Here is a 57,671-nt window from a genome sequence, read left to right as displayed (position 1 = left end):
TGTCATGGCAAATTGTCCCTGCGAATCTATCCGAGATGGTCAACGACTCCAATCCTGAAATATCGGAAAGAGTTATGAAAGCGCTGCTCCAAATGAAGAAAATTGACATTAAAACTTTAAAGCAGGCGTATATATGATAGGATCCAAGAAACTACTATCTAGCAAGTTGTGTTTATTCCAGAAAAGTGTACGATTTTGAAGTGACTAAAGCCTAGTTTCTCGGTATTGCAGGTGTGAAAGTAGGTTTTGATATTTGAATTTCCTAAAATTTAAAATCCGCATTTTTCTGGCGATACCCCATTAGAAAAGTAAAATCTTCTTAAGTATAATGGCATAGTTTTTAAGGGAGAAATAGAAACGATGGACAATATATTTACACTGGCACTTCAACGTGGCGATGAAATAATAGAAAGAAAAATCCGCTACGACTCCATAGTTGTTGATCACATCTGTATGCTGTTAAAAGCACAAAATCAACATGTCGTGCTTTTTCATGAAATCATGGATTCGTTCACGATGAAAGCAGGTACTATAAAATTAACCATTCCGATAGGCAGTTATACGATTGCTTATTATTGGAAGGATCGCCCTTATAATCTCTACATTTGGAGGGATAATGAAGGAAATTATCTAGGTTCCTATTTCAATATTGTAAAAAATACATATATGACGGATAGATTGGTATCCTTTGAAGATTTGATCATTGATATTTTGGTTCTTCCTAATGGGGATTACTTTATTTTGGACGAAGATGAGTTACCTGTGCCATTAGACCAATTTGAGAACGGTTCTGTTAAACAAACCCTAAACTCTTTACTTAATTCCATTGATAGTCTTCTAACACAAACCATTTCAGAATCCGGGAAACTCTATAAACATAAAGACCTTCTTCCATGGTTGAACAAGAGATGACATTGGTTTCGATTCTTTGAATTTCACCACACGAAAACCATTACCATAAACAAAAAGCCTACTTACTGAAGTAGGCTTTTTGTTCTCCCTCACTCACCATCAGCTTGAGCCGATAGACTGTCGGAAAGATCCTCAATGTTCTTGGATACCTTCGCACTGTATGAGTAGTCACCGTAGCAATATGGATATCGGAAATTCTCTTTGTCTCCGCCGCAATCATAGAGCGTGGGGTTTTTTTCTACCTGAAGCATGGAGAACCTCTTCGCAAGCTCTTCATTATGCTTGCCCCCTTCATTCGCAACGAAATCAATATAACCAATTCCCATGTTATATGCTTGAATGATCGTGGCAAAATCCACGCCCTTTTCATTGCCATATTCATTGATTCTCTTAAAATGTTTTACCCCATACTTAATGCTCTCCGTTGGATCTGTGATTGTATTTGGATCAAGCCCCGCTGACTCAGATGCCTGCATTGGGTCACCGCCCCGCCCTCGGCTTTCCTGCTGCATCAAAGCAATCAATGTCGAAGTATGCTCCTCAAGTCCGTACTTAGCCAACTCGTCACGTAGAAGTGAACTATACTTTTTCACGTTCGCAAAAGAATCAAGCGTATTTACTGATGTGGAAACATTTTCGGAATAGGGGGTTTGCATGATTTCCTTTATGAGCAAAAATACGAAAATCAGGATAAAAATCACAAAAAAATTCTTTGATTTCTTACGTTTCTTCTTCAAATTCTCTCTCCGTTATCTCTAAGTTATATATTTATATCTTAACAAATAGTAAGAGTAATAACTATTTAGAATACCAATTAATAGTTCAATAAAATGAGCTTAATGAAATTAGTAATCAATCTTCAATTTCTGACCTTAGTGTCAAACCCTAATGCACCTAAGCTCACTCACGTATATTTATTCGGACAATGAGACACCCTATTGGTTGGAGGTGATATGTATGGACAAGGAGAATGAAAAAGAAGAAATCCATGATGATAAAAAGAAAAAATATAGAAAAGAGTTTGGGGCAGATCCTGATGAACAAGAAATGAATGGTCTGTATGGTATGTTGGAAACAGAATATGAAGATAAGCTTCACGATAAAGAAAAGTAAAGATTGGTTTCTTTAATATATGTTAAGCGCCTTATATGGCGTTTTTTTTATGTGTTCATCTGTTATGAGCTTATTGAATCTATTCTAAAGGGTCGTATTTTGTTTCATATGAACAGATTTTGGAATATGCAAAAAACAAAAACCCAGAAATCATCGTTTTTTCCAATTTCGTTTTAGTCACTAACTATTAAGGATACCATTAAAAAGGGAGTGACCTAATACAGTCACTCCCTTTGCTTAATTAGTATTGTGAAGATTGTCCGCCATCAATCGGAATGACTACCCCGTTGATGAACTCTGATTCCCCTGATAATAGGAACGCGACTAAACGGCCGACTTCTTCAGGTTTACCGAAGCGTTTCTTAGGATTCACACTGACGAAATCCGCCATTGCTTCCTCCCAATTCTCTCCGCCTATTTGCCTGAATGAACCTTCTACCATCGCTGTTAAGATTACTCCTGGTGCAATGGCATTTATGCTGATTCCATATTGACCATATTCTATGGCAGCTGTTTTTGTTAAGCCTGCTACAGCATGTTTACTTGCAACGTACGCACTTTGGTTAAGCACAGCACGAATTCCACCTACGGAGGCCACGTTCACCACTGCCCCTGATCCTTGTTCTTTCATGATTGGCAGAATGTATTTCATACCATAGAATACACCATTGATATTGATGTCCGTTACTTTGTTGAAAACTTTGCTATCGTACTCAGCCATTGGGGCCTGTTTACCTTCGATACCCGCATTATTATAGAATCCATCGACTCTACCATATTTGCTGACTGTTTGGTCTACATAGTTCTTTACTGCTTCTTCATCCGATACATCTGCAGTAATCAGAAGCACGTCGGATTTTGGTGCAATTTCTAAGATTAATTTTTTTGTCACTTCCAAAGATGCATCGTTTAAATCAATTAATGAAAGTTTAGCCCCTTCTTTAGCCATTTCCAATGCGGCCGCTTGTCCTAAGCCTGATCCTGCCCCAGTAATGATTACAACTTTGCCATCGAATCGATTGCTCATATGTCAAAACTCCCTTTTTTAAGTTATCGAAAATCTATTTGATTATACTGATTACCCCTTAAAGCTTAGGAATCCATCATCAACCGGAATGACTTGTCCATTAATGGCATCCGCTTTTTCAGAGAACAAGAAGGTTACTACTTCTGCAACTTTTTCTGGCTGAATCAATTTTTTCCTCATATGGAGTTGTGCCAAACTGTCCAGGAACTCTTGATCGTCACCAATGATCGGTGTTTCGATAAAACCTGGTGCCACACCGACAACACGAATCCCATATTGCGCAAGTTCAATTGCTCCAGATTTGGTCATGGCGATGACTGCAGCTTTTGCAGCATGGTAATTAAAGCTGCCAATAGAAACCATCGTCCCATATATGGAGGCTGTGTTAACAATCGTGGCGCCTGTTACACCAAGATCCACCATTTTCCTTGCTGCATAATACATGCCATAATAAACGCCGTGTTGGTCAACATCCACGACTCTGTGGTATGACTCTGGATCCATCTCCAAAAATGGTTTTACTAATCCAATTCCAGCGTTGTTGAAAATGCCATTGATGGTGCCATGATTGGCGATTGCAGCTTCGACCATCGCTTCCACTTCTTCCGCTTTAGCTACATCCACTTTCACAAAAGTTGCCGTGCCTCCCTTTTGTTGAATGATCTCCGCAGTTTCCTTAGCCGCAACATCATTGTAATCAGCCGCTACGACAATAGCTCCCTGTTCAGCTAATTTATATGCCGTTTCCTTTCCAATTCCGCTGCCTGCTCCTGTAATTATTATGACCTTTCCTTTTAAACTCATCTATTCGTCCCCCTACAATAAAGTTTTTTGCTTATCAGATTAAAATGGCCCCGCCGTCGATTACAAGTTCTTGACCCGTAATGTGGCTGGAAAGATCGGATACTAAGTACATCATTAGATTTGCAATTTCCTGCGGTTCGGCATAACGCCCATCCGGAGTTGTTGCTTCCAGCTGTTTTCTAGCCTTTTCAGCTGCCGCGGAATCACCTTGACCAAATCCACTTTCAATCGAACGCATCATAGCGGTATTGACCACACCTGGGCAAACGGCATTCACCCGGACACCATGGGGAGCAACTTCGACACCAGCTGTTTTCGTCATTCCAAGAACCGCATGTTTACTTGCTCCATATGCCACCATGTTTGGCGTTGCCAGTAAACCAGCTCCAGAAGCAGTATTCACGACCGCCCCGCTTTTTTGTTCGATCATATGGGGCAATACATGTTTCAAGCCCAAGAAAACGCCGCGTACATTTATTGACATTAATTGATCGAAAACCTCAGCAGGATAGTCGATAAGCGGCATTATTTTGCCTTCCCACCCTGCATTATTCAGGAAAATATCGATTTTCCCATAGAGATCTATCGTTTTTTGAACATAATTTTTTATATCGTCTTCCTTTGTAACATCGGCTTTAACGAATTTCGCTTCGCCGCCTTTTTCTTTGATTTTATTTACCGTTAGCATGCCAGCCTCTTCGGAAAGGTCTACAACAACCACTTTGGCTCCATTTTCTGAAAGTGTAATAGACGCTGCCCGGCCGATACCCCCGCCGCCACCGGTAACGATTGCTACTTTTTCTGTAAAATCAAATGTTTGCATAGTATTCTCCCTTTCTCCCTTTGATCTTCGTGATGATATTCTTTATTGAATACGGTTACATGATAACATTATTTTTGTCGATTGTCGACAATTTAGAATTAGAGTCAAAGACTCTACATCACTCCACGATTCAAAGCTTCATGAATTTCACTTTTTGCTTTAATGACATCGTCTTCAAGAATGGCTTCAATGGACATTTTTAAACTAAAATGGAAATTTTCCATTGTTTCTATACTCCATTGACTTTGGGCAAAAACCATGAGAATATGACTGGCCTCTTCAAAAAATCTTGATAATGCCTTGTTTTCAGCGATTGAAAAAATATATCGAAATATCTGTGTAGCCCTTTTTTGATACTCGAATACATTACTTTTTTCACACTCATCGGTTGCACTTTCCAAATGCTTTCTTAATGATTGCTTATTTTCTTCGTGCCAATTCCCTTGGGAAAATTCAATCCCCATTTGGATCAGCCCAATCGTAACATCATTATATTCAATGATTTCCTTTTGTGAAAATGGCTTGACGATTGTTCCCCGCCTCGGTATTCTCTCAACAATCCCGTCAACCTGCAATAGATAAAGTGCTTCGCGAACTGGTGCACGGCTCGTATTCAATTCTTTGGAAATGTCTTCTTCGACGATTTTCTCTCCAGCTTCTATTTCTCCTTCAATGATTTTTTTTAAAATGTGTTTAGCGATTTGTTGTGGCAGCGATTCTCCAAAATAAATGCCATTTGTTAAATTGGAAGTATTTCCAAACATCTTTCAGCACTCCTATACTTCTATAATAATTAATTTTAGTCATTTTAGTATATCATATTGATAGGAATTATCTTCCTTATAAATTTACAGCACCCGTAATGGAAACAACCAAAACGTCTTAAACCATGTCCTATGGGTAAAACCCAGGCTGTTGACAAAGTTTTTTTCAGTAATCCCTCCATTTTGTCGACAAACTGAGAGCCCGACTAATAGAAGGGCTCTATATGCACTATATTAATCCACGAGCCTCGGTTTTGCTGGATCGCAGTTTGGCTTTTCTGTGTTTGTCGATTCAGCGAGTTTGGTTAAATAATAACATTCTTCACGCCACATATGATCTGCCATTAATGGGGAAAGCGTTCCAAGAACCTGTGCACTAAGCTCAAGTTCCTCCAATTCAAGCAGAAAGTGCTGAAAGAGTTTAATCTCCAATGTGACGTCCGCATTCATTTTTTCCAATGCTGGGAATGTTGACAAATTGGTTCGTAAATATCCAGCCATCTCAACAGCTTTAATATAAAAATCATTAAAATGTTTTTTATATTGTTCACTTTTCTCCTTTAATCTTTTTTCAACTTCATCCATATTGGATGATATTGCACCTGCATGCCCTGCCGCATCTAACAACCAAATCAAATGATGATGGAGTTCATGAAAAACCGGCGGCATTTGATTTGAATTGAAGTATTTCAATAATCTTAAATATTCTTCTAATTCGTTCACCATATGATTTAGGAATGTAGGTGAAAGATGTATTTTAATTTTACCTACCAGATGCTCTTTTAAAAGGCATAGCTTAAACTCACGAAGTCTTAACGCCTCAGATTCTGCAATGGCAGTAAGTTGCGAAATCTCCTCCGAATTGGCTTTACCAAGGAGAGTATCAAAAACTCGAATGAATTCTGAGGCCATTTCAATGTTTTCCACTTCAACCGGAGCTAAAGACTCATGGATGAACCTGGCATGGTCACCTAAGATTTGCAGCCAAAAACGATGCTCGAATCTTGCTGTTTTCTCCAAAAACTCGTTCATTTGCTCTCCCCCATATTTAAAAGTATCGAAAACACTTATGATTTTTTATCCCTTACGGATAAACTTATGAACAAAAAATGAAAAAAGGTCAGCAAATTTTCAGTATATGATTATCATTCTTAACGGAAAGAGAAAGGTGCCCACTTTGCTCATCAAACTTATACTAACCAAGGAGCTATTGAATGCTTCCTAACTAGTTATACCTTACTCAAATAATCTTAACGTAGTGATCGGATTGATTAATCCAAACAGTTTATATATAAGATCTGATTTCAAAAGTATATCTTCTATAACTTTTAAATAGACTTATATCTTCCGTAAAATTTCGGAATACAAAAAACGAGCCCCTGAATAATTGGCTCGGTAAGAATATTAATAATTTGAATCATTTACATCAACTTCCATATCGATTTCCATATCCATTAGAGCAGAGCTCATGCTTTTTCCATGTCTATCCAAAGTAAGTGATTTTGTGACACCTCCGCCTAATGCGTTTTGCATGACAAAATTCAATGCGCCAATTTTTGGCAGTTCATACCTAACCACATCTCCCTTCACTATTTCGTGAAAGTAATCCTTAACCTTTTCTGCTGTTACCTGTTTTTTTACTTTTTCATAATCTTCCATACGATAGACGATGACGGAAACATTTGAAATATTTCCTTTATCCCCTGATCTTGAGTGAGTGACTTGCTTGAGTTTCAATCTTGTCGACCTCCTCGTACGTTACGTCGATTGTAATATCTTCGCTAGGAATAAGAATTGAGGCAATTGATACAACCTCTTGGACACTAACCCGAACACCACCGCCTCCAGCAGGCCCATTAGTATATAGTGCTTCCACCTCTTGGCCGATCACAATAGCGGCTTCTTCATCAGCAGTCCTGGCTGCCACCCTTAATCGTACCTCCGATAGTCTTTCTCTGTCATACAACGGTGCCGAAATAGAAGATCCATACAGCGAATTAGAACCAATATGATCGATTCTCAATTCTTGAATCTCAATTTTAGCCTGAATCAACCGGTGTCTCACTACTTCTTCCGCAAGTCTTGACCTTTCCAAACAACCCGAACCTCCGTAACTAATTTCTGCTTCAACTATGTATCCGTCCATATAGCCGATGCTCGTTTTATAGTAACCGCTCTTCTCTTTTCCAGACACTCCCTTAATATGCACTTGATTTGTTTCTTTTTCTATCACTTCTATTTGAGAAAAATCAGCGATAACATCGGGGGTAAGATATCGGGTTGGGTCGTGAATTTCATATACAACCTGTTCCTTTACGGTAGCAGCCGTAACCATGCCTCCCGAATCCTCAAGCTTGGTTAAAAAAAATTCCCCATTCTCCTGTACTTCGGCGATCGGATAACCGACATTCCATAAGTCAGGAACATCCTTATACCCCGGATCTGCGAAATAACCACCGGTCACTTGGGCTGCACACTCGAGTAAATGACCCACGGCTGTCCCCTTACCAAGAAGCTCATAGTCTGTATCCTGCCAACCAAATTCATGCTTAAGTGGGGCAACTACTAATGAAGGATCTGATACCCTGCCCGTAATTACAATATCTGCCCCTTCCCGTAAAGCGGTCACAATTCCAGAAATTCCGATATAAGCATTTGCAGAAATTATGGAAGGCTTCACCTCTTTCAATGGGACTCCGGTTTCTATTATTGTGCATTCCATGTACTTTCCGATGTTCGGATATACATCATCTCCACTTACAGCTGCAATTTTTAAATTACTGATGCCTTTTTCCTCTGCTAAATGCTTAACAAGCTTAGCAGCGGCGAGGGGGTTTGCAGCTCCCATATTGGTGATCAATGTGACATTATTCTCGACACACAATGATAAGACCTTATCCATACGATACTTCAGTAAATGGTTGTACCCCTTATCAGGATTTTTCATTTTCTCCTGCTGAGCAAGAGCAATTGTTCTTTCTGCTAAGCATTCAAAGATGATATAATCCAAATTTCCTTTTTGAATTAATTCCATCGCTGGCTCAATTCGATCGCCTGCGTATCCCGCACCCGAACCAATTCTAATTTTCTTCATAATAACTTCCTCCCTTCAAGCACCAGTAGGAACTTGAGCGATACTTGATCGTCACGATTGATATAAATTAACTGATTGAAGGGTACGCTTAGCACGTTCTACAATAGGAAGGTCAACCATTTTCCCATTAAGCTGCAAAACGCCTTCCCCTTTGACTAATGCCTGTTCGAACGCACTTACAATTCTTTCTGCTTCCTCGATTTCTTCAAGGCTAGGGGCAAAGACCTGGTTTACAAGATCGACCTGATCAGGATGAATGATTAATTTCCCTTGAAATCCAAGCTCCTTAACAAGCTGGGTTTCGGCTAGAAAGCCTTTATGATCTTTAATGTCAACATAAACCGTGTCAATAGGAGGTCCTACTCCTGCAGCCCTTGAAGTAACAACCAATTTGGATCTTGCATAGAGCAATTCATGGGCATTCTTCGTTATTATTGCTTTTATATCGAATGCATAATCCATGGAACCGAATGCAAGCTGCTGAACTCTCTGACTAGCAGATGCGATTTCAAAAGAATTATATAATCCTAAAGCAGACTCTATTAAAGGTACAATTTTTATTTGGCCTTTATTTAGATTCCTTTTAGATTCCCTTTCAACTAATAAATGATCTAAAGACATAATTTCTTCTTTTGTCTCAGCTTTCGGTAATAAAATTCCTGTCAAGCCGGAATCGATTAGATCAAGTAAATCATCGTAAAAATATGGTGTGTGAAATCCATTTATTCTGATGAAATTTTCCTTTTCCTGATTCGCTTTGATATATTTCCTCACTAACGCTCTTGCATCTTTTTTTCCTTCAGGAGAAACAGCATCTTCTAAATCATAAATGAATACATCGGCACATAATTGCTGCACTTTCTTTAATTTCTTTTCATCAGATCCAGGAACGAACATCCATGTCCGAGGAATCATAACTTCACCCCTTTTCATTTTTCCATCATCAGGAAGTGAATGCCTTATATTTTTCCGATGATTTGGTTTTCAAATCCAAACTCCTTTAGTATAGACTCTGTATGCTCGCCAACATCCGGTATAGGATTCATGACCGGCTCCACATCTTCGAAAGTAACAGGAGGAATGAGTGCGTTTATTTTTCCAGCAGGAGAATCGACTTCTTGCCAACGTTTCCGGATCTTCAATTGTGGATGGTTGATGAATTCCGCTAAAGTATTTAAATGGGCATTCGCAATTTTTGCTTTTTCAAGTTTTTCAATTATTTCACTCGAGTTCATTTTTTGAAAAACAACGTCAATCATTTCCTTAAGAATACTGCTATTAGAAACTCGGAATGCATTACTATGAAACCTTCTATCAGTAGTTAATTCGGATTTTTCTAACACTTGTGTACAAAATCTTTCCCACTCCCGCTCATTTTGAATGCCCAAGAATACTAATTTCCCATCCCCTGCAAGGAACGGACCATAAGGATAAATCGTTGCGTGATTTGCCCCAGTTCGCTTCGGATCCGTCCCACCATACCCAGAATAGTAAAGTGGATATCCCATCCATTCTCCCAACGCCTCAAGCATTGAAACCTCCATCACCTTTCCCTTACCTGTCCTAAAACGGGAAATAAGTGCAGTTAATATACCAGAGTATGCATACATACCTGCTGCAATATCCGCAATCGATATGCCTGCTTTCGATGGAGTGTCTTCTGTTCCAGTAATGGAAACGACTCCCGCCTCACATTGAATGAGTAAATCGTATGCCTTTTTATCCATATAAGGACCAAACGTACCATACCCAGAAATTCCGCAAATCACAAGTTGAGGATATTTTTCTTTGAGGATAGACGAACTGAAACCAAGTCGATCAACAGCACCGGGTGCCAGGTTTTGAATGAATACGTCCGCCTCCGAAAGCAGTTTATCCAAAACCATCTTTGCTGCATCCTGTTTTAAATCAAGCGTCAAGGATTCTTTCGACCGATTGAGCCAGACAAAGTGGCTCGACATTCCGTGAACGGTTGAATCATAGTTTCGTGCAAAGTCTCCAGATCCAGGCCTCTCTACCTTTATCACACGCGCTCCCAAGTCTGCCAATTGGCGAGAGGCAAAGGGAGCTGCCACCGCCTGTTCTAATGACACAACTGTAATTCCCTCAAGAGGTAACATTGAACCACTCCCTAATAAATACTTCAACCTGTCTTATTTAAAGAGGTATTGCCCCTGTAAGCAATGCCACGATTGTCATCACGATAGTACTCCCAAAAGCCCAGAAAAAAATCTTTTTCTGAAGATCTCCTAAATCGACCTTACATAATCCAATGAGGACAAAAACAGACGGATTCAATGGACTCAAGGGAAAACCCGTTGTCCCGTTCCCTAATAAAGCAGCCCTGCCAATTTCTATTGGGTCAACTCCAAAGGCTGCCCCGGCCTCACTTAGGACCGGAAGTAGCCCATAATAAAAGGCATCAGGAGAAAATATTAAACTTAAAGGCATACTGACCACGGCTACCAGGATTGGTAGATGTCCTCCCAGCCAATCAGGTATGGCTGAAACCATAGAAACAGCCATTGCGTCAATCATCTTAGTTCCAGAAAGAATTCCTGTGAAAATACCAGCCGCGAATATGGTAGTACATACCATAACCATGCTTTGGGCATGTGAAGCAATTTGTTCTTGCTGTTTTTTCACGTCGGGAAAGTTCACTAACAAAGCAATGGCGAACGCAATAATGAATAAGACGGGAACTGGAATTATTTCCATTATTAAAGCAACAATCAAAGAAATAGTTAAGATTAAGTTGAACCAATAGAGTTTCGGCAGACTCGATGACATTTCTAGTGTTGCCGCGATTTCTCCCGATTCCATTGAATCGCCTTTGTTCGAAATATTAATAATGCCTATTCTTTTACGTTCTTTCTTACCAAATATATACGATACAAATACTACCCAAACAGCCCCTGCTAACATGGCTGGAATAATGGGATTAAACAATTCAGAGGATTCCGCCCCAAGGGAAACCATTGCTCTAGCTAGCGGCCCTCCCCATGGAATAATATTCATAACACCCGCACCCAACGCCACTACTCCAGCTAAAGTAAGTGAGCTCATGCCCAACCTTTTATAAATTGGCAACAAAGCCGTGACTGTTATCATGAAAGTTGCTGATCCGTCCCCATCCAAAGCAACTATTAAAGTTATGAAAGCCGTGGCCATAACTATTTTTAGAGGATCTCCTTTTGCAAAACGAATGAGCCGGGATATCATTGGGTCAAATAAGCCCCTATCGATCATCAAACCAAAATACAAAATGGAGAAACCAATCATGATACCTGTCGGTGTAACTTTTGCAATTCCATCCAACATCATTTTCCCTATTTCCAAACCAAAACCGCCGATAAGTGCAAATATAATCGGCACAAGTGCAAATGCGATTAAAACAGAAACTCGTTTTGACATTACTAAATAAAGAAATGTACCAATCATCAGAAACCCTAAAATAGCCATTCACATATCCCCTTGTAAATGATTTATTTGTAGCCTTTATATCTATTTCAAATGAAAGGATTTGAGGAAAATTTCTAAAAACCTTTCAAATTCTCCGAGAAAACGGTTACATTCCTTGTCATGAAGAGAAATCACAAGTTGCTCTTTATATGGAGGGAGTGATATATATTTGTAAGAAAAAACGGTTAAGAGTTCTGTTTTACAGTATCATTGGTGTCATTATCTGAGGAGTATGGATTTGCTATTTTGTGGAGGTGGCCAGTCAAGGTACGATTCGTCATTTTTTTTATCAGAGTTACACAATGCAAAAGTTTATCAAAATCTATGCCAGTCTCTATTCCCATTTCATGAAGCATGAATACAAAGTCTTCAGTTGCATCGTTTCCTGCAGCTCCAGGCGCAAAGGGACAACCACCCAATCCTCCTATGGAAGTATCAAAAGAAGTAATACCCGCTTGCAATGCTGCTAATGAGTTGGCTTTTGATAAACCATAAGTATCATGGAAATGGGCAGCTATTTTCGCTGTGGGTGAGAGGTCCAATGTTTTACCGAACAATTGATATACTTGCTTAGGATTAGCCCGGCCTATTGTATCGCAAAGCACAATTTCGTCCACATTTAATTTTTCTAACGTCTGAACAAGACCAAGGGTTGCCTCTTCCTGAACCGGACCTTCATATGGGCAATAAAAAGCAGTTGAGATATGGAACCGTATGAACATATTTTCATTCTTAGCCTCCTCTACAACAGAGGATAACTGGCATAAGGACTCTTCAATGGACATCCTTACATTTTTTTTATTGAACGTCTCACTCGCTGCAACAAACAAAGCCAGACTGGTCGCCCCTACATCTTTAGCCAAATCAAACCCCCTCTTATTTGGAATCAAGGTCATGTATTGCACATCTTCTCGTTTGTTGATATTTATAAAAACTTCGGCTCCATCAGCCATCTGTGGTACATGTTTAGGTGAAACGAATGAAGTAGCTTCCATTCTTTTTATTCCCGTCTCACTCAACGCTTGTATCAGCTGCAATTTCGAATCAGTTGGAATAAAATTTTTTTCATTCTGAATTCCGTCCCTTGGTCCAGATTCTATGATTTCAACACGTTTTGGTAAGTTCATTTTTATTTCATCTCCTCATTTTGGACTACTATTTTTCAGCTTAATAGTTTCATGATCTGAAATAACCCCGGAAGCGAGCCACTCATCATATTTATCCTCAGCTAATTCCAAATTCCCTTTTAAAACCTGTTCTGTATGCTCCCCTAGTTTTGGTCCAGCCCAATTAATACTTCCGGGAGTTTTGCTCAACTTGGGTACAATGCCTGGGACTTTAAGTTTTCCAAGGCCATCAACATCCATATTATAGATCATTTCCCTAGCAAGAAAATGTGGATCATGCATCATGTCCTTAACACTATAAATTGATCCTGCGGGTATGTCTGAATCATCAAGTAATACCAAGGCATCAGCTAAATTATGTTGTATTGTCCAACCACCAATCACTTCATCTAAATACTCAGCATTCTGTACACGTCCGTCATTAGATGAGAATTTAAGGTCATCCCTTAAATCTGGCCTTTCGATAACCTCCATAAGCCTCTTGAAAATGCCATCTCCGTTTGCTCCGATAACAATATATTTCCCATCCCTGCAAGGATATGTATTCGAAGGTGCAATTCCTGGTAGGGTGCTTCCGGTTCTTTCACGAACCACTCCGTAATGGTCGTACTCCGGAACTGCACTTTCCATTAAACTGAAGATAGATTCATATAGAGCGACGTCAACACATTGTCCTTCTCCCCCAGGTTGGTCTCTATGATATACAGCCATTAGGGCCCCCATAACAGCATATAATGCAGTTACAGAATCTCCCAAGCTAACTCCGACCCTTGTTGGTGGCCTATCAGGATAGCCTGTTAAATAACGAATCCCCCCCATTGCTTCTCCAATACTTCCAAACCCTGGCTTATTTCGGTAAGGTCCATCTTGGCCATATCCTGATACCCTAACCATAATTATCTTAGGATTAATTTTTTTTAAATCCTCATAACCCAGCCCCCAATTCTCCATAGTCCCCGGTTTGAAGTTTTCAATAATAATATCCACTTCATTTGTTAATTCCCGAATGATCTCTTGGGCTTCCGTTTTGCGTAAGTCCAATGAAATACTTTTTTTGTTCCTTGATTGAACAAACCACCATAAGGATGTGCCCTCATATAGCAATCTCCAATTTCTGATAGGGTCCCCCTTTCCTGGAGGTTCTACTTTTATTACCTCGGCACCAAAGTCGGCCATTAATCATCCGGCAAAAGGACCAGCTATCAAACTACCTAATTCCAATACCTTTAATCCCTTCAACGCACCCTGTTTTATATCTTCACCCATGTGCATTCACCTCTTTTTAGTATTTCTATCTAGATAGGTTAAGGTAGAAATTCGACTTTAAATGTAAACGCTCTCTTTTCACAAAGTCAAATCCACTAAATCAAAACCTTTCCTGAATTTTGATAATTCTTATAATAATTGACAATTATTATAATGTCAACGGTTAACCGTCAACGATTTTGTGCTATAATTTGAGCTATTAAAGTAGGATTTAAGCTTTTATTATTGAAATATATCTATGAACTGAAAAATCTAATAAATTGAAGGTATAAATTGTTACATAGGGAGGCTATTATGAAAGAAATACAAAAAACTGAACTGCTTCATAATCAGGTATATCACATCCTGAAAGGTATGATTATAGATGGTGAATATCAGCCTGGAGAGCGTTTGGTCGAAACCAGGGTTGCTGAAAGAATCGGGGTTAGCCGGGGTACAATTAGAGAAGCCTTCCAGATGTTATTGAAAGATTACCTACTGGTTCGTGAAGGTAAGGCCATATCAGTTTATAACCCTAGCGTACAGGACATTATTGATGTATATCAATGCCGAATTAGCCTTGAATCTTTAGCTGTTAAATTAGCCACTAAGAATATCACGGACGAGGAATTAAGCAAGTTGGTCGAAGTAATAAATGACTCTAAAATAGCCGTGAATATGAATGATACAAAAAAGCTTACACAACTAAATCAGGAATTTCACGATATCATTGATCTTGCTTCCCACAACCACCAATTAATCCAATTATGCGATGTTATCAAGACGAAAATACTATATATAAGGACCAGCATTTTAAAAGTACATTTTAAAAACTTTTCCGATTTTGTAGATGATCATGAACGGATCCTTCTAGCCATTCAGAATAAAGATCCGGTACAAGCCGAACAGGAAATGCATTCCCATATCGAAAAAAGCTTCAATACAATAAAAGCAACTTTCAAGTCAATCATTGATCAATAAAGGATATTATTTTCAATTTTTTATTGTAAGCTTTAAAAGAAATAAGCGACACTTCCTCATTAAGTTTAAAAGATAAAAAAAAATCATACATATTAGTTAGGACTAATATGTATGATCTTTTTTATTTGTTATACATGCAAAAAAATATCAAAGTGACAGATGATGCTACTTAGGTATTATTTAACATATCCATCAAATTACTTGGAGCTATATGACCTGTAGTGATGTACTGTTTTTATTAGGTTATTGTGTCAGTTCGGATATTTTAACTGTTAATGTCGTCTAATGATATTCGCATAAAATCTGATATAAGACCTATCCAATTTTGACAGTAATTTTATATCCTTTATTAATATGATGATTCTTCATTTAAAAAAATAAGGGCGGCAGTCCGATAGATTTCTGTTGTCTCCGCAAGCTCTTCAACATCTACATATTCATTTATTTGGTGTGGTACATCCCTTTCCCCCGCTCCAATCGTGACAATTGGAATACCAGCCATATGCAGGAATGTCCCATCTGTTGCTCCCGGGACACCGTTATACACAGCTTCTTTTCCCGTAACGATCTGAGCAGCTTTTGCAACAGCCGTGACCACAGGGTTATCACGGTCAGTAATGGTCCATGGACGTTCCTCAATCACTTCGATTTCTGCTTTAAAATCAGGATCATCTTTAGCAAGTTTGTCTATTATGTTTTGCAATTGAGATTTTATAACCTTATGCTCTTGTCCAGGTATAGTTCGAATATCCAATGTGGTCATGCATTGATCTGGAACGACATTAATTTGTGCTTCCCCGTGAACAGGACCCATTATGATTGTAGGTGTTATGGAGGGCCACCCCAACAGATCATGCTTTCCAAGACGTTCTTTCTCAAGAGTTTCTAACTTATCAATTTCACAGATTATTTTAGCCATACGTGTATTCGGATTGATCCCGCTTAAAGGCATAGCTCCATGAGCCATTTTTCCGTAAACATTAATGGCAATCCGCATGGCCCCCTTTTGTGTAATACAGACTTCATTTTCTTCAGGTTCACAAATGATAGCGCCTGTTACATCTTTTGCCCATCCTTGTTTGATAAAATGCTTAATGCCAATCATCATTCCCTCTTCATCACAAGGAATGCATAAAATAATTTTCCCAGACCAGTATTCCTTATCTCTTAATAAGGAATGAACAGCAGTAATCATACACGAAAGATTTCCTTTTGTATCATTTGTCCCTCGGCCATACATTTTTCCATTTACTATTTCAGCTCCAAAAGGATCGTACTTCCAAGCTTCCCGATCTCCTTCCGTTACCACATCCGTATGTCCTTCGAAAAGTAACGTTTTTCCGGGTCTGCCGGAATCAACAATACCGATAACATTTGGACGGCCAGCCTCTACTTCTTCAATATATACCTCAATCCCTAGTTCCCTTAGATAGTTTGCTACATAGTTCGCGACTTTTTCTTCGTTTCCCCCTTCCACTCCGGGGCGATAGACACTTTCAATTTTGACAAGGGACTGAGTAAGTCGGATTACTTCCTCTTTATCTCTAATTCTCCTAGCATGCATTTGCTGTACGCTCATTCGTAAATACTCCCTTTCTATTAGAAATTTTTTCATGATTGGCGGTGAGTTAACCTTCAATTGGAGAAACGTTCGTATACTCGTAATATTCAAAAAAGACAATGTTAAAAAGTCCTTTGTTTGCCTTCCCTTTTTTAATTGAATATGGGTACACGAGACTCATAATTAATTGCAATCTAACGGATAGATCGGTCTAATAATTCTTTGATAATTAAAGCTAGCTACTTTACTCGTGCTTAATCCTGGTGAATCTACAGAGATAATCTTTTTAGCAATGTGCTTAAAGCCAGCACGGAAATGCTGTGCTGATTTTAAAGCGACAATCTTATATTCAGTTACATCAATTCCATGTAACAAAAAGATTTGTTCGTCTAACGACTGCCAATTTACGGAACAAACTATAATATCTACATTCCTAACCTGTAACCGAACTGATTTTCCTAGATTAAATTCAAATCCTTTCATCATTGGTGATGAGGTGGTAAATCTACCATCCGTCAATGCTTTTATATAGGCAGAAGTTAGAGCAATTGGTTCTCCATGTAGGGAATCAGTTTTCCCCCCAATAGATACATCAATTTTCTCACCTACCCCTGCCTGATGAGCTAGGTTTGCTACTTCTGGATCATAAATAAACCCAAAGCATGATTTGGGAATATTGAACTCTAACATTTCCCTCAGTAAATAAGTCCCGTCCCCTGGTGCGCCAGCCCCGGGATTATCAGAAGATTCATTAATGATAATTGGACTTTCTCCAATAGATAGCGCTTGGAGTATCCCATTTTTAGGATCAGGAAGTTCCCGTAAAAACTTTGCTCTCATAGCCCATATATCCTTGGCCACTTCCTTGCAGACAGTTTGCGCTATTTCATCATTTCCATCAGTAATCGTTATGACTGTTGCCGAAACATCTGGAATGTCTGTATATGGAAATCCATGAAAGAAGGTACAATCAATCACTTCTGTTTGTTCTTCCATGTCTAGACATAATTGAGTAATATCTTTTGCAGGAGACAAATCCGTTGTACCAGCGGCTATTGGTATTAAGATTGGCAGTTTTTTCATTACCATAACAGGGTTGATTTCTCCCTTAAGTATTTTCACTGTTAAATCCATAGCCTTTAATCCTGTTTCATAACAATCAATATGCGGATAATACTTAACACCTAGTAGCAAATTTGCTTCTTTTACCATAGTTTCAGAAAGGTTTCCATGTAAATCCAAAGTGACGACTATGGGAGTTTCATAGCCTAGTATCTTTCTTAACTCACTTAGTAATTCACCTTCTAAATCATCAATTCCATCCACGACACCAGCGCCATGTAAAGCGAGGCAAATAGCATCCAAGTTCCCTTTAACTTGTATATTTGTTACTAACTCCCTTTTCAATGTTTCAAAACATTCTTTAGTTATCGTACCAGCTGGATTGGCAAATGCAGAAAAACTTGGAATAAGGTCCACCCCTAATTCCCTTCCTTTATCAATCATTCCACCAATATAATCCTTTACACCTTCATGGCATCGTAACATCTCCTCGTTTCTTGCCCAAAGAATCTCTTTGAATGATTCTTCAGTTGTTTTTACTGAGGAAAACGTATTAGTTTCATGCATAATATGGCCTATGCCTATTCTCAATTCCTTTCATCCTTCCTATTTAAGGAACATTTACTTCATCTATCTCTATTTGAATTGTTATCTTGATCTTAGTTAGGATTTGGAAAGTATATTATTGCTTTCCTTTTGGAATACAACTTTACCGCCTATAATTGTATAATCCACTTGCATATCTTTAATTTGATCAGTAGGTACATCAAGAATTGCACCGTTTAATACAACCAAATCTGCTAACTTTCCTATTTCTATGCTTCCTTTTATATTCTCTTCAAAACTGGCATATGCTCCATTCCATGTAAACAGCTTGATTGCCTCTAATACTCCTATTCGCTGGTTTCCTCCTACAATCTGCCCTGTTGAACTCTTCCTATTAACTGCTCCATGAATTCCCAGAAGAGGACTAAACGATGTGACCGGACTGTCGGAACCTCCAGCCGCTATTATCCCCTTATCAAGGAAATCACGAACTGGATACATATGATTGACTCGTTCTCCGTAACTTTTCATGTAGCCATCACCGTATTCAAGGAAGAAAGCAGGATTCGGAATAGGAATAACTTCTAATTGCCTCATCCGTTCAACTAAATCAGGCATTGTAATTCCTGCATGTTCGATCCGATGGCGGTGATTCTTCCTAGGATGTTTTTTCAATGCCTCGTCAATACAGTTAAGCATCATTTCAATAGCCCGGTCTCCTTGAGCATGAGCTGTGATTTGAAACCCTTTTTCATGAGCCTCCCCGAGAATCCGGTTAAGTTCCTCCTGGCTAAAGTACAATATGCCGGAATTTTCTGAATCATCAGTGTAAGGTTCCCTCATTGCAGCAGTTGGACCGCTACTACTTCCATCAGTAAATACCTTAGCTGGGCCAATTTTAAATTTCTCATCTCCCAGGCCTGTTGAAATTCCAGCTTTTATCATCTTGTCAACAAATTCTTCTGACTTATTGATTGTCGAGACAATTGCATAAACCCTAACCTGAATCTTTCCGTTACGAACCGCCTCCTGCATCACCCTAAAGTTTTCCGGGCTAGAGACACCTGCATCGTGAATGCTTGTTATGCCAGAAGCGGTAAAGTCATTAGATGCCATCATTAATCCTTGCAGAAGCTCTTCATGTGTAAAATCAGCCAATTCGTAAAAAGGCATTTGAGCATTTTCTATTAAAACGCCTGTAGGAACTCCTTCCTCATCTCGGACTACTATTCCACCTTCGGGATCTGTGGTATGCTCATCAATTCCTGCTAACTCCAACGCCTTGCTATTTACCACGGAAATGTGACCACAGGCACGCCGGAGAATGATCGGGTGATTGCTAGAAATAAGATCCAATTCTTTTCTAGAAGGATATCTATTTTCTGATATTTTGGTTTGATTGAATCCCCATGCACGTACCCACTTTCCAATTGGTGTTTCATTTACTTTTTTTTCAATTTCTTTTAAGACGTCATGTAAAGATTCGATAGTGGGTTCCTTGCAGCTTACCCCTAATTTATTTGTACCATATAAAGTAATATGAAGGTGAGAGTCAATAAAGCCTGGCACTAAACTTCTACCTGCTAAATCCACTACCTCCGTTTGAGATCCAATCAATCGTTTCACTTCTTCATTCGTACCCACCATTACAATTTGGTTATCAGTAACCGCAACAGCTTCATTGACGTCATATTCCATGTTTGATGTAATAACTTGACCATTAACAAGCACTAGATCTGCAAACATCAATACACCTCGTTATCAATTAGGTTCTTCTTTATAAAAAAGAAAAGTCAGTTTGGGATAATAATAGTTAATTAGACTAATTTAATAAATTATTCATATAAATGACAGGCTACAAAGTGATTGGCCCCTTTTTTTGTAAGAGCCGGAGATATAACTTTGCAACGATCCATTACATGGGGACATCTCGTATGAAAAATGCATCCCGATGGGGGATTAAGAGGCGACGGTACATCCCCTTTTAAAATAATCCGTTCTTTTTTTAATTTAGGATCGGGAATTGGAACGGCGGACAATAATGCTTGAGTATACGGATGCAATGGATGAGAAAATAGTTCATCTGTTGAAGCCCGCTCTACCATATGTCCCAAATACATAACACCAATGTTATCAGCTATATGTCGAACTACACTTAAATCATGGGCAATAAAGAGGTAAGAAAGATTTAAGTTATCTTGCAATTCCTGCAACAAGTTTATCACCTGCGACTGAATGGATACATCGAGAGCGGACACTGGTTCATCACAAATTACAATATTAGGGTTTACCGCTAGTGCTCTAGCAATCCCAATCCTCTGTCTTTGCCCTCCTGAAAATTCATGGGGGTAACGGTAATATTGGTCTTCTCTAAGTCCGACTTTATGAAGTAAGTCCAAGGTTCTTTCCATACGCTCTTTCTTTGACCCCATTTTATGTATCTTCATAGGCTCTTCAATTGCATGCCCAATGGTTTGCTTTGGGTCTAAAGAAGAATGCGGATCTTGAAACACCATTTGTATTTCTTGCCTAATTTGATCGATTTCCTTCCCTTTTAACTTAAATAGGTCGCTTTCCTTATATATGGCTTGACCCTCTGTAGGTTCCGTTAAACGCATGATAGTTCTTCCTGTTGTACTTTTCCCACAACCCGATTCACCTACAAGCCCAAGCGTTTCTCGTTCATTTAAGGTAAACTCTACATTATTTACCGCTTTAACATGCCCTTTCACTCGGCCAAGAGGAGTATATATAGGGAAATGCTTCCTTAAGTTCTTGACCTGTAAAATCGGAGCTCTTTCATCTGACAGCGTCTGCAATACCTTTTCGCCTCCCCTCTTGTAATACTGTTTCATAATGCCAACAGCGCACTTTATGTCCATCTTCAATCTCTTTTAATTCAGGTGGTTTTTCTTCACACAGGCTTGTAGAATACGAACATCTTGGAGCAAAGCGACACCCTTTGGGAATATTATTAAGAGACGGGACCATCCCTTCAATCACATGCATGTTTTTAGAACGGTCCCCATCCAAACGTGGAACGGATTTTAGCAATCCTTTGGTGTAGGGATGTAAGGGTTCCGAGAATAAAGATCCTACTTCAGCTTCTTCGATTATTTGGCCTAGATACATAACGACTACACGTGTACAGACCTCAGCAACTACTCCCAAGTCATGTGTTATCAACATGACTCCCATGTTTAGTTCCTTCTTCAAACCTTGAATCAAGTCCAATATTTGTGCTTGAATAGTGACGTCTAAAGCGGTCGTGGGCTCATCAGCAATTAGTAGATTAGGATTACACGCCAATGCCATTGCAATCATTACCCTCTGTCTCATTCCTCCTGATAATTCATGCGGATACTCATTCACCCTTTTTTCTGGAGAAGGAATTCCTGTTAATTTGAGCATTTCTATAGCTCGGGTAAATGCTTCTTCTTTTCCAAGCTTTTGATGAATGACGTAAGATTCTGCAATTTGATAGCCAATTGTATATACAGGATTAAGAGAAGTCATCGGATCTTGAAATATCATAGATATTTCGTTTCCGCGAATGTGTCTCATTTGATCCTCCCTCAAGGATAGCAAGTTTCTGCCCTTATAGATTAGCTCTCCTTCATATTTAGTCGTGTTTTCATTTAACAATCGTAAAATAGATTCCGAGGTTACACTTTTTCCGCATCCCGACTCTCCAACAATCCCTAGGGTCTCTCCTGAATATACCTCGAATGAAACCCCTTTAACTGCGGTAACAGGTCCCTTTTCTGTCATGAACGTCGTTTTGAGGTTTTTGACCTCTAATAAACATTCTTTATCCATAAACGTCCTCCTCATTAATACCGTGTTATTATTATTTCTTTACTTTATTAGTATGCGGATCGAGTAAATCACGTAGTCCATCACCGAAGAGATTCAATCCCAAAACGGATAGAATAATGAATGCACCTGGGAAAACTGTCATCCACCAAGCATTAAAAATTACGATTTTACCATCAAATAAAATGTTTCCTAGACTTGGTGATGGAGCAGGAATACCAGCTCCCAAAAAGCTGAGTGATGCTTCGATTATGACAGAAACTCCAAAAACATAGGTGATTTGAACAATCAGAGGAGACATAGTGTTTGGAGCAATATGAAGCCAGATAATTCGCCATGAACTGGCCCCTTGTGACCTCAAAGCTTCTATAAAGGTTTGTTCTTTGACTACAATGGCAGCTGAACGAACGACACGTGCGACAGTAGGTGTATTTACAATAGATAACGAAAGAATGACATTAATTATATTCGGCCCTAATGCAGCCATGAGTGCAATGGCCAATAGAATTGCAGGAAATGCCATTAAGCCATCACATATCCTCATCAGGATATGATCCAAGGTCCTATAATAAGCTGAGTACAAACCAATTACTGCTCCAATTACTAGTGTTATCGCAGCTACTGTAAGTCCGACGGTCATGGATACCCGGGTGCCATAAACTACCCGGCTAAATAAATCCCTGCCAAAGTTATCTGTTCCAAAAAAATGCTCAGCACTTGGTGGGCTCAGACGAGCTGTTACTATCATGTCATATGGTGTATATACGGTGATCAAAGGTGCGAAAATAGAAATTAAACTGAGAGTCAAGATAATCACACTTCCTGTAACTACAAGCCGGTTTGAAAAATACCTGCGCAGAAGTATAGATTGACGTTGTTTCTTCATATGATTTTTTGAATACAATGGGTCTGTTTTTTCAATTATTGTTTTTGCTTCCATAAATCATTTCCCCTTCAATTCATTTCTTTATTTCCGACTTAACCGTACCCTTGGATCAACCACACCGTACAGTAAATCTACTATTAAATTAATGAATACATAAGCGGCGGAAACCAGCAGAACAGTTCCTTGGAGTACCTCGTAATCTCGCTGCACTATTGAGTTCATGATAAGTTGACCGAGTCCAGGTATATTAAAAACCGTTTCTGTTATTACTGCTCCCGCTACCAATGTCCCAAAGGTTTGTCCAACGACAGTCAGAATAGGGATAAAAGCATTTCTCAATGCATGTTTATAAATGATGAATTTTTCTTTTACACCTTTTGATTTTGCGGTTTTAATGTAATTCATGCTTAGTACCTCTAACATAGAGGCCCTTGTCATCCGCGCAATCAAAGCCGCTTGTATGGCCCCAAGAGACAAGGCAGGCAGTATAAGATATTCAAGGTGCGCCAATAGTCCATCATCAAGTGGTTTATATCCAGCTACCGGAAACCATTGGAGTTTCACTGCGAAAAATAAAGATAATAATAATGCAAGGAGAAAGCTTGGCAAGGAAATTCCCAACAAAGAACCCACCATGAAAATTTGGTCTGTGCTCGTTCCCCGTTTTTTTGCCGCAATAATTCCCATAGGGATAGCTATAAGTATAGAAATCCCCTGTGCCAATATCGCTAATGAAAGTGTGGGACCTAAGTGATTCATAAATACCTGTAATACTGGTTCCTTCATATAAATAGACATTCCCAAGTCGCCTTGAAGAAGGCCAAAGACCCAATTGAAAAATTGTTCGTACATAGGTAGATTTAAACCGAGTTCTTCTCGTAATCTATCAATGTCATCTTCAGTTGCATCTGCCCCAAGCATTACTGATGCCGGATCTCCTGGTATTAAATGCATAATGAAAAAGACTACAATAGCTACAGTTAATAGAACCGGAATGAGAGATAAGACTCGCTGTAGAATATAGGCTTTCATCAAAAATCTCCTTTCTACAATTAACCCCTTCATAATGTAAAACGTATGAAGGGGAATCTAAACAATTAATTTTTATTCTTTAGCGGTCGTATTCCATAAAACAGGTCCAAGGAATTCTTGATATCCTTTGACTTTATTCGCTTTTACGGATATGGAATCATAAGCACCAATATTAACAACAGGCATATCTTCCCAAATTACTCTTTGCAATTCACTAAAAGTTTCTTTAGCTTTATCCTGGGAAGACTGAGCTTTAATTTGATTCAATAGTTTGTCTATTTCTGGGTTATTCGTCCAGCCTGCAAACTTTGCTCTAGAATCCAGGAATGGATATTGGAGAGGGGTTGCGCTAACAGGCCAGCTTGTAAAAAACATTTCCCATTGATCAGGCTTATTTCTACGATCTAATAGAGTAGACCAATCCACCACGTCCAGCTTTACGTTCATACCGATTTTCTGAAGTTGTTGTTGAACTGCCACGGCCGAATTATAATGTTGTGAATAGTCACGGCTGGTCAGGATTCTTAATTCTTCCCCATTATACCCAGCTTCCTTCAGCAATTGTTTGGCCTTTTCAGTATCTTTAGCCTCATAAATTTCTTTCCCTGTATCCGTGTACCATAAGCCTTGCTCTTTTAGCATATATCCAGGGTCCAGTCTAAAATAGCCATCAGTTACAGCTGCTGTTAAGACCTCTTTTTTATCAATTGCTAAATTCACCGCTTGGCGAGCTTTAACATTTTTCAGGAATCCATTTTGTTTATTAAAAATTAGAGTGTGAATTCCCAGAGGCGCTTGAATGGTTTCGAGACTTGATACATTTTCAAATTGTGGTGCTGCGTCCCATGGCATCATTACGCTCAAGTCATATTCTCCACTAATCATTCCAGCTACTCGAGTCGAGTTATCAGTGACGAAGTGAAAATATATGTCATCTACAAGAGCTTCCTTTTTACCAGCTAAACCGTCTGCAGGTTGGGATGAAGCCTGATAATCATCAAATTTCTTTAAATGAACGTATTGATTTTGTTTCCACTCTACAAACTTAAAAGGACCTGTTCCGATATATTCTGTGATACCACTCGTATCAGCCGATTCTATAACCTCTTTTGGCATGATGGCCGCGAATTGCCCCACTTCTGCCAGCACTGGTAATAGAACGATAGATGGTGTTTCGACATGAAGGATAACCGTATATTCATCTTCGGCTTCCCACTTAGAATTTCCTAGATTTGCCTTTGCAACGGCCCCTTCTTGCCATTTTGTCATGGAAGCAATGACATCCTCCGCCTTCATTTCTTTTCCATTATGGAATTTAACGCCTTTTCTCAATACAAATGTAACTTTTTTTCTATCTTTACTAACCTCATAGGATTCAGCAAGCATTGGAGTAACTTCAAATTTAGAATTTAAAGTGACTAGTGTCTCAAAAATATGCCTTGCTGGGTCGCGTGTTGCATTAGCTGTCGTCAGGTGTGGATCAAGTGATGTCGGCTGCGCTGGATAAGCTACTTTTAATGAACCTCCTGGCTTAGATGCAGATGAACTGCCATTATTTGAATTATCTGACTTCGAACTGCATCCACTAAGGGCGAGAGCACAAATCAACATGACTATCGAAATGATAAGATTTTTCTTTTCAAACATTTTCTTTCCCCCTTTTTATAATTCATTATTTATAAAGATAGATTTCTTACTAATTTAGTGGAGGGTTTATTCCTTCTGGAAGTGGAGTTCTGTATTTACCTTTGGTTTCAAATTCTTTCTCAAATTCTTCTTTTGCAACTTCCAGTAGATTCTCATTTTTCATTAAATCAATGACGCTTAATCCTAATATTTTAGAAGCCATTAGCATTCCTTTTTGTCCGATACCAGAACCTACTGAAGCAGTAAATTGCCAAGAGTGGAACGGCGTGCCAATAGGTGCACAAGCTGTATTGAATTGGGCAGTCGGAACATTCCATGAAACATCCGCCACATCTGTTGAACCAGCTAAAATATCACCTTCATCGTAAGGTTCAACTATCGTGTCATTTAAGATAAACTTTACTAACTCAAGGGGTGCACCTGATACTCTTACAACAGTCTCTTTTGTACCTGGTGTAGAAGAAAGGACTAACTCCTCAGCCAAAGCCTTATCTTTTTCATCAAATGGCGGGGGACCGACTTTTTTCATATTTTTCAGTAAAACTTGACCTAATACTTTATTAGGAAGCATGTTATAGCAACCAGTCTGAAACTGAACCTCATAATCGGTTTCCGTCATTAGAGAGGCACCCTTAGCAATCTTTACAATGCGATCATACATATCATCAACATCCTGTCTATAAGGGGCGCGGATGTAATACCAAATTTGTGCTCTGTCGGGTACAACATTGGGTTCATGACCACCATCTGTAATGGTAGAGTGAATTCTTGCCCCATCAATGAGATGTTCTCTTAGAAATTGAACGCCCGTATCCATCAACTGAACAGCTTTCAAAGCACTTCTTCCAGATTCAGGATTAGTAGCTGCATGCGAAGCTTTACCGTGAAAATTAAACTTCACAGAATTCATGGCTAAAGAACTGCTGCTCCAAAGAGTATTTAATGAACCGGGATGCCAGGTTAAACATACATCAGTATCTTTGAATATACCTGCACGAACCATGTACACCTTGCCAACCAAGATTTCTTCCGCAGGACATCCAAAGAATTTAATCGTGCCTTTTATACCATCGGCTTCCATTGCTTTTTTAGCAGCTACAGCAGCGCCTACACCTGCGACACCGAAGATGTTGTGCCCGCACCCATGTCCATTACCTCCTTTTTCAACGGGATCTTTTACACCGGATACTTTTTGTGAAAGACCAGGAAGGGCATCATATTCTCCTAAAATACCAATAACGGGTTTTCCACCACCCCATGTTGCGACAAATGCGGTAGGCATACCCGCAACACCCATTTCAATAGAAAAACCCTGCTTTTCGAGTAACTTTGCTAATAATCTCGAAGACCGGTATTCTTTAAGACCAAGTTCAGCAAAATCCCAAATTTTCTTGGAAGCTTCGATCAATTCAGAGCCCATTTGATTGATCGAATCCATTACTAAATCCTCGCTTTTCTTCATTTCGAGGTCGCTACTCATGAATTTCCTCCTTTATTCAAATTTCTATGAACACACAAAAGAGGTAAGGTTTTTTTTCTTTCCATGAAAGGTTTAACATTGTTTGATATTGTTTTAGGAAAAAACGGAAAAAACTTAAGGAAAATACAAAATTCTTGTCTCGTTCATTTTTACCTACCTCGTCCACTATCTACATAAAAAATTTCTTCTTTGTCTATTCGTGCAAGATATGAAGATAGGTAAAGTCGTGTATGCACTGTCGCTTTTTAGTGAACGAAGCAGCATATTTCGCAGTCAAAAAATAGATTTAGTAAAAAAAATAATGATATAGCTCTAATTTCATAACCTTACTCCAACTTATATGAAATTAGGGGTTCTCTTTATAGACTCCCTCTTATTAATTGGTATATATCTATTTTCAATTCGATATCTTGTTCTGCACTATCGTTTCTCTTTACCTTATATCAAGTTTATTTGATTGGGGCTGAACTGAAGCAGAAGTAACCAGTTCTTTCTTAATTGTAAAGACGAGTAAAAAGCAGATGAATAAGACTATACTAATAAAATATAATCCCATCTCTACACTACCTGTAGAATCCTGTACATAACCAATTACATATGGGCCGATAAAGCCACCTAAATTACCAATGGAACTAATGAGTGCTATTCCTACAGCAGCTTCTAATTCAGTAAGGAATAATGAAGGAATAGCCCAAAATGGTCCAAAAATACTGTAGATACCAACAGTTGCAACAGACATCATAATAATGGATAGTATAGGATCCGTAGTTAATCCACACCCCATAAGGCCAATGGCACCCACAAGCGGTGGAATAGCTGCATGCATTTTTCTTTCACCAGTGCGATCAGATCGTCGTGCCCACCAAACCATTGCTATTCCTCCAAAAATATAAGGAATCATTGTAATCAAACCGACTTGAGTATTTGTTAATATATTCGAAAAGGATTTGATAATGGTTGGCATCCAAAACCCTATTCCATACAAACCAGTGACTAACGTAAGGTAAATAAACGACAATCTCCAAATTCTAGTACTCCCAAATATATTTTTCAGACTAGAGTGTTTACCTATTTCTTTTCCTTGATTTTCTTTTTCAATTTCGGAAATGAGCCACTCCTTCTCTTCCTTTGTAAGCCACTTTGCTTGTTCAGGACGATCCGTTAAATAAAAAATTGTCGTAATACCTAAAATGACAGCAGGAATTCCTTCCAGTACAAATATCCAGCGCCAGCCAGCCATTCCACCCCAATTAATATTATCGATTATCCACGTGCTTACGGGTGCTCCAATTATATTGGACACTGTCAAGGCTGTCATAAAAAGGGCTACTGCACGAGCTCTTTCTTTTCCTCGGAACCAATACGTAATATAAAGTAAAACGCCTGGGAAAAATCCAGCTTCGGCAACTCCCAGTAAAAAACGGAGTATATACAAATGATTCGCATTTTGGACCCAGGCTGTTAAAATTACAACAATACCCCATGTAATCATTATTCGCCCAATCCATTTTCTCGCTCCTATACGATGCATTAGCATATTACTGGGTACTTCAAATAGAAAGTATCCAATAAAGAAAATACCGGAAATCAACCCCAAAGTGGATGCTGTTAACCCGAGATCTTTATTCATTTCTAGAGCAGCATAGCCAATGTTTACTCTGTCTAAAAACGCAATGATATATAACACAAAAATATAAGGAATAATTCTTCTGGATACCTTTTTTATCGTACGTGCTTCTAATCCAGATTTAGGCATTTTACTAACCCCTCTTTGGAAAATTTTTGTGAACTTTGGAGAATAAAAGAATAGTTCGTTCTTTTTATTACCTCCAATTTTACTAATGAACTCAGGGCAATAACCGAGTTAAAGGTTTATTCAAAGTAAACAGGAATTCTGGCGCAAAACTGCAATTAGTGTGTCAGATAGATTTGCTCTTATGAAAAGCTAGACTGGGACTGCTCTAACGAGGGTATCAAAGGCTATAAATACTGGTGAAATAAAAAACACGATTGGAGTAGTTCTTTTTAAGTATTATGGCAAAATCATAAGTCTCAACATTAAAGGCCACTAATGAACATTTATATTTTTTTGAAAGCATACGATATTGCTTAAAGTACTTTCGCTAAATCGTATGCTTTCAAAGTTCACTAAAATAAATGAGTCTTGTTATCTATGTTTTCGTCCCGTTCACTGATTAAATTCCCCGGCCTCCATCTACATTGAGTATCTCTCCAGTTACAATTTTTGCTAAGTCGGAAGCGAGATAAAGGGAAGCTTGCGCAATATCCTCTGGCTGTATAAGGGAACCTAACGGAACACTATCCAAAAAGATTTTTTTCTTATCTTCTTCCATCAGTGTCCCGTCCCCGTTCAAAAATTGATTGATCATCGGTGTATCAGCAGGGCCTGGGTTAATGGCATTCACACGAATTTTATATGGGGCTAACTCCAATGCCAATGCTTTTGTAAGCATAATTGCAGCCCCTTTTGAGGCGCAGTATGCATTTAAACCAGGACGGGCTCGAACCCCTGCAATCGAAGCAATATTTATTATCGAACCGCTTTGCTGTTTTTTCATGATTGGAGCTGCATACTTGGTAGTTAAGAAGATAGATTTCGTATTAACGTCCATAATCCGATCCCATTGTTCAATACTTAAATCCTCCACCTCTGTGAAGACCTGAGGTACACCAGCACAATTTACTACTATGTCTAATCTTCCAAAAACACCCTCCACTTCCTGGAACAGTGCAGCCACGTCTTCGTTATTAGAAACATCGACTTGAACGGCCTTTACATTTTCGCTAGGAAACGAATCGCTTGCTGCTTTAGCTGCCTCGATATTCAAGTCTGCGAAGATTACATTTGCTTTTTGTTCAACGAATAATTGTGCAATGGCTTTCCCCATACCTGACCCTGCTCCCGTTACAATGGCTGTTTTCCCCTGTAATAATTCCTCAATCATAAGTTAATCACCACCATTTTTTCATCTGTCATTTCTTCAATCGTATATCTTGGGCCTTCCTTGCCAATTCCACTATTCTTAACTCCACCATATGGCATCATATCGTTGCGGTAGGTTGATACGTCATTCACGATTACTCCACCATATTCCAGCACCTTGACTGCCTTTAAAGCTAAAGCCAGATCTCGTGTAAAAATGCCTGCTTGAAGACCATAATCCGATTGATTGGCCGACTCTAATGCTTCCAAAAAATCCTCGTAAGGGATTATCGCCACTACCGGTGCGAACACTTCCTGACAAACAACTTTCATTTTCGGTGTTGTTTGAGTTAAAACAGCTGGATAAAATAGTGAACCCTCCCTACGAATCGGCGTAAGCGAAACAGCACCTTCTGAGATAGCCTCTTTGACCCACTGTTCTACGCGAATCGCCTCTTTTTCATTAATCATTGGACCTATATCCGTGTCCGGTTCTTCCGGATTCCCAACTTTAAGTTGTTGAACATATGAAAGATACTTTTCTGTAAAATCATCCAATACAGAATTATGCACATATAAACGCTGAACAGATATACAGGCTTGCCCTGCATTGTGAAAGCTACGGGAGGCCGTAAGCTTGGCCGCTTGGTCCAAATCAGCATCAAAATGAATAATGTTGGGTGAATTGTTCCCTAGCTCCAACGCTACTGGGCGCATTCCACTTTTCTCTTTAATATATTTTCCAACTCCTGCTGATCCAGTGAAAGAATACATGGCGATCCGTTCATCCTGTAAAAGCCATTCACCCACTTCAGCGCCACCATTTACCACATTTACATATCCTTTTGGCATTCCAGCCTCTTCAAACAGTTCTACTAATTGAAACGTGGTCACAGGTGTGTTTGGTGCTGGTTTGACTACTACTGTATTTCCTGATGCTAGTGCTGGGGCGATTTTATGTATCGCTAACAATAATGGGTAATTAAACGGAGTGATGGCTCCAATGACTCCTTTAGGGACACGGATTGTGAACCCCAATCGATTATCCGCTCCTTCGACGGCCTGTAACGGAATCATTTCACCAGTAATTCTTTTTGCTTCTTCCGCGGACAAGCGCAAAGTTTCAATTGTGCGATCCATTTCACCTTTGGCATCTTTAATTGTCTTACCTACTTCTCTCACCAAGGTGATCTCAAATTCTTCTCTACGTTCTTGGAACAACTCTGAAGCTTTCAATAAAATTCGATACCTTTGAAATGCAGTTAATTTATCTTGTTTAAAGCATTTTTGTGCCTCTGTTATGGCATTATAAACATGTTGCTTTTCTGCCTTAGCAATATGAGTTAATACTTCACCTGTAAATTTGTTGTATACAGGAATCGTCTCTTCTGTAGGTACTTGCTGTCCACCAATAGATAAATGATAGTCTTTAATAATCATTTTTTCTCCCCCAAATTGGTTTTTAAACTCATTTCCCGTATTTTTGAAACAATTGCATCTCCCATTTCCATGGTATTAGCCGTTCCTCCGAGATCAGGAGTTCTGATTTCACCTTCGAATAACACTTCTTCTATGGCACTCAACACCAATTTTCCTAATTCAGGAAGTCTAAGGTGGTCCATCATGAGACTAATGCTCCAAATTTGTGCAATTGGATTGGCAATACCTTTTCCTGCAATATCTGGTGCTGAGCCGTGTATTGGTTCAAACATCGAAGGATATTTCCTTTCAGGATTGATGTTTCCAGAAGGTGCCAACCCCAGTCCCCCAACTATTGCAGCTCCTAAATCTGTTAAAATATCTCCAAACAGATTGCTTCCCGCTACGACATCAAAACTTTCAGGCTTTGAGATGAAATAAGCAGCAAGTGCATCTATATGATAGAGTTGAACATCTATCTGTGGGTACTCATTTCCAATTTCTTTAACTATTTCATCCCAAAATGGCATGGTATGATTAATCGCATTGGACTTTGTTGCAACCGTCAGCCTTTTCTTTGCCCTACTTTCAGCCACTGAATAGGCATATTTGAGAATCCTTTCGCTACCATAGCGGGTAAATACACTGTTTTGTATCGCCGTTTCATATGGTGTGCCTTCGTGAAGGCGACCACCTATATTCGAATACTCCCCTTCTGTATTTTCTCTAATTACGACAAAGTCCAAATCATCATGTGATTTATATCTCAATGGGCTTTCCAACCCTTTAAGCAGTTTGATCGGCCTCAAGTTAACATATTGCTGAAAATGTCTGCGAATTGGAAGAATAAGTTCCCATACCGAAACATGATCTGGAACAGTAGGAGCTCCAACGGCTCCAAATAAAATCGTGTCGTAATCCTCCAATAAATTTAATCCATTTACTGGCATCATCCTTCCATGTTTTAGATAATACTGACAATTCCAATCATAGAAATCGTAAAAAAATCTTACACCTGAATGTACTTCTTCAAGCACTTTTAGAACTTTCAACCCTTCATTAACTACCTCTGGACCAATTCCGTCCCCAGGAATAATTGCGATGGAAAAGTGTTTTTGCAATTTCTTCACCTCATTATGTTTCATAATAATGTGCTACAATTTCATATCTTGCAAAAACCGTGCCAATAAAATAAAAACACTGAAAATTCAGATATATCAAATAAAAAAAGTGCTTTTTATTTTACAATCCTTCGATAAGTGTTTTAAATCACAACAATATGTTGAAATTTGAAACACTATAGATTATATTCTTTTAGTTTTCTCCATAACGTAGATCGGTCTACTCCAAGTGCTTGTGCGGTTCTAGTTTTATTATTGAAATATTTTTTTAGTGCCGCCTCAATCAGTTCTCGTTCATTCACTTTAATGCTTAAATCAGAAAGATCTTTCTGGTTTTTGTTCCTATTAAGCTTTTGTAAAAGGAATCCGCCGCTATGGACCGTTAAGGTTGTACCCTCTTCAAGCAGTACCATTCGTTCAACTATATTTCTGAGCTCCCTTATATTTCCTGGCCAGTCATATGTCTTAAATAATGTGTATACCTCTTGGTCAATACTTACGATTTGCGTTTCGCGTTTTTCGTTGAATTGATTAACAGTTGCCCCCAATAGGTCAGGAATATCGATTAATCGATCGCGCAATGGTGGTAACTCAACATTCAAAACGTTAATTCGGTAATATAAGTCCGTTCGAAACCTTTTTTCTCTAATTTCTTCCTCTAATTTTCGATTTGTTGCAGCAATGATTCGAACATCTACTGGCACAACACGATCGCCCCCGACCCTTCGCACTGTTCTTTCCTGAAGAACACGCAATAATAGAGCTTGGATATGAAGAGGCATTTCACCGATTTCATCTAAAAATAAAGTGCCACCGTGTGCAAGTTCAAATAGACCTGCTTTTCCTCCCTTATTCGCCCCTGTAAATGCACCCTCTTCATAGCCGAATAATTCACTTTCCAACAGGCTTTCTGGTAATGCAGAACAGTTTACAGCAACAAAAGGACCTAGTACACGTGGACTTGCCAAATGAATACCTTGTGCGAATAATTCTTTGCCAGTTCCAGATTCACCTGTAATTAATACAGTTGCATCAGTTTGAGCAAATCTTTGGGCTAAATCTTTAGCCTTTACCAATTCCGAGGATCTGCCAACTATATCACTCAGTCTATGTTTTGCTTCGAGTCCGCTTTGATGTAACATCTTTCTAAGTTTAAGCTCCATTTTTTGAATATTAGTGATTTCTTTAAAACTTGAAACTACCCCGACTATTTTACCTTTTACAATCACAGGGAATCGGTTTATGACAATTTGCCTCCCCATGACTGTTGCAATATCCCCCATTTCAATTTTTCCGGTTGCAAGAATGCGCATCAAATCGGATTGAGGGATAAATTCCGTAATCTTATGTCCTTTAACTCCATCTTGTAGACCTAATAATTTTTTCGCATGTTCGTTAGCTACTGTAATTCTTCCCTCATGGTCTACTGCCACAACTCCATCGTGAGCAGATTTAACAATAGCTTCTACCTGATACCTTTCCATGGCCATGCTTGCAGTTAATTTGTCTATGGAAATTGCCATTTGTATAGTAGAAATCAAAGAAGATAGGGAGGGGTTGATAAGATGTACGGTTCCTGTATGTGAAAGAGTGAGTAAATCTTTCATCCAAACTGGAGCTACATACACCGTATCAGGCTGTATACCAGCTGAAAAAAACTCTTCTTTACTTACAAAATGTAATGGGATTCGTGGATTCTCATCAAATTCTTTTTTTAGCCATTCAATTTCTTCATCTGATGCAACAACACAACATTTTTTGCTAGAATCATTCATTAGACCTTTTTTTTCTTTCGTTCTCTCAATATCATCCAGACGAATGGAAAGCGGTAGTATTGGAACTTGAAGAGCTTCTAATTCTTTTTGGTAGATAGCCGGCGTTATAATGACCATCGGGTTCATAATCTGCTCTAACAAAGCATTCACAGAATAAAAACGAGCCGTTTTGTATCCTACTCCTTGAAACAGCTTTCCAATTTGATTTTCCAATGAGTCACTCATTTTATATAAAGCAATCATTACACTTCTCCTTGTTACACAGATTTGGGAATCAACCCATCATTTTCATTACAATTATACACTTACATACAATATATGGCATTCTGCTTCATGTCCAACTATATATTTCAAAGGTTTTCATGTTTGCTTTTCTTCTCCATTAAGAAGACTGAAATGAAAAAATATCGCTTCTTTTAAGAATAAAGCTTAAGGCTAATGACATTTTTGTTTTTATTCAAGTAGTTTTTGAGTCTAAATGTACTCTGTTTGGAACCAAAAACGGTTTTTTATTTAACTCCCTGGAAGTTATCTGCAAAAGCAAACATAATATTTGTATTGATGTAACGGTTCTGATTGTGGTAAAATTTGTAAAATTATGATCATTTGGAGGAAGGTAGATTGTCAAAGGAAATAATGAATTACATTGACTATCCAATGGTGAAAATTCCAGGGGGAGAAATAGAATTAAGGGACGATAGAATAAAAAGCAAATGGAAAGCTGAAATAAGCCCGTTCCTTCTTGCCCGTTATCCTGTTACTACGGATCTCTACTATGCTATTACAAATAAATCACCTAATTCTTTTGATCGAGATTTAAAACCTGTTGTGAATATTTCTTGGAATGATGCAATTTCTTTTTGTAATCTACTTTCACAGAAAGCTGGACTGGGAGAGTGTTATTCTATTAATGGTGAAAACATTGTTTGTGATTGGGAATCAAACGGTTTTCGACTTCCTTCAGAAGCAGAATGGCAATATGCATGTAAAGCCGGGACTGCTGGTTATAGATACGGAGAGCTGAATAAGATTGCCTGGTATAACGAAAATTCAGGGGGCATAATCCATGAAGTAGGAACAAAGGAACCAAATCCATGGGGCCTGCATGATATGTTAGGGAATGTTTGGGAATGGTGTTGGGATTTATATGATGAACAAGTGTACGGCACTTACCGTATTTTTCGAGGAGGTAGCTGGGCTGAGGATGCCAGGGGTTGTGGAGTTTCATGTCGTCGGCGCAGCCATCCGACATTTTGCATAGACGACCTTGGATTCCGTCTTGCCCGTTCTTTTTAGCTTCAGTAAACCAACTTCATTCAAGGCTTCACAGTTTTTCTTGCGGATAACAGAGGGAAAACAGAGAGATCAGCTGTATGTATTTGTGATGTAACAAAAATAGAACTGGGTCCATTCCAAAATGAGTCGCATTAAAGATTAAAATCCAGAAAAATGACCTTTCTTACATGTATCCTAGTCGTACATCCATCCATATTTATCTCCATTTTTTGTAACGGTTCCAATGGGTACAAAATAAAAAACCTGATAATTTTTCAGGTTTTTTTATTTTCATCATTCGATTACCAGAGAAATGCGAGAAAGACTAAAGATGCAATTGCACCAAAGGCAAATCCATTTGCGGCACCCCAACCATATCCTGCATTAAAACCTCCATAACCAAAACCCCCAAAGTTTCCGCTACCGTCAAATGGACGAATATATACACGGTTTGGCGTAACCCGGTGTATGATTCCCCGATGTACGGTACCTCTACTTGTCCGAATTTCAACCGGTCTTCCAACACCTTGCCTGCATTTGTGATAATAATTATGATATCCCATTTTGCACTCCCCTTGTTAGTCGATTCTACATCGTATGCATTCGGGGACTAGCCTGCATGGATTAAATACCCACCAATCCTTTAAAAGTCTTTCCCATATTCCTTGTCAATGGTAAAACACTCTTTGAAACCAAAGCATAAAATACTTTTATACATGTACTAAAGGAGATTAAGCCATGAACCATTCATACCAAGACGCACTAGCCATATTTGGAATTGAAGGGGCACACCCTGGTGGATTTGAACTGACTAAGCAACTCTTGAAAAATGAAAAAATCGATCATACGTCAATAATCCTTGATGCCGGATGCGGGACAGGGCAAACCTCATCTTATTTGGCAAAAACGTTTCTTTGCCAAGTATCGGCGCTTGATAATCACCCTGAGATGGTGAAACATGCAAAAAAAAGATTCCAACAAGCTAACTTAAGCATTGACCTATATAAGTCTTCAATAGAAGAACTGCCTTTTGACAATAATTCTTTTGATTTTATCATAGCCGAATCTACGACTGCATTCACTGATATACAAAAATCACTCCGTGAATTTTATAGGGTCCTTAAACTAGAAGGAACTTTGTTATCCATTGATATGACAGCAGAAACCAGCCTTGATTCTGCCTCAAAAAAAGAAATCATGAACTTTTATAATTTAAGAGAAGTATTGACGCAATCCGAATGGTTAAAGGCCTTCCAACAAAACGGATTTACAGATCTAAAAATCTTGAGATCGAGTACCGTATTAGAGGGATTATTGAATTCTTCAGCATCAAGTAGCCCCCTTCAGCCTTTGAATGAATCCTTGGAACGAGTCATGGACGAACATTACCGCCTCATTTTATCTTATGGAAACAGCCTCGGATATAGAGTATACAGAGCAAGTAAATCATCCAAAAAAGAACATCCAGCTCTCCAACATGAAAAACCCTGCTCATCACTTTGAAAGTGAAAGTGATGAGCAGGGTTTCCAATTCAATTGTAAATAAATAAAATATTTTGATGCGGGTTATCCCTTCTCCGTCACTCCAGCGAATCGATTTAAGAATGAGAGTATTTTTCGATAGACGGCAATTTCATTTTCCTTTTTGGAAAAACCATGTCCTTCATCTGTTAGAAGCATATACTCGACATCTCTTCCCTTGTCCATCAATGCTTGAACGATTTGATCTGATTCCTCTTTGACGACACGGGGATCGTTTGCTCCTTGAATGACAAGCATTGGTTTTATCATGGATTCCAAATAGGTGATAGGCGAATACTCGATTAGTTTTTCCTTATCTTTTTCCGGATTTCCTACCCACTGATCCATAACGGGCTTCCAGTCTTCTGGAACAGAATTGATAAATGAGAATAGGTTGGATGGCCCGAAAATATCGACAACGGCCTTAAAATAATCCGCATGGCGTCCGTGTAGCAGCAGTGCCATATACCCGCCGAAGCTTCCACCCATCAATAGAATGTTCCCTTTTTGTGCATGTCCTTGTTCAATCAGCCAATCAAGGCCGGCTACATTATCAAGTCGTGGCCCATTTCCCCAATCTCCCTCTACCATTTTCATGAATTCCAACCCATAGCCAGTAGAACCCCGGAAGTTTGGCGCAAAAATACTGTAACCGTGATTCAGGAAAAATTGAAATGAAGCTCTAAAGAATTTCCGTTCAGCTGCTTGAGGTCCTCCATGAGGCCAAAAAATGACTTCACCATTATCATTTTCCTTGTTTGGCCTAAAAAATAACGATTCGATCTCCAAGCCATCAAAGGATGGGTATGTAATGATGTCCGGTTCGACCAATTCATTAGAATCGACGCCAGGAACCGTATATTTAGTTAATGACACCCACTCGTCACCTGATCTTTTATAAATATTATGAGGCTTGGTTGCGCTCATGCCGAATAAGTAAAGCGTGCCTGATGCAGCGACCTCAAGTTTATTAATGACGCTGCATGGCACAGGGATATTTCTCCAATCTTCATTTTGCAGATTGAATTCATATAACTGATCCTCTACACCCTTTTGACTGGTTACATATAATAGTTGATTCTCTTTACTATATTTCATCGCAGTAAAACTCTCATTCTCCAATTCTTTAACTTTAATGAATCGGTTTGTTTCAAGGTTGTATGAAGCCAAATAGGTAAAATCCGAATCATAATCAGTTAATAAATATATCATCGAATTTGAAACAAAAACACCATCATTCACTGTGTGTTGTTTCTCGGTAGGCGGCGTGAGCAGGACATGTTCGTGCCCGCTTTTTGCATAGAGAAGGGAATATGTATTTGCATAGTGTTTGTGATAAAGAAAGGTTTTTTCATCGGGACTAAAACCAAGGATATAGGTCGCTGCATTTTTCCCCTCCAAGACCTGTGTTTCCTGTCCTGATTCTAAATCTAAACAATAGGAATTTAGAAAGGAAGGATTTCCCCTTGATGTCGTATAATAGAGTTTTTTGCCATCATTCGATAGAATTGGCATGAAATTACGTGTATTTTCATGGTGGACGATTTCCTTCATTTGCCCGCCCTTCAAGGGAACTCCGTAAAACTGGGTATTTTCGTTACCATCTTGATCGAAACCAGCAATTATAAACCGGCTCTGTTTATCAAATAACAGCTCATGGCAGCTTTGATCAATGGATGTAAGTGGATAAGGAAAGCAGTTCGGCAAATCCATTCCCCATAAATTATACTTGCCACTCAAATTCGTACTGAAGACCAGATGTTTTTCATTTGGACTTACTACAAAATCAGTAATGGAAAAAGTTCGTAAAAATTGCTCAACATCAGGTTTGGGAAAAGTGATCATCATGGCAACCCCTTATTTTTATTATATAATGAAAATTCTGTAATTAATTGTACCATATTTTTCCTTGTTGATATATGTAATTCGTCTTCCTATGGAAATAGAGAATTTTAAGTTATAATTTTGGTATAAACGTTATATGAGTGTTTTTATATGCCTCTTATTAAGAATAAACGATTGTTCCGATGACTTTAGCCTTAAGTCTAAAGACATCGGGGTATCGCTTTGTCATCCTATTAAATGAAAGAAGGGCTTGTCCAAATACGAAAAAAGCCTAAGAGCACTGTGCTCTTAAGCTTTTTAAGAATCATTCGATATACCTTCTTGCTCCGGCATATTCCTCTCCATATCCCGATGTTTTTATTTCATCTATCCTTACATGTGTTGAGCTGTTTGGCGAATGGATCATTTTGCCGTCGCCAATATACATTCCCACATGATGGACCCTTCCTTTCCCTTTATCATGGGCAAAAAATAGTAAATCACCTGGTTGAAGATCTTCTGGTTCCACCTTTTTACCATGTTGCGCCTGAATGGAGGAGTCCCTTGGAATCGTTATTCCATTAGCATGGTACATCGTATAGGTAAAACCAGAGCAATCAAATCCAAAACCGGACATTCCAGCCCATAGGTAAGGAAGCCCTAAAAATCCCTTTCCTGTTTCTACGATGTCCTTACCGGTTGGAACTGGAATTTGACTTTCGTCTTGGTAGACGGACACGTCTTTCTTTTCTATCCATTTTGCTCCATTGCTTGGTGTCATCACCTTCACTTTATCCTTTTTCACCTGTAATAACGGAAGCCGTGTATTGAAGCTGATCTCCATGAATTTCGACCGATGTTTCGAATCCGAATAAAGCCAAGTCTTTGGAGCATTTACAAGGGCAAATCCTCTTTTGAACTGCTTCTCGAAGGATTTTCCTAATTTCAATTGCCCCTTCGGCATCCAGCCTGGATAACCTGCTTCATTACGGGGTGTAGGCTGATTGGCAGCAGCTACTTTCACCCATTCACCCCGTTCTTCTAGAATGGTCACTTTAGAACCATATAACGCTTGTGTCTCCAGGTTACCCACAAGCCACAGTTTGTCTTCATAATTCATGGATTTGATCCATGCATTCAAATCAACGGGGTTCGATGCTGAAGGGGCATCCAATTCCCTTAATAGACCCGGCTCCGTCCAAAGAGTTGCAGCAGTTACATCCACATAGGCCATTCTCTCCTTTTCACTTGCGCCGGTTTCGTTGGGATTTAATACTAAAATACTGAGCGCAAAGAAAGATAGCACTAAAACGGTTAACCTTTTTCGTCTAATCAAAATAATCACCCTTTCAAAATAGTTTTATTGAGTAAAAGAGGATTTCCTCTTGACTCCGAGTCCAGGTTTATCGGCAATGAGGAGTTGATCTTTCCTAAATTCAATGCCTTCAAATGGTTCATTCTTAATCCATAATGGTGCATCTAAATCGATTTTCGTTATATTTGGATGAGCGGTTGCCAGATGTGCAGCGGCGGCTACGCTCACGGATGATTCCATCATACTGCCGATCATGCATTCCACCCCTGCTGCTTCTGACATATCCGCGATTTGAAGTGCCCGTCGAATTCCTCCTGTTTTCATTAATTTAATATTAAGGAAATCAACAGCATGTTCATTCAGGAGTCTCATGGCATCACGAGGGGAAAACAAACTTTCATCTGCCATTATCGGCACTTGGACAGACCTCTTTATTTCTTTCAATCCTTCGATATCATGGGCTTGCACTGGCTGTTCCACCAAATCAACGTTCAGCTTTCTTTCCTCGAGTTCATGAATGATGGAAATCGCTTGTTTTGTTGTCCACCCTTGATTTGCGTCAATCCTGATAATGACCTGGTCGCCAACAGCAGCACGAATGCAGGCAACCCGCTCCACGTCACTCTTCCACTCTTTCCCCAGCTTTATCTTCATTGTTGAGAATCCGCCATCGATGAGGGACAATGCCGCCTTTGCCATTTCTTCAGGTTCATCCACGCTGATTGTCATATCATTTTTCAGGACATTCGATTTACCACCCAGATATTGATATAAAGGAAGCCGCCATCGTTTGCTGACTGCGTCATATAAAGCTATTTCAACAGCAGCTTTTGCACTTGTGTTGCCTACACAGGATCGTTGGATTAGTTGAGACAATGCATTGATATTCTCGATGTCGCGGCCGATTAGATGTGGCGTGATCACTTCTTCAATGACAGTCATGATTCCTTTTGTAGAATCACCTGTGATGGCAACCGTGGGGGCTGCAGCTCCCAAACCTTCCGTTCCATCCTCCAACCTCACGGAAACCATGATATTTTCAATTTCCATAGCTGTACGTAATGCAGTCTTGAACGGCTTGACAAGTGGCAAAGTTTCCACTGATACTTGTAAACTTTCAATCTTCATATTAACAACCCTTCCTTAAAAGCTTGAGAGTATATATGATGTAAGAATTCCAAAATAGGTACCCAGAAGACTGCCAAGTACAGCCATCAAAATTCCGAACGGTATTAGGGCACGGTTGAATGCACCAGCCAATATTGGGGCTGATGCCACCCCTCCTATATTCGCCAATGAGGCAACTCCCATAGTGAATAGATCCAACTTAAAGATTTTAGCTAAAATGACCATGATCAACCCATGAAAGAATAGAATCATAAATCCGGATAAAATATACACAGGCGCCTGAAACAGCTGTGAAAAATCGGCATGGGAAGCAATTAAACCAATGACTATATAAAGCATGACTTTGGAAATTTCCATGGAACCGGCAATACGGCCAACCTTTGTGACAGCCAGAATTAAACCTATTGTCGATGCAATGATGATCGTCCAAGTGGTCGCATTCACTGCGGCACCCAGTACTGGCAGCCTTTCCCCCATTTTGGTTGCCCCTGCTGATACAATTAAAGCCAGCGCCAGGAAACCGATCAATTCCACAAATCCAAATTCCGTTTTTGTGGTTTCCCCCGCTTCAAGCTCGGAAGTCATTTGATCAATGAACGATGTATCCGCTTTAGTCCAAATATTGAATTTTTTAGCAAGAGGCACCAGCCAAAACAAGAACATGACCCAAATGGAATAATTGACTGTATCCATGATCAACGCATAACCAAAAATATTTTCAGGAACATCGAGTATTCCTTGTAAGATCACCATATTGGCAGATCCCCCCGTCCAGCTGGCGCTTAAAGCCGAGAATGCCTTCCATGTTCCTTCCGCATAAAAGCCATTCATTAAAACGTAAGTAAGGGTGAACCCTCCAATGATGCTGAATGAAGCGGCAAAAAAAGTTAAAAGCATCTTTGGTCCAAGTCTGATTATTTTACGCATATCGCATTGCAAAAGCATGAGCATCAGCATGGCAGGAAGCAGGAGTCCCCGTATGGTGCCATATGCACTTTCGACTGACTCACTGTCTGAAAAGACCCCAAAAGTTTTCATCAAAGCAGCTCCAATATAAATTAGGACAATACCAGGTACATACTTGAAGAACTTTCCTCCTATCTTTTTTTCCGCTACTGCAATAACGGCAGTAAATGCCAATAAAAAACAGACAAACATCACACCATCCTGAATCATTTCCCATTCCTCCTTGTATTTAGGGGGTTCCGTTAAACTAAAATGTGATTTTCAACTTCAGTAAAAAGCCAATAAGAAGAATTCAAATTCGACAGAGTCTAACATAGCCCCACATAAAAAAATCCAGCTGCCAAAGAGCGCGTATACACTCTTTAACAGCTGGATTTCAATTGCGAATAACAAAAGAAGCAGCTATAAATTATAAAGTTGTTGATATTTAATGCTCGCATTTCTTAGAGCGACGGTCAGTGCTTTCTGAGATGAACCAAAGTACCGTTTCTCAATTACTTTCTCCAATTCATCGGGTTGAAGTATGGATTTACCTACTAACATGGAATGAATGAACCGCGATGTAAGCGATATCGTAGTCGAGCATTCCACATCCACTATTTCATGTGTATCATTATCAATGACGAACCCGATAAAAAAGCAGTTGAATTGCTGCGTAATTGGGTTATTAGAAGCCGCCTTCGATTCGCCAACGATATATACTGTATTCTGATGAAACATTATATTTGTGCCTCCTGCCATTACAGACATCATAACAGGTATAAATAGGGTGACTATCTATATTATTACAATATGAAATGGTTATTTATATTCTAATATATATAACATGCATTTGACAATATATTTAGTATATTAAGTTAATTACCAATTCCTTCGGCAAGAGACTTGAAAAGTTCTGGCCAATACACAGCCCAAGTCATATTAAAAACATGTCATTAAATACCCATCTTCACACTATTATACGGAAGGTTATGCTGCCAATCTTTAACTAGATTAGCATGATTCCATCCGTTCCATATTTTATTGGACTTGAGTGTCCACTACAATGTTAGCTTCCATTTTCCGAAAGCATAGTGGTCACATCGAGGATAATTACCATGATTTAAGAAATATGGGACACTCCTGCCGAATAACTGGATAGTCGAGACCCTACAGACGCTTGCTTTGATGCGGCTTGGCAGACAGTCGGCGGAAAGGGAGCGGATTTCTGAAATCAACTGGAACGGTATTTTTTTAAAAAACTGTAGGCAAACTCGCTTTTCTTCGAGTTTGCCTACAGTCTGGGACACTATTAAATTAATAATATTTTTTCAAATCCTAATTCAGCCCCTCATTAGGCTCATATTTCGCCTACATATCTTTTCGTCGATTGCGATCCCCGAAAGTGGTTGCAGCACCACTTTTTCGATTTTCATAAAGTTCGTCGATATCGACAGTTCCGATAATAGTTGTATTTTCATTCATTTCCGCCTCGGCTACTATTCCATTTGCTGGCCAAGCGCTGTCACAAGGGCTAAGTATACTGGCACGACCGTATCCGTTCGGTAGGGGTGCCCCTGGTTCACCAACAGTGGGTCAATGAACAAAATATACCTGATTCTCGATTGCACGTGCCTGTGCACAATGGCAAACTCGCCAAAAACTAGCCTCCGTAAACGTGTATGATGGGCAAAAAATGATGTCGCCCTTTCACTGATAATATTCTTGAAATTTCAGGTATCTCAGCTTCATAACATACCGCTATTTAAATCTTAACCTGACCTAATGAATAAACCTCCAGATCATCCACCTTCAGTAGTATGCCAATTCGCTTCAGCAGGAAAGATATGAGTTTTTTTATGCTCAACGAATGATCCGTCTTTATCAAAAATGTATGCAATGTTGAAGCATTTTCACGGCGTTCCAGATGCGCGCCCACAATGATGACCTGCTTTTTTTTTCTTTAGATTGACCTAAAAAATTCTTTATATTGATTGGTATATTCATCAATCCTGGTAATCTTAAGTGGACTGTATGGCAATAACCGTTTCCAATATTACATTGACGCCTTTTTCACAATCTTCCCAAGTAGTAAGTTCCTCTTCACAATGACTTTTACCGTTGATGCTTGGGACGAAAACCATGGCAGTCGGTATATAACTAGCTATAAACTGAGCATCATGTCCTGCCCCGCTTACCATTCTTTTATATGGTAAACCCAATGAATGGGTCGATTGCTCAAGCAAATTGCAAATCGATTTGTCGAACCATACAGTATCCCTGTCCCATAATTTTTTTACTTGGATGTCGCAGCCACTTTCTGAACCTGTGGTTGTAAGGCCTTCAATGACTTCCTCCACCATTTCGATGACCTTGGAATCTTTATGTCTCGCTTCTAGCGAAAAAACCACTTTATTAGGGATGACCGTATGGATATTAGGAAACACATTTACCCTTCCCATCGTAAAAACTAAATCTTCATCAAGCATGCCCAGCTTCTGACGGGCCTCCATAATCAAGCTATTCGCCGTGAAAAAAGCATCCTTTCTCATATTCATCGGGGTAGTTCCCGCATGATCGGATTCTCCAGTAACTTCTATCTCATAGCAAACCATCCCAAGGACACATTCAACGACACCGATCGTCAATGATTCACGTTCAAGAATGGGTCCTTGTTCGATATGCAACTCTAGAAATGCAGTCGCTTCTTTTAAACGGGACTCTTTATCCCCTGCATAACCAATGGTATTCAAGGCGCTTTCGAAAGTGGTTCCTTCACTATCCGTCTTTTGCAACATGATTGATTTTTCGAATTTCCCTGAAAGAACTCCCGATGACATCATGGAAGGTTCGAACCTGGCTCCTTCTTCGTTCGTAAAATTGACGATCATCACCGGAATTTTTGGTTGGATATTATTTTCCACCAGAGTCCTCACGACTTCCAAGCCTGCAGCTACACCCAAGATACCATCAAACCGCCCGCCCTTTTTAACGGTATCCATATGTGATCCCATTACAATGGGCGGTTTGTTTTCAAGTCCCGCTAAAGTAGCGTAAATATTCCCCATATCATCAACCTTAATGGTCATCCCCAATTCTTTACAACAAGCGCAAAAGTAATCACGGACTAATCGATCTTCTTCGGAAAGGGATAACCGTGTGACTCCGTTGTTTTCTGTGCGTCCATAATCCGCGAATTTCTCGAGTGTACGACTCAGCCTCTCACCATTAATTAATAATTTTTGCTTTTTCATAGCGAAAATCCCCCTTTTAGATAACCTGCTAAAAATTCTACATTTGTTCGCTTAAGCCAAAAAAATCATAGTGAAAGTCTTGGTTGTTTACTAGATACTCTAGATTATATTTCCACTAATGATTCCCTATATAGAGAATCTCTTCATTCGGAATCGTTGATTCAACCTTTAATTCCTTAATATTTTGAGGATCAACCTTCAAAATACTATCATTCAATATTACTAGGTCGGCCAGCTTCCCTTCCTATATGCTGCCTTTGACATCCTCATCGAAACTCGCAAATGCGCCATTCCAAGTGTATAGTTTAATGCCTTCCATTACGCTAATCGATTGAACCGTCCCTATTTTCGTACCAGACCTGCTTTATGAGAATCTATAAATCCAGGAAGTAATGACTTTCCCTGCAAATCAATCACATTTGTTTCTTCTCCGATAAAAACCTTGATTTCCTGATTCGTTCCGACTGCCGAGATTCTATCTCCTTTAATTTCCAGTTATTCTGCAACTGAATTTTTTTGATCAACTGTTATGACCTCGCCGTTTATGAACACGATATCAGCTTTCAAACACTCACACCTTCCTTATTGTTTACCCTCATTACTCGTACCACTTCCTTTTCTTTTGCTGTCTCCCACTTTCACTTATTGGAATATTCCGTTTTTAATAGATTCATTATATCCACCCCAGATTATGAATTCATTAGACAAATAGTCAAAAATTTTATCGTTTTTTTATACCTTTCATATGATTATGTCTATCTTCTTATGACTTTTAGTCCCCATTTATTCACGTTTTAGATATGCAATGATAGAATTTAGGGGGAATTTCACCAATCAAAAAAAGGATAGGTACAGCCGCTGATATGCTTACCTATCCTTTCCATTTTTCGATTATTTTACAACCCATTCAATCTCCCTATAATGCCAATGGTCAAATACTGTTTATTGGCATTAAATTCCCATAGCCAATATCGAAGGGATAATTCACTTTTATCCACTTCTTCAATAAAAGTTTTTATCCCAATCAATGCTGCCCCATAACCCACATTTGAAGCTAAGGCAAAGATGGCATTCAGCCCTTCATTAATGGTATCCATATACTCGGGTTCCATTTTTAAGATATCAGTCCATGTAATATAGAATCCATTTTGCTTGATACATTTAGATATAGAGTGATTCAACGTACATACTATCTCATCCCTAAGATCTAAAAATCCATTCTTTATCTCTTCTGCGTCTTTATTCTGATATTGTTTACCATAATCAGAAAGCAGTTCCTTGGCCCAATTATAAAAAAGTTGGGTATAAATGGCGGAGGTTGCCACGATATCAAAACCCTTATGATAATCAGCAAAAATACTGTCAGAAATCTGACTTAACCGATTCTCTGTATCCTTTATATACTGAATGATTCCCTCTGCCTTTTCACCACGCTTCAGCATGGAAGATAGGTGGTGATCAAAACCCATTTTATCGAGGCCTGTTACATCGATTTCAACAAGTTGTATTTTTTCCCGAGTCCGTTCAGGCAAATTCTCGGTACCCTTTTCCATGCTTTCCATATCAATATCAAATAAATATATGGAGTTGCATTTAGTTGCCAGATACTCAATATCTAAATCATCGCAATTGCCTGCACCAACAATCGCCACTTTATCAACATTCTCTCTTTTCGAAAAAGCGACATCGAATAACCCTGTAACTTTTAAACGATGCTGTTTCCACCTCATCTTTCTGAATTCTTCTCGATTATGATTGATTTCTCTTTGAAAGGTTTCCAAGTAAATCTCTCCCTTTAGGGTACTATCCATTTAATTATTGTAACAAAGTATCCCGATATTGTAGAGGGCAGGTCATTTTGATTTCGCAGCTGGATAAGGTTCGCTACTTAGATTAAAGCCAGATTTCTAAATTTCAATAGTTAAATAAGCTAGGCAAATGTTAGAATAAATATGGGAAATATTGAAAGAAAGCAGAGATAACAGGAGGGTGTTCCTTGAGCAAAACAAAAAAGATTTTACTGACTTTACTTGGTGTTTTTTTAATTATCTTGACCGGTGTCGTGATACTTGTGTTTTCATTCACACAGAGCATGAAAGCAGATCTGGATGAAGAAAAGAAGGTTAAACATCAAGCTGAACGATACTTAGAGAAAAACTTTGAAGATGGAACGGAAATATATGATGTCCTACACGATAATATGGGTAACTGGGGCTATTTTGACTATGCAGCTAAAGTGAAACATAAAAAATATGGTACTCAATTTTTAGTTTTCTTTAATGAGGAAACAGGGGAAATGGAGGACACATTCATATCTGATAAATGGCAAAATGATGCTGAAAAAGAAATAAGGCCTTATATAGAAAATGAACTGGGGGACGTATTGATATCCAAGGATATGGGAGATATTGCTGAAAGTGATGATTGGGAAGAGATTCAAGAAGAAATAGGCGATTCGAATCAATTACTCTTGGTTTTTGATGAGAGGATCGGGAAAGAATTAAAGATTGATCCAAATAAAGCAGCTAGCTATAAAGATTACGAAGTTGCCCCAACCATTCGGATTACCCTTTCACGTAAAAAACAGGATGCAGATGAAGACCGATTTACTGAAATTATCACTTCCCTAAAAAAAGATAGGGTGCTTAAAAATGGAAATATAATTGTAGAATATATCAGCAACAATGGTGTGCTTCTCGAAGATGAGGAATGGAGTAAATCATTTTAAAACCTTCAGATTGTTTTAAAAAAAGATAAAGAGCAACATTCATAACCTGCCGCTCTTTACCTTTTTTTCTTTCTGGAACCCCCCCCTAAGTTTCAATATGGCTTTTTTCTCTACCAAACTATCCTATTTTTTTGTCGCAAATATCTTTGATATTCCAATCGTCTTTTTTTCATGCTATTGCCCACCAGACAAAAACCATACTGGAAATGACCAAAATACATTGAATTTGCCGACATGTTGGGCTAAATGTGATAATGTTTCGCTTCTCGTGTAACCTCAGTTTGGCGAACAGCACTCCGTTTTCTGGTCAGAAAAAAATTTTTTTATATAAAAATTAAAAATCCTTCCATGTTTTATATAAGAAACTGCCCCATTTCCTGAATAAATGTATCTAGTAAATTATATTTAATACCTACTGAATCATCCTTGGCGAAAATTTTTGATTGGTAGCGCTATCACTTCCATTCCTGGGATAAAAATCTCTACAATTCCAGGTTTTATAAGCATTTATCGCAGTTTTCTTAATTTCCCATATACCCTACAGGGTAATACTCTATATTCATAAATCATCAATAATGGGAATTTTAACCTAAGACTTTTCCCTTTTCCCAATCGTATAAATATTCAAAAAAATGTCGAGTTGAGTCATCTATCCTTTTACCCTTATACTAGGGAAGAAAAATCGAAGGAGGAATTATACATGAAGAAGGAAATTTCAATTATCGGTGTTCCAATGGACCTTGGTCAAACTAGAAGAGGAGTGGATATGGGGCCTAGTGCCATCAGATATGCAGGATTGAGTGAAAGACTTGAAAACATTGGCTATACTGTCCGTGATGAAGGTGATATTAAAGTAGAAATACAAGAAAGAGCACAAAGTGATAGCGACACAAATTTAAAGAATCTGCAGGATGTAGCAGAAGGTAATGAAAAATTGAGTCAAAAAGTGGATGAAGTCATCCAATCAAATCGGTTTCCTTTAGTATTAGGGGGAGATCACAGCATAGCAATCGGCACATTAGCTGGTTTAGCGAAGCATTCTGATAACTTAGGGGTAATCTGGTATGATGCACATGGCGATTTAAACACAGCCGAAACTTCCCCATCAGGAAATATACATGGTATGTCCCTAGCAGTTAGTTTGGGCCTTGGCCACCCTGCACTGACTAACATTGGCGGATATTCTCCAAAAATCAAACCAGAGAATGTTGTCATTATTGGTGCCCGTTCCTTAGACCAAGGTGAGAAAGAGTTAATCAGGGAAAAAGGGATCAAAGTTTTTACAATGCATGAGATTGATAGAATGGGTATGACAAGAGTGATGGAAGAATCGATTGCTTATCTGAAAGAACGTACGGATCTTGTACATTTATCACTTGATCTTGATGGTCTTGATCCAGATGACGCACCTGGGGTTGGAACACCTGTAATGGGAGGTATTAGTTACCGTGAAAGCCATCTTGCCATGGAAATGCTAGCCGAAGCTAATATCATTACATCTGCTGAGTTTGTAGAGATAAACCCAATATTGGACGAGCATAATAAAACGGCTGAAGTTGCTGTCGCATTAATGGGCTCATTGCTTGGTGAAAAATTACTTTATGGAGCGGAAGACCAATTTAATACTGCTGATTTACTGGTTGATGTTAAATAGTTGTACATCTTTTTAGAAAACTGGTATTGTAAGAAATTATGAGAGATTTCGTTAAATAGATGGCCCAGTGGAAATAGCCCCTACTTCAACAGGGTGCTTTATACCCATTGAAGGATGGTCCACATGAATCCATTCATCCCTAGTTTCCTGACGCTTGGCTTCCTTTTCTTTATAAGCGGCGCTACCTGAAATTAATTCTGCATTGGAACCTATATATCTCTAAATGCAGAAATAATCTCTTATTCTAGGGAATTCAACAACATCTAAGATTCAAATCAAATCTTTTACATTTGTGAGTAAAATACACAAATTCCCTAATAACGTCCAGACATAAATGAAACCGTTTGCACCCATCAGGTAAAGGAGTTTTTCAATGAAGACAATAGAAAATCAACCAAATGAATTAAAACGGAGCATGAAAGCAAGACATTTATTTATGATTTCAATAGGGGGATGTATTGGTACAGGCTTTTTCATTGGTTCAGGCTACACCATTCATGAAGCTGGGGCCATCGGGGCTATCCTCTCTTACATAGTCGGCGGTTTTATCATGTATTTAACGATGCTTTGTCTCGGGGAGCTATCGGTTGCCATGCCTGTTTCCGGTTCGTTTCAGACATATGCGACTAAATTCATCGGTCCTGGAACCGGCTTTGCCATAGGATGGCTTTACTGGTTAGGTTGGGCTGTTACGGTTGCCTTGGAGTTTTTGGCAGCTGGACAGCTTATGCAAAGATGGTTCCCTGAATCACCTGTTTGGATGTGGTGTGCAATCTTTGCTTTACTCATATTTTTACTGAACGCATTATCAGCAAAGGCATTTGGCGAATCTGAGTTTGTTTTTTCAAGCATAAAAGTATTGGCCATAATCCTGTTTATCGGAGTTGGCGGTGCTGCCATGTTTGGTCTTATTGATATGAAAGGTGGACAAGAAGCACCATTTTTCTCCAACTTTTTCAGTGAGGGCCTCTTCCCGAATGGAATATCGGCCTTGCTTATCACAATGATTACAGTGAACTTTTCCTTCCAGGGCACAGAGCTAATCGGAATTGCCGCTGGTGAAAGTGAAAACCCGGAAAAGGTCATACCTAAATCGATCAAACAAACCGTTTGGCGTACCCTTTTCTTCTTCGTTCTCTCTGTCTCTGTTCTTTCAGCGTTGATTCCAAGGGAACAGGCAGGAATCGTTGAAAGTCCATTCGTTGTTGTACTGGATAGTATCGGAGTTCCTTATGCGGCTGACATTATGAACTTCATCATTCTAATAGCGCTTTTGTCCGTTGCAAACTCCGGCCTTTATGCGGCAACACGTATGCTTTACTCGCTTTCTAAGGAAGGCATGGCAAGTCCAAAGCTCGGTATGGTAAATAAGCGAGGAATTCCGCTTAATGCCTTGCTTATCACCCTTGCAATAGCTGGTTTGTCTTTACTTTCAAGTGTAGTAGCCGCCAAAACAGTGTTTGTCTTTCTTCTCTCCCTTGCAGGATTAGGAGCACAAATTGGCTGGATTGCCATCGCGGCTTGTCTTCTTGCTTTCAGAAGATCATATATCCGCAAAGGTGGACAGGTGGAAAACTTGAAATTCAAAGTACCGCTATATCCATTCATCCCCATTCTTGCCTTGATAGCAAACTGCATCGTCATGATCAGTCTAGCTTTTGTTCCTGAGCAGCGAATGGCCCTTTATTGCGGGGGGACATTCTTCATTGGATGTTATGCGGTTTATCACTTTAGAGTGAAGAAAAACAAGAAAGTCGAATCTCCAATGCAGGAAGTTGAATTAACTGCCGGTAAAAAAATGGTCATTTGATCCTGAACGCTGCGGAGTAGAGTAAGTAGTGAAAAGCGATCTTTACAATCCATAAAGATTGCTTTTCAAAGAAGAAAAACCCTGGATGTTTTCACACCTAGGGTTTTTCTTTTATTTAAACACCATTTCCTGCATACCTATCCATTGGTAAACCGCTTTATAAATTCTTCTTTTTCCCTTCCAGCTTTTTTAGATCCCCTAAAATATACACTTTCTGATCAAAGAAATATTTACTCTCTGTCCATGATAAAAAGCATATAATAGGAAGTTACATTTCAGTTTTAACGCCTGGATAATTCAGCTCGAATTAAGCTATAGAATGAATCTTATGACATTTAACAAGCATCACAAAATAAAATCATCTTAATCGATGATTTTATGTTTGTGCATATTCTTTTAATCTAGGCAGGATTGGCTCTAAAATTTCCTTGGCTATGTAATCAGTATCCAATCCGATGAAGCGTTCACTTTCCAATTCGACCGATCTCGCATTTTCCGGGTCATTACAAAAAATAAACGATATGATTCCGTTCTCTTCGGTCAAATCTACATACTTAAATGTAATGTCATGTTTCGTAAGACAACTTTCAAACGCAATGCACAATTCATCTATATTTGATTGACTAATAGATGTGAATTTCATATTGATCACCCCTCTGCTAAAGGATAGCAAAATAAAGCATGAATTACAAAGTGAAAATCAAAGCAGCAGCTAATGTTTCATGATCATGATTCATCTGACACAATTGCCCAAAGGGAACCTGACTTATCTTTTTACCAGTGCAATAACCTAAAATCAAGAAATGAATACAAACCTTGACATGAATGATGTCTTTTGATGATGATCTCCACAAGAAATTTCATTCAACCAATTGATTTCATCCAATTTCCCATCCTTGTTTGATTTAATTTTTCATCTTCCATAATCAGTATATCCATAGCCATATCTGCATGATGTATCCCCTCAATATGGACTTCCTTATGAATATTCCATGGCATGTCTCATATCTTTATACAAACACCTTGTTAGGAGTTGGCCAACATGAAGTCTTTTTATAAGGGAACGCTCATTTTGATTGTCGCAGCGTTTTTTGGTGAATGTATCGAATTTTTAGTGAACATGATCCTAGCCAGGGAATTACAGGAAGAGGGCATGGGGCTTTATATGTCCATATTGCCTATTTTCTTTTTAATATATGTGATTGCCAGCCTTGAATTACATATTTCCATTTCAAAATTCGTCGCAGAAAATAAACAGACCATGCATTATAATCTTATCGTTCATGCACTTAAAATGGCTGCTGTCGTCGTGTTGGTCATGTGTGTGGTCATGCCTTTCATACTTTCCTTCTCCTCCATAATGGACAAATATCATCCCTATATTAAATGGCTGCTCATCACACTAATCCCAATCGTTGCATTTTCATCGATTGCAAGAGGTTATTTCATGGGTGTACAGCAAATGGGGAAGATTGCTTTTTCAAACTTTTTGAAAGATATCATTCAATTTGGTTTGCTTTTCCTCATCTTTAACTTATTTCATTTTAACCAGGAAAAGTCACTTTTGATGGCCTTTTTTGTTTTAATTGGCAGTGAGTTCCTCGTTTTTCTATACTTGATCAACCTTTTGATTCTTCAAATGCGAATCATGAAACGCGGTACGAACTCGCGAACCACCGGTAAACATGCACGGCAAAAATTATTGGCTGTTTCGCTGCCCACCATGGGGTTAAGGATCTTTCATGCCATAACAAATGCCATTCAACCCTTTTTGATCCATACGGCCCTTCTCTCGGCAGGATTCGGTGCTGTCGTGGCAACAGAGCATTTTGGGATGCTCACTGGGGTTGCGATGACAATCGGCTTCTTTCCGGCCTTTATCGCGCATTCCTTAATGATCATGCTCATTCCGAATGTTTCGAATGCTTACAAGAAACAGGATAAGGAAAAATTGAGGGTTTTATTGCAAAAATCGATGTCTTTTACCGTATTGTATGGAGTTCCAGCCGTAATCTTCATTTATTTCTTTGCGGAATCTTTGACCTCCCTCTTTTTTTCTTCAACATCTGCCGCATACTATTTAAAATTATTATGCCCTTATTTCCTTTTTCACTTTTTTGTCATTCCAATGCAAGCCTACCTCATCGGCCTGGGCTTAGTGAAAGATGCCTTCATCCATACAGTTTGGTCCCATATCGTTGCATTTTTAATGATGTATATCCTTGGGTCTCAAGCGTCTCTTAATATGGGAGGCATCATTTTAGGAATGAATACGGGCGCTGTATTATTGACTTTCATGCACTACTTGACCATTTGCAAAAAAATTGGGATAAGCATTTTACTGACGAAATCGAGATCCATATCGATAAAGTGAAGCAAGGACCATGTTCATCCCCCTGATGCACCAAGTTACCTTATTTCACTTTCATTTTTATTTTGAGGAAACACAGCAAACCAATTATATACAAGTTCCATCCAGCAAATCCCTTGCTGTTGTTGGTTTGTAATGATTTGGATTAAAAATTTTGAGCCTTTCCCTGTACATATCAGCTTGGTTCCTGTATATTTCAACATACTTGGGTAATAATCAAGTAAAATGGTTTATACTAACCATACAATAGTAATGGAGTGATTTCATGAGTAAAGCTAAGGCTAAGAGTGGAACGGGTAAAGGTACGGGCACAGGTACGGGCAAGAAGGGCTGGAATCGTTGGAAAACGGGTGCCAACAAGAAAAAAAGCGCAAAACCATATGTAAGTAAAGGCGTCAAACATTCCAATGAATCAAAACCTTCAGGCCAACCTGCAGGTGACAGGTCTGAAAAATAATAACTTGTTCTGAATCCAAAAATTAATATTTGTTCCATATTCTCATACAGGGTGTTAAGGAATCTGTATGAGAGAGATGGGTCTAATAGATATAATATTCACGGGCGATATCCAAATAAGCTAAGAATGCGGCTATTATTATACATACCATCAAAAAAGACACTCCCAATCCCGGTAGTGTCTTTCACTTTTTTTATGTTCTTTTTATCTAAATTGGCTTTTGGGTTTGATAGCATTGATTTTTTTCGGGGTAAACTCTGTCCGGAAGCCGTTAGTGGCTTTTTTAACAGAGTCTGTAACTGAATGTATCGCTTCACCAACATCCTGAGCAGAATCCAATAAAGGTTCAACCGTTTTCATTTTAGTTTTTACATCGTCGGTGATTTCATTTGCGGTTTGCAACAGTTGTTTCGATTCTCCGGATAAATCGTGGATGGCACTTCTCACTTCAACCAATGTTTGATTGGCTTCTCCTATAGTGGCCATTCCCTTTTGCAGTGTACTGATCAAAAAAACGACCAACCAAATGAAGGCTAAAGCGATTGCAGCCACACTATATTGAATAATCATGTCAAAGCTCCCCCTCTAAATTTAAAAGTAGAAACGATTAATCCAAATATGTTAGTGGATCCCGGGGTGCATGTTTTTTTAAAGATGACCAATAGCACTATTTGATTTTGATTTGTATGCCCTCAGCTTCAGTTTGAGTTGAAGGAGCTGTCGGAGTGGATAAATCATTTTTTTTGCGGCCATCCAAGCTGGCTTCTTTCATGGAATTGGTCACATTATGAATCATTTCCCCAACATCTTGGGCGGATTCTAGCAAAGGATCGACATTTTCCATCTTCCCTTTTACATCTGCTGTAACTTGATTCGCAGAGTGGATCAATTGTTTGGACTCCTGCGTCAATCCATGTACTGCGTTTCTAACCTCTTCCAGTGTCTTATTTGTTTCTTCGAGCGTCCCCATTCCTTTACGCAGCGTCTGGTTGACATTATATATCAAATACACGACAGCTCCGGAGACACTGGCCACACTTAATTTCATGAACATTTCATTTCTCCACTCCCTTCATTTAAATTTATGCACTGGTCCTTCCATTCATTCCCTAAAGTCCGTCCCTTGTCAGGTCACTTTTACAGACTTTTTCCCCCATCAGGCTTAACCTCTACTTACCCATTCTTTTTTTAATCTTTTAAAAGGTGACGATATACACATATATTCTAACGAGGTATATGTTGGAATTATAATTAATCATATTGATGTCCTCACTTACAAAAGTATTAAAAAATGAAATTTTTTAATATACCAAAATCTTATATTGAAATCCGCCCTTTTTAGGCACACTACTATTAAAAACAGGAGGATACCATGACACCTCGGAACGTTCCAGCTAAAAATGATTCAGAAGAGAAAGATACTCTTGCTTCACCTGATAAGGAAAGTGAAATAGTCAAACTCAATCGATTATTAGGTGCGGTCATGAGATATTTATCAGATGATGAGCAAGAAGAAATTGATATAGAATATCTTCTTGAAAACACAGAAGGGTTGCGGGATTGGTGGAGCCAATATAGGGAGCTAGATCGAAAAAGGGTCGAAGAAGAAATAAAAAATTCCCTGACAGATCTATCCCTTGAAGAACTTGAAACCATCCGTGAACAAATCCGCACTAAGGAAAAATAAAAAAATCCCTGCATGGAGATTAACTACAGGGAATTCTTCTTTCATTTTATATATATTATTGAATATAAAGTTCATGCCGTTCATGAAGCACCAGGAACCTTCTGATTCAAATACCGTTCAATGAACTTAGTTTTAGTTGATCGATCATTGAATCCACTAATGCTTGCAATGGATTTAAAATTGATCTTCCTGTCTGAAACTCATATCTCTTGGCTGCGTCAACCATTGATAGTTGAGCAACCGACAGCAGTTTATTTTCGTTATTAAAGTCATGCAGGAACTTCACGATTTCCTGGCTATATTTCTCACCCAATCCCTGCATAATGTATTCAAAGGTATTGTCGATGATGATAACTTCAAAATCCACACCCCCATATTTTTCAGAATGGGCATTTAAACGTTTGACTGTTCCTTTAACTGTAGCAGGGTTCGTGAATAATATGACTTGCGGCTGCTGCAATTGGCAAATCTGCTCAAAATACGGTTCATCGATTTTAATGATAGGCATGGGTAAGGATAGTTGTTCTTCGTTTAAAAAGGCGATGTAGTTCGTACAGGTTATCAGGATGGCATCCACTTTACAATTGGCAATCCATTCAACTTTTTCTTTAACCGTTTTTTGAGCATCCGAATACTTAAACTTTTCATCCGTTGCCACCCGGTGCATCATTCCTGGATCTACAAAATGAAGCCATTCTATATCAAATTTCGAGAATGCTTTTTCTATGTATTCTATATTTGTGTAGTGTGCATGCAAACAGCCTATCTTTTTTCTCATAAACATCCCGCTTTCACTTTTGGTTTTCTGATTATTCTAACATAAAAAACGGCGTTATTTTGCCCACTACCGGCCAAAACGATAATTTCTAATTCTTAGCCATCCCACTCCTGCTATAATCGGATGAAAAATATACCCTTTAGACAGAATGCTGCTCGCTTGGGTATGAATCGGGACTTAAAGCATATATTTATCAAGGCGATACCAACGCAAGTATTAGTGTTTGAATATAAGGATCATCTAAATGAATATCATGAATGATCAAAAAGGAAATGGTCAGATG

Annotated in this window: 53 protein-coding genes and 1 pseudogene (1 of these 54 running past the window's edge); 12 read left to right on the top strand and 42 right to left on the bottom strand. The window is 38.9% G+C overall.

What is annotated here, in order from left to right:
* Both QUF78_RS13765 and QUF78_RS13760 read left to right on the top strand, forming a co-directional pair.
* A protein-coding gene (locus tag QUF78_RS13765) for a VOC family protein (RefSeq protein WP_289325087.1) crosses the window boundary here: on the top strand, window positions 1-137 show its 3' end. The gene continues 361 nt to the left of window position 1, outside the view; 137 of the gene's 498 nt are visible here — the last part of the coding sequence; the start codon falls outside the window, past its left edge; the stop codon is at window positions 135-137.
* A gap of 223 nt (window positions 138-360) precedes the next feature.
* Complete coding sequence (locus QUF78_RS13760; protein WP_289325086.1) at window positions 361-912, top strand: ribonuclease FAU-1 family protein; 552 nt, start codon at window positions 361-363, stop codon at window positions 910-912.
* An 89-nt stretch (window positions 913-1,001) separates the two neighbouring features.
* Here the strand turns inward: QUF78_RS13760 and QUF78_RS13755 are convergent, their stop codons facing one another.
* Window positions 1,002-1,649, bottom strand: a complete 648-nt coding sequence (locus QUF78_RS13755) for a lysozyme family protein (protein WP_289325085.1) — start codon at window positions 1,647-1,649, stop codon at window positions 1,002-1,004.
* A gap of 220 nt (window positions 1,650-1,869) precedes the next feature.
* Between QUF78_RS13755 and QUF78_RS13750 the strand changes: the two genes are divergently transcribed.
* On the top strand, window positions 1,870-2,025 hold the full coding sequence (locus QUF78_RS13750) for a DUF4021 domain-containing protein (RefSeq protein ID WP_289325084.1): 156 nt from the start codon (window positions 1,870-1,872) through the stop codon (window positions 2,023-2,025).
* 241 nt (window positions 2,026-2,266) lie between these two features.
* Here the strand turns inward: QUF78_RS13750 and QUF78_RS13745 are convergent, their stop codons facing one another.
* The 12 genes from QUF78_RS13745 to QUF78_RS13690 form a co-directional block, all read right to left on the bottom strand.
* A complete protein-coding gene (locus QUF78_RS13745; RefSeq protein ID WP_289316446.1) occupies window positions 2,267-3,052 on the bottom strand; it encodes a glucose 1-dehydrogenase in 786 nt (261 codons plus the stop codon).
* Window positions 3,053-3,103: 51 nt separating this feature from the next.
* Complete coding sequence (locus tag QUF78_RS13740; RefSeq protein WP_289325083.1) at window positions 3,104-3,856, bottom strand: SDR family NAD(P)-dependent oxidoreductase; 753 nt, start codon at window positions 3,854-3,856, stop codon at window positions 3,104-3,106.
* A gap of 34 nt (window positions 3,857-3,890) precedes the next feature.
* Window positions 3,891-4,679 carry an SDR family NAD(P)-dependent oxidoreductase gene (locus tag QUF78_RS13735; RefSeq protein WP_289325082.1) on the bottom strand — a complete coding sequence of 263 codons (789 nt, stop codon included), beginning with the start codon at window positions 4,677-4,679 and terminating at the stop codon, window positions 3,891-3,893.
* A gap of 113 nt (window positions 4,680-4,792) precedes the next feature.
* Complete coding sequence (locus tag QUF78_RS13730; protein ID WP_289325081.1) at window positions 4,793-5,443, bottom strand: GntR family transcriptional regulator; 651 nt, start codon at window positions 5,441-5,443, stop codon at window positions 4,793-4,795.
* Between the two features lie 234 nt (window positions 5,444-5,677).
* Complete coding sequence (locus QUF78_RS13725; protein ID WP_289325080.1) at window positions 5,678-6,475, bottom strand: DUF2935 domain-containing protein; 798 nt, start codon at window positions 6,473-6,475, stop codon at window positions 5,678-5,680.
* 372 nt (window positions 6,476-6,847) lie between these two features.
* Entirely contained in the window at window positions 6,848-7,180 is a 333-nt protein-coding gene (locus QUF78_RS13720) for an AtuA-related protein (RefSeq protein ID WP_289325079.1), read from the bottom strand.
* On the bottom strand, window positions 7,140-8,537 hold the full coding sequence (locus QUF78_RS13715) for an acyclic terpene utilization AtuA family protein (protein WP_289325078.1): 1,398 nt from the start codon (window positions 8,535-8,537) through the stop codon (window positions 7,140-7,142). The genes QUF78_RS13720 and QUF78_RS13715 overlap by 41 nt, the downstream gene beginning before the upstream one ends.
* Window positions 8,538-8,588: 51 nt before the next feature.
* Window positions 8,589-9,452: an HpcH/HpaI aldolase/citrate lyase family protein gene (locus tag QUF78_RS13710; RefSeq protein WP_289325077.1), complete on the bottom strand. Its 864-nt coding sequence runs from the start codon at window positions 9,450-9,452 to the stop codon at window positions 8,589-8,591.
* A gap of 44 nt (window positions 9,453-9,496) precedes the next feature.
* Window positions 9,497-10,684 (bottom strand): CaiB/BaiF CoA transferase family protein, encoded by a 1,188-nt coding sequence (locus tag QUF78_RS13705; RefSeq protein ID WP_289325076.1) that lies wholly within the window; start codon window positions 10,682-10,684, stop codon window positions 9,497-9,499.
* A 10-nt stretch (window positions 10,685-10,694) separates the two neighbouring features.
* Window positions 10,695-11,999: a CitMHS family transporter gene (locus tag QUF78_RS13700; RefSeq protein ID WP_262868906.1), complete on the bottom strand. Its 1,305-nt coding sequence runs from the start codon at window positions 11,997-11,999 to the stop codon at window positions 10,695-10,697.
* Window positions 12,000-12,184: 185 nt separating this feature from the next.
* Window positions 12,185-13,126, bottom strand: a complete 942-nt coding sequence (locus QUF78_RS13695) for a hydroxymethylglutaryl-CoA lyase (protein WP_289325075.1) — start codon at window positions 13,124-13,126, stop codon at window positions 12,185-12,187.
* Window positions 13,127-13,141: 15 nt separating this feature from the next.
* Window positions 13,142-14,302, bottom strand: coding sequence for a CaiB/BaiF CoA transferase family protein (locus QUF78_RS13690; RefSeq protein WP_289325074.1), 1,161 nt, complete (start codon window positions 14,300-14,302; stop codon window positions 13,142-13,144).
* Window positions 14,303-14,686: 384 nt separating this feature from the next.
* Here QUF78_RS13690 and QUF78_RS13685 point away from each other — a divergent pair, with 384 nt between their 5' ends.
* Window positions 14,687-15,352 carry a GntR family transcriptional regulator gene (locus QUF78_RS13685; RefSeq protein ID WP_289325073.1) on the top strand — a complete coding sequence of 222 codons (666 nt, stop codon included), beginning with the start codon at window positions 14,687-14,689 and terminating at the stop codon, window positions 15,350-15,352.
* Window positions 15,353-15,701: 349 nt separating this feature from the next.
* Here QUF78_RS13685 and QUF78_RS13680 read toward each other — a convergent pair whose 3' ends face one another.
* The 14 genes from QUF78_RS13680 to QUF78_RS13615 form a co-directional block, all read right to left on the bottom strand.
* A complete protein-coding gene (locus QUF78_RS13680) occupies window positions 15,702-16,931 on the bottom strand; it encodes a M20 family metallopeptidase (protein WP_289325072.1) in 1,230 nt (409 codons plus the stop codon).
* Between the two features lie 165 nt (window positions 16,932-17,096).
* The gene (locus QUF78_RS13675) at window positions 17,097-18,566 is read right to left on the bottom strand and encodes a M81 family metallopeptidase (protein ID WP_289325071.1); all 1,470 of its coding nucleotides are present in this window, start codon (window positions 18,564-18,566) and stop codon (window positions 17,097-17,099) included.
* Window positions 18,567-18,638: 72 nt separating this feature from the next.
* Window positions 18,639-20,267: an amidohydrolase gene (locus QUF78_RS13670; protein WP_289325070.1), complete on the bottom strand. Its 1,629-nt coding sequence runs from the start codon at window positions 20,265-20,267 to the stop codon at window positions 18,639-18,641.
* Window positions 20,268-20,356: 89 nt separating this feature from the next.
* Window positions 20,357-21,376 (bottom strand): ABC transporter ATP-binding protein, encoded by a 1,020-nt coding sequence (locus QUF78_RS13665; protein ID WP_289327313.1) that lies wholly within the window; start codon window positions 21,374-21,376, stop codon window positions 20,357-20,359.
* Window positions 21,321-22,340, bottom strand: a complete 1,020-nt coding sequence (locus QUF78_RS13660; protein ID WP_289325069.1) for an ABC transporter ATP-binding protein — start codon at window positions 22,338-22,340, stop codon at window positions 21,321-21,323. Before QUF78_RS13660 ends, QUF78_RS13665 begins: the two co-directional genes overlap by 56 nt.
* Before the next feature lie 31 nt (window positions 22,341-22,371).
* Entirely contained in the window at window positions 22,372-23,277 is a 906-nt protein-coding gene (locus tag QUF78_RS13655) for an ABC transporter permease (protein WP_289325068.1), read from the bottom strand.
* Window positions 23,278-23,304: 27 nt separating this feature from the next.
* Entirely contained in the window at window positions 23,305-24,255 is a 951-nt protein-coding gene (locus tag QUF78_RS13650; protein ID WP_289325067.1) for an ABC transporter permease, read from the bottom strand.
* Window positions 24,256-24,327: 72 nt separating this feature from the next.
* Window positions 24,328-25,902 (bottom strand): ABC transporter substrate-binding protein, encoded by a 1,575-nt coding sequence (locus QUF78_RS13645; RefSeq protein ID WP_289325066.1) that lies wholly within the window; start codon window positions 25,900-25,902, stop codon window positions 24,328-24,330.
* 49 nt (window positions 25,903-25,951) lie between these two features.
* Complete coding sequence (locus QUF78_RS13640) at window positions 25,952-27,382, bottom strand: amidohydrolase (RefSeq protein WP_289325065.1); 1,431 nt, start codon at window positions 27,380-27,382, stop codon at window positions 25,952-25,954.
* Window positions 27,383-27,815: 433 nt separating this feature from the next.
* Window positions 27,816-29,138: an MFS transporter gene (locus QUF78_RS13635; RefSeq protein WP_289325064.1), complete on the bottom strand. Its 1,323-nt coding sequence runs from the start codon at window positions 29,136-29,138 to the stop codon at window positions 27,816-27,818.
* A gap of 439 nt (window positions 29,139-29,577) precedes the next feature.
* The gene (locus QUF78_RS13630) at window positions 29,578-30,348 is read right to left on the bottom strand and encodes an SDR family NAD(P)-dependent oxidoreductase (RefSeq protein WP_289325063.1); all 771 of its coding nucleotides are present in this window, start codon (window positions 30,346-30,348) and stop codon (window positions 29,578-29,580) included.
* Window positions 30,345-31,766 (bottom strand): aldehyde dehydrogenase family protein, encoded by a 1,422-nt coding sequence (locus QUF78_RS13625; RefSeq protein WP_289325062.1) that lies wholly within the window; start codon window positions 31,764-31,766, stop codon window positions 30,345-30,347. Before QUF78_RS13625 ends, QUF78_RS13630 begins: the two co-directional genes overlap by 4 nt.
* Window positions 31,763-32,890: a tartrate dehydrogenase gene (locus QUF78_RS13620; protein WP_289325061.1), complete on the bottom strand. Its 1,128-nt coding sequence runs from the start codon at window positions 32,888-32,890 to the stop codon at window positions 31,763-31,765. Before QUF78_RS13620 ends, QUF78_RS13625 begins: the two co-directional genes overlap by 4 nt.
* Window positions 32,891-33,042: 152 nt before the next feature.
* Entirely contained in the window at window positions 33,043-34,854 is a 1,812-nt protein-coding gene (locus QUF78_RS13615; protein ID WP_289325060.1) for a sigma-54 interaction domain-containing protein, read from the bottom strand.
* A gap of 423 nt (window positions 34,855-35,277) precedes the next feature.
* On the opposite strand from QUF78_RS13615, the gene QUF78_RS13610 reads away from it, so the two are divergent.
* Complete coding sequence (locus tag QUF78_RS13610; protein WP_289327312.1) at window positions 35,278-35,937, top strand: formylglycine-generating enzyme family protein; 660 nt, start codon at window positions 35,278-35,280, stop codon at window positions 35,935-35,937.
* 281 nt (window positions 35,938-36,218) lie between these two features.
* Here the strand turns inward: QUF78_RS13610 and QUF78_RS13605 are convergent, their stop codons facing one another.
* Window positions 36,219-36,479 (bottom strand): hypothetical protein, encoded by a 261-nt coding sequence (locus tag QUF78_RS13605; protein ID WP_289325059.1) that lies wholly within the window; start codon window positions 36,477-36,479, stop codon window positions 36,219-36,221.
* A gap of 175 nt (window positions 36,480-36,654) precedes the next feature.
* Here QUF78_RS13605 and QUF78_RS13600 point away from each other — a divergent pair, with 175 nt between their 5' ends.
* Window positions 36,655-37,419 (top strand): class I SAM-dependent methyltransferase, encoded by a 765-nt coding sequence (locus tag QUF78_RS13600; RefSeq protein ID WP_289325058.1) that lies wholly within the window; start codon window positions 36,655-36,657, stop codon window positions 37,417-37,419.
* 63 nt (window positions 37,420-37,482) lie between these two features.
* Here the strand turns inward: QUF78_RS13600 and QUF78_RS13595 are convergent, their stop codons facing one another.
* The 10 genes and pseudogenes from QUF78_RS13595 to QUF78_RS13550 form a co-directional block, all read right to left on the bottom strand.
* Window positions 37,483-39,282, bottom strand: a complete 1,800-nt coding sequence (locus QUF78_RS13595) for a S9 family peptidase (RefSeq protein ID WP_289325057.1) — start codon at window positions 39,280-39,282, stop codon at window positions 37,483-37,485.
* 304 nt (window positions 39,283-39,586) lie between these two features.
* Window positions 39,587-40,597 carry a C40 family peptidase gene (locus QUF78_RS13590; RefSeq protein ID WP_483313846.1) on the bottom strand — a complete coding sequence of 337 codons (1,011 nt, stop codon included), beginning with the start codon at window positions 40,595-40,597 and terminating at the stop codon, window positions 39,587-39,589.
* A gap of 24 nt (window positions 40,598-40,621) precedes the next feature.
* On the bottom strand, window positions 40,622-41,704 hold the full coding sequence (locus QUF78_RS13585) for a dipeptide epimerase (RefSeq protein WP_289325056.1): 1,083 nt from the start codon (window positions 41,702-41,704) through the stop codon (window positions 40,622-40,624).
* 15 nt (window positions 41,705-41,719) lie between these two features.
* On the bottom strand, window positions 41,720-42,880 hold the full coding sequence (locus QUF78_RS13580; protein ID WP_289325055.1) for a DUF819 family protein: 1,161 nt from the start codon (window positions 42,878-42,880) through the stop codon (window positions 41,720-41,722).
* A gap of 192 nt (window positions 42,881-43,072) precedes the next feature.
* Window positions 43,073-43,390: a DUF3870 domain-containing protein gene (locus QUF78_RS13575; RefSeq protein ID WP_289325054.1), complete on the bottom strand. Its 318-nt coding sequence runs from the start codon at window positions 43,388-43,390 to the stop codon at window positions 43,073-43,075.
* 602 nt (window positions 43,391-43,992) lie between these two features.
* A complete protein-coding gene (locus QUF78_RS13570) occupies window positions 43,993-44,130 on the bottom strand; it encodes a hypothetical protein (RefSeq protein ID WP_289325053.1) in 138 nt (45 codons plus the stop codon).
* A gap of 18 nt (window positions 44,131-44,148) precedes the next feature.
* Entirely contained in the window at window positions 44,149-44,280 is a 132-nt protein-coding gene (locus QUF78_RS13565) for a hypothetical protein (RefSeq protein WP_289325052.1), read from the bottom strand.
* Window positions 44,281-44,670: 390 nt separating this feature from the next.
* A complete protein-coding gene (locus tag QUF78_RS13560; protein ID WP_289325051.1) occupies window positions 44,671-45,903 on the bottom strand; it encodes a Zn-dependent hydrolase in 1,233 nt (410 codons plus the stop codon).
* 366 nt (window positions 45,904-46,269) lie between these two features.
* Window positions 46,270-46,470: pseudogene (locus QUF78_RS28025) on the bottom strand (amidohydrolase); the annotation flags it as partial.
* A 329-nt stretch (window positions 46,471-46,799) separates the two neighbouring features.
* Window positions 46,800-47,684 (bottom strand): hypothetical protein, encoded by an 885-nt coding sequence (locus QUF78_RS13550; protein ID WP_289325050.1) that lies wholly within the window; start codon window positions 47,682-47,684, stop codon window positions 46,800-46,802.
* 215 nt (window positions 47,685-47,899) lie between these two features.
* Here QUF78_RS13550 and QUF78_RS13545 point away from each other — a divergent pair, with 215 nt between their 5' ends.
* From QUF78_RS13545 to QUF78_RS13535, 3 genes are all read left to right on the top strand, one after another.
* Entirely contained in the window at window positions 47,900-48,631 is a 732-nt protein-coding gene (locus QUF78_RS13545; RefSeq protein ID WP_289325049.1) for a hypothetical protein, read from the top strand.
* Between the two features lie 700 nt (window positions 48,632-49,331).
* Complete coding sequence (gene rocF, locus QUF78_RS13540; protein WP_289325048.1) at window positions 49,332-50,285, top strand: arginase; 954 nt, start codon at window positions 49,332-49,334, stop codon at window positions 50,283-50,285.
* 373 nt (window positions 50,286-50,658) lie between these two features.
* The gene (locus QUF78_RS13535; protein ID WP_289325047.1) at window positions 50,659-52,095 is read left to right on the top strand and encodes an amino acid permease; all 1,437 of its coding nucleotides are present in this window, start codon (window positions 50,659-50,661) and stop codon (window positions 52,093-52,095) included.
* Between the two features lie 376 nt (window positions 52,096-52,471).
* On the opposite strand, the gene QUF78_RS13530 is transcribed toward QUF78_RS13535, so the two are convergent.
* A complete protein-coding gene (locus QUF78_RS13530) occupies window positions 52,472-52,738 on the bottom strand; it encodes a hypothetical protein (RefSeq protein WP_289325046.1) in 267 nt (88 codons plus the stop codon).
* 399 nt (window positions 52,739-53,137) lie between these two features.
* Between QUF78_RS13530 and QUF78_RS13525 the strand changes: the two genes are divergently transcribed.
* Both QUF78_RS13525 and QUF78_RS13520 read left to right on the top strand, forming a co-directional pair.
* Complete coding sequence (locus QUF78_RS13525; protein ID WP_289325045.1) at window positions 53,138-54,469, top strand: oligosaccharide flippase family protein; 1,332 nt, start codon at window positions 53,138-53,140, stop codon at window positions 54,467-54,469.
* Between the two features lie 262 nt (window positions 54,470-54,731).
* Complete coding sequence (locus tag QUF78_RS13520) at window positions 54,732-54,923, top strand: DUF3934 family protein (protein WP_289325044.1); 192 nt, start codon at window positions 54,732-54,734, stop codon at window positions 54,921-54,923.
* Window positions 54,924-55,127: 204 nt separating this feature from the next.
* Here the strand turns inward: QUF78_RS13520 and QUF78_RS13515 are convergent, their stop codons facing one another.
* Window positions 55,128-55,493, bottom strand: a complete 366-nt coding sequence (locus QUF78_RS13515; protein WP_289325043.1) for a DUF948 domain-containing protein — start codon at window positions 55,491-55,493, stop codon at window positions 55,128-55,130.
* Window positions 55,494-55,590: 97 nt separating this feature from the next.
* Window positions 55,591-55,977 carry a DUF948 domain-containing protein gene (locus QUF78_RS13510; protein ID WP_289325042.1) on the bottom strand — a complete coding sequence of 129 codons (387 nt, stop codon included), beginning with the start codon at window positions 55,975-55,977 and terminating at the stop codon, window positions 55,591-55,593.
* A 318-nt stretch (window positions 55,978-56,295) separates the two neighbouring features.
* On the opposite strand from QUF78_RS13510, the gene QUF78_RS13505 reads away from it, so the two are divergent.
* Window positions 56,296-56,610, top strand: coding sequence for a hypothetical protein (locus tag QUF78_RS13505; RefSeq protein ID WP_289325041.1), 315 nt, complete (start codon window positions 56,296-56,298; stop codon window positions 56,608-56,610).
* 106 nt (window positions 56,611-56,716) lie between these two features.
* Here QUF78_RS13505 and QUF78_RS13500 read toward each other — a convergent pair whose 3' ends face one another.
* The gene (locus QUF78_RS13500) at window positions 56,717-57,394 is read right to left on the bottom strand and encodes a hypothetical protein (RefSeq protein WP_289325040.1); all 678 of its coding nucleotides are present in this window, start codon (window positions 57,392-57,394) and stop codon (window positions 56,717-56,719) included.
* Window positions 57,395-57,671 lie beyond the last annotated feature (277 nt).

It is taken from the genome of Peribacillus sp. ACCC06369 (genome assembly GCF_030348945.1).
Taxonomy (GTDB): domain Bacteria; phylum Bacillota; class Bacilli; order Bacillales; family DSM-1321; genus Peribacillus.
Note: the sequence above shows the minus strand (reverse complement) of the source record. Positions and strands in the feature narration are given on the sequence as shown.

What these genes read in the sequence shown, in the direction of transcription:
- QUF78_RS13760 (WP_289325086.1), top strand. Translation starts at nt 361, where the DNA reads ATGGACAATATATTTACACTGGCACTTCAACGTGGCGATGAAATAATA.
- QUF78_RS13750 (WP_289325084.1), top strand. Translation starts at nt 1,870, where the DNA reads ATGGACAAGGAGAATGAAAAAGAAGAAATCCATGATGATAAAAAGAAA.
- QUF78_RS13745 (WP_289316446.1), bottom strand. Translation starts at nt 3,052, where the DNA reads ATGAGCAATCGATTCGATGGCAAAGTTGTAATCATTACTGGGGCAGGA.
- QUF78_RS13740 (WP_289325083.1), bottom strand. Translation starts at nt 3,856, where the DNA reads ATGAGTTTAAAAGGAAAGGTCATAATAATTACAGGAGCAGGCAGCGGA.
- QUF78_RS13735 (WP_289325082.1), bottom strand. Translation starts at nt 4,679, where the DNA reads ATGCAAACATTTGATTTTACAGAAAAAGTAGCAATCGTTACCGGTGGC.
- QUF78_RS13730 (WP_289325081.1), bottom strand. Translation starts at nt 5,443, where the DNA reads ATGTTTGGAAATACTTCCAATTTAACAAATGGCATTTATTTTGGAGAA.
- QUF78_RS13725 (WP_289325080.1), bottom strand. Translation starts at nt 6,475, where the DNA reads ATGAACGAGTTTTTGGAGAAAACAGCAAGATTCGAGCATCGTTTTTGG.
- QUF78_RS13715 (WP_289325078.1), bottom strand. Translation starts at nt 8,537, where the DNA reads ATGAAGAAAATTAGAATTGGTTCGGGTGCGGGATACGCAGGCGATCGA.
- QUF78_RS13710 (WP_289325077.1), bottom strand. Translation starts at nt 9,452, where the DNA reads ATGATTCCTCGGACATGGATGTTCGTTCCTGGATCTGATGAAAAGAAA.
- QUF78_RS13700 (WP_262868906.1), bottom strand. Translation starts at nt 11,999, where the DNA reads ATGGCTATTTTAGGGTTTCTGATGATTGGTACATTTCTTTATTTAGTA.
- QUF78_RS13695 (WP_289325075.1), bottom strand. Translation starts at nt 13,126, where the DNA reads ATGAACTTACCAAAACGTGTTGAAATCATAGAATCTGGACCAAGGGAC.
- QUF78_RS13690 (WP_289325074.1), bottom strand. Translation starts at nt 14,302, where the DNA reads ATGGCCGACTTTGGTGCCGAGGTAATAAAAGTAGAACCTCCAGGAAAG.
- QUF78_RS13685 (WP_289325073.1), top strand. Translation starts at nt 14,687, where the DNA reads ATGAAAGAAATACAAAAAACTGAACTGCTTCATAATCAGGTATATCAC.
- QUF78_RS13680 (WP_289325072.1), bottom strand. Translation starts at nt 16,931, where the DNA reads ATGAGCGTACAGCAAATGCATGCTAGGAGAATTAGAGATAAAGAGGAA.
- QUF78_RS13670 (WP_289325070.1), bottom strand. Translation starts at nt 20,267, where the DNA reads ATGTTTGCAGATCTAGTGCTTGTTAATGGTCAAGTTATTACATCAAAC.
- QUF78_RS13665 (WP_289327313.1), bottom strand. Translation starts at nt 21,376, where the DNA reads ATGAAACAGTATTACAAGAGGGGAGGCGAAAAGGTATTGCAGACGCTG.
- QUF78_RS13660 (WP_289325069.1), bottom strand. Translation starts at nt 22,340, where the DNA reads ATGGATAAAGAATGTTTATTAGAGGTCAAAAACCTCAAAACGACGTTC.
- QUF78_RS13655 (WP_289325068.1), bottom strand. Translation starts at nt 23,277, where the DNA reads ATGGAAGCAAAAACAATAATTGAAAAAACAGACCCATTGTATTCAAAA.
- QUF78_RS13650 (WP_289325067.1), bottom strand. Translation starts at nt 24,255, where the DNA reads ATGAAAGCCTATATTCTACAGCGAGTCTTATCTCTCATTCCGGTTCTA.
- QUF78_RS13645 (WP_289325066.1), bottom strand. Translation starts at nt 25,902, where the DNA reads ATGTTTGAAAAGAAAAATCTTATCATTTCGATAGTCATGTTGATTTGT.
- QUF78_RS13640 (WP_289325065.1), bottom strand. Translation starts at nt 27,382, where the DNA reads ATGAGTAGCGACCTCGAAATGAAGAAAAGCGAGGATTTAGTAATGGAT.
- QUF78_RS13635 (WP_289325064.1), bottom strand. Translation starts at nt 29,138, where the DNA reads ATGCCTAAATCTGGATTAGAAGCACGTACGATAAAAAAGGTATCCAGA.
- QUF78_RS13630 (WP_289325063.1), bottom strand. Translation starts at nt 30,348, where the DNA reads ATGATTGAGGAATTATTACAGGGGAAAACAGCCATTGTAACGGGAGCA.
- QUF78_RS13625 (WP_289325062.1), bottom strand. Translation starts at nt 31,766, where the DNA reads ATGATTATTAAAGACTATCATTTATCTATTGGTGGACAGCAAGTACCT.
- QUF78_RS13620 (WP_289325061.1), bottom strand. Translation starts at nt 32,890, where the DNA reads ATGAAACATAATGAGGTGAAGAAATTGCAAAAACACTTTTCCATCGCA.
- QUF78_RS13610 (WP_289327312.1), top strand. Translation starts at nt 35,278, where the DNA reads ATGAATTACATTGACTATCCAATGGTGAAAATTCCAGGGGGAGAAATA.
- QUF78_RS13605 (WP_289325059.1), bottom strand. Translation starts at nt 36,479, where the DNA reads ATGGGATATCATAATTATTATCACAAATGCAGGCAAGGTGTTGGAAGA.
- QUF78_RS13600 (WP_289325058.1), top strand. Translation starts at nt 36,655, where the DNA reads ATGAACCATTCATACCAAGACGCACTAGCCATATTTGGAATTGAAGGG.
- QUF78_RS13595 (WP_289325057.1), bottom strand. Translation starts at nt 39,282, where the DNA reads ATGATCACTTTTCCCAAACCTGATGTTGAGCAATTTTTACGAACTTTT.
- QUF78_RS13585 (WP_289325056.1), bottom strand. Translation starts at nt 41,704, where the DNA reads ATGAAGATTGAAAGTTTACAAGTATCAGTGGAAACTTTGCCACTTGTC.
- QUF78_RS13580 (WP_289325055.1), bottom strand. Translation starts at nt 42,880, where the DNA reads ATGATTCAGGATGGTGTGATGTTTGTCTGTTTTTTATTGGCATTTACT.
- QUF78_RS13575 (WP_289325054.1), bottom strand. Translation starts at nt 43,390, where the DNA reads ATGTTTCATCAGAATACAGTATATATCGTTGGCGAATCGAAGGCGGCT.
- QUF78_RS13570 (WP_289325053.1), bottom strand. Translation starts at nt 44,130, where the DNA reads ATGAAAATACAACTATTATCGGAACTGTCGATATCGACGAACTTTATG.
- QUF78_RS13560 (WP_289325051.1), bottom strand. Translation starts at nt 45,903, where the DNA reads ATGAAAAAGCAAAAATTATTAATTAATGGTGAGAGGCTGAGTCGTACA.
- rocF (WP_289325048.1), top strand. Translation starts at nt 49,332, where the DNA reads ATGAAGAAGGAAATTTCAATTATCGGTGTTCCAATGGACCTTGGTCAA.
- QUF78_RS13535 (WP_289325047.1), top strand. Translation starts at nt 50,659, where the DNA reads ATGAAGACAATAGAAAATCAACCAAATGAATTAAAACGGAGCATGAAA.
- QUF78_RS13530 (WP_289325046.1), bottom strand. Translation starts at nt 52,738, where the DNA reads ATGAAATTCACATCTATTAGTCAATCAAATATAGATGAATTGTGCATT.
- QUF78_RS13525 (WP_289325045.1), top strand. Translation starts at nt 53,138, where the DNA reads ATGAAGTCTTTTTATAAGGGAACGCTCATTTTGATTGTCGCAGCGTTT.
- QUF78_RS13520 (WP_289325044.1), top strand. Translation starts at nt 54,732, where the DNA reads ATGAGTAAAGCTAAGGCTAAGAGTGGAACGGGTAAAGGTACGGGCACA.
- QUF78_RS13515 (WP_289325043.1), bottom strand. Translation starts at nt 55,493, where the DNA reads ATGATTATTCAATATAGTGTGGCTGCAATCGCTTTAGCCTTCATTTGG.
- QUF78_RS13510 (WP_289325042.1), bottom strand. Translation starts at nt 55,977, where the DNA reads ATGTTCATGAAATTAAGTGTGGCCAGTGTCTCCGGAGCTGTCGTGTAT.
- QUF78_RS13505 (WP_289325041.1), top strand. Translation starts at nt 56,296, where the DNA reads ATGACACCTCGGAACGTTCCAGCTAAAAATGATTCAGAAGAGAAAGAT.
- QUF78_RS13500 (WP_289325040.1), bottom strand. Translation starts at nt 57,394, where the DNA reads ATGTTTATGAGAAAAAAGATAGGCTGTTTGCATGCACACTACACAAAT.